Below are 57,471 nucleotides of genomic sequence, written 5' to 3'. Positions count from 1 at the left end.
ATTTGTCAGAATATTTTACAATCTGATCCAAAATATCGAATTTCGGAAAAAAATCTGAAACTTGGGCTTGGCAGGATAATTTTTTCGTCTTATACGGGGCGCCATTGGCTGCACAGCCAAAGATCATCAGGTTTCCTGATCTGGCCAAACAGGGCTTTTCAAAGCCCATGGCCTGATCTGATCCCCGGTAGCTCAGTTGGTAGAGCGAGTGGCTGTTAACCACTATGTCGCTGGTTCGAGTCCGGCCCGGGGAGCCAAAAAAACAAGGGCTTGGGAGTTTAACTCCTGAGCCCTTGTTGCATTCAGCGCTCATCATTCTGAAGGGACACCCGGCATAGCCACTGATGCGCTGCCTTTTGATCCCTAAGTCGCGGGCCGATAGCGCGCACCCGCGAACAATCGGCCCGGCTTTATCTCAGCAATCGAAATCCGCAAGCATTGGAATATCGCCGCCAGCCGCTTGATAACGGGCGTAGAACTGCTGCAGGAACTGATTGGCGACCGCATAATCATGAATGATGACCATGTTTTCGTCATTCACATCCTCGCCATTCGCACTCCAATTGGTGGAGCCGACCACAACGCTAGGATCGCTGACCGAACAGACATCAATAAGCATTGATTTGGCGTGCAATTTGCGGGTTTCGGAATCGCGAAACACCGGGGCCGGGTTATTCCAGCGGATATTGGGATTATTGACGCTGGTTTGTGATGCCGTGCGGCCCGTCATTTCGATGGAAGCCGACCACCATTGATTCCAGAAGCTCGAATCAAAGACGCCGCGCACGTCGAAACCGGTGAGCGTACCGGTGAGATCCGCAGCCGAGCCTTCCCATTTGACCTTCAGAGCATCCACCAGCGGCTGATCAGACCATGCGAAAATCTCAAAATAGGCAGAGAATTCGGCTTCGTCAGCAATCATAGCTGTCAGACGGTCAACAGCGCCATCGCCGGGCGAAAAATAAACCTCTATTGTGCGCCCGCCAACCGTGAAGAAATGCGGCGTGTTATCGCTCTTACGACCATGGAAATCGCTGGCATTAAGATCCGGTATCATTGTAGCACTGCCCCACATTTCGTTAAATTCATCGGTAAAGGCAGCGGCCACAGCAACATCCCGAATTTCCAGAGCATGTTGCTGATTACCATCAAGAATACCGGCATCACGGTTGGCTTCGGAGCCATAAAGCCCGGTCAGCGTGAAATTCCATGAACCGGTCCACACCCAATCCCCATCAACAATGACGAACTTGTTGTGCATCTGGCTTGATGCGGAATAATAGGCATCCGGTGCTTTTAATTCGCCAAGGGCCAGCACAAAGCCGGATTCCGTCCCATTCCCAATATTGAGCACCTCGAAAGGCAGCCCTATGGGGCCTGATGGCAAGCCGATAGCCATGCGCTTGGCACTGTCCTCAACAGCAAAGATCGGGGAATCTGCCAGTAAAACCGCGTCATCTGCGGTGCCGACGATCCTATCGGCTCCCCTTAGAATGCGCTCCAGTGTCAAACGCATGAGCTGATAGCGTTCATTGCCATCGGGATCAGACGGCGCCTTCGAATCCGCAATCAGCCGAACGGCAACGCCAGCCGCCGCCCGCTCGATAATGGCATCGGCAATGCCGGGCAGATTGATCTCATAGGTCGCCACATCCAATGTTGTCCGTGCGCCGCTGATGCGGCTTATCAGCCTTTGTTCAAGATTGATCTGATGATTGGCGGCATTGCTAGGGCTGGCATAGCCGGTGAGCGCCGACTTGTTGAAATAGACATTGATAGCGCCCGGCACTTCACTCACTTGATTAAGGAATTGCGGCGTCCCTGATCCGCTGCCGGTATTGGCGGCGCGGGGCGTGCCAAAACCAGCGTCATAGCTGGCGGTTGCTGTCTGCCAGCCGCTCGCCACCCGCTCCATTGTCGCCTTCGTGTCATTATTGCCAGCCGACCAGCCGCTGACACTATCCACCAGCACAGCGCTTGCATCGAGAAGGCTCAAGGTTTCGCCCGTATTCGAAAGCGCGCCGGTGTAGATCAGATCGGCAGCGATATGTGGAAGCGTGCTATCGTCCGTGCGCTCCAGGAGGAAAAATCCACCTGCGGCAATCGTCCCGGACAAAGCGATAGTGGGCGTGCCATCACTGGCGCGAATTTGCCAGCCATCAAGGCTGACCGCCTGCGGACCATCATTATATAATTCGATCCATTCATCTGAGGCGCTGCTTGTCGTCCCCATCCAGGCGATTTCGTTGATTTGCACCGCAGCCTGTGCCGATACACCCCAGATAAGAGTATAAAAAGAATAGACGATACTATTGAGGGCTGTGCTTCTTTTGAATCTCATGATTAATCACCAACGTTATTGTTTCCGTAGGTGACTATTATTAAGTGACTCACTGTTTTGAATTTATTAAGAGAGTTTATTTATTTTTGTTCACTCTCCTATAAATTGTACTGGCTTTATGTGAGCCTGATTCAAAAACATTGGGTTTGATTTCATGATCTTGCCGATTTTTACGAGCACGGCACTTGCCCTATCCCAAGCATAGCCGGGAACTATCCTTCAAAGGAGCGAGGATGGGAAAGGGTGGGCCCCGGTTCGGGGGCTGGGGCGACGATTTGGGGGCCGCGCCGATGGGGCGTCGCCGTTAATTAAAAACCACGGTTTTGCGGCCATTGAGCATGATCCGCCGCTCGGCATGCCATTTCACCGCACGGGCGAGGACGCTGGCTTCGGTTTCCCGCCCGATGGCCACCAGATCATCCGGCGAATGGGCATGGGTTACCCTGCGCACATCCTGTTCGATGATCGGCCCCTCATCCAGATCGGGGGTCACATAATGCGCCGTGGCGCCGATCAGCTTCACCCCCAGATCATGGGCCCGATGATAGGGGCGCGCGCCCTTGAAACTGGGGAGAAAAGAATGGTGGATATTGATGCAGCGGCCATTCAGCGCGGTGCACAGATCGCTTGATAAAACCTGCATATAGCGCGCCAGCACCAAAAGCTCGGACCCGCTGTCTTCAAACAGGCGCAGCATGGCCGCTTCCTGTTTGGCCCGATGATCAGGATCAACCGGCAGATAATGAAAGGGCAGATCGTGCCATTCCACCAAAGGCCGCATGGTTTCATGATTGGAGATCACCCCCATGATTCTGATCGGCAACGCGCCTATTTTCCAGCGGTGGAGCAGATCATTCAGGCAATGCCCGGCTTTAGAGACAGCAATCATCACCGGCAGGCGTCGCTCCCAACGGCGGATCGACCAATCCAGCCCGAAAGAGCGGGCATAATCGCCAAAATCCTTGCGCAGTTCGGCCACCGATCCGCCATTGGTCAGGCGGAAATGGATGCGCACAAAAAACAGCCCGGTGCTGGCATCACCAAATTGCGCCGCATCCCGCACATCGCCCGAACGCTCATATAAAAAGCCGGTGATCCGCGCCAAAATGCCGGGCTGATCGGCGCAGCGCATCTGCAACACAAATTCATTATCCATCTGGCTTACCGGCTCCTGAAATTGTGCCCTAAACATGAAGAAGGCCCTAGCCATAGATAGGCCGGACGATCTTTTATGTGATGATAAGCCTTAATAAAAGGCCGAATATTTTAAAAAATTCGGAAAAGTCAGCATTTGAATATAAAAACCCGCCCCCTTTGATCGGGAGCGGGCCAAAATTTTCAAACGCTAACGGGTTTTACAAAACGCAGATCGGATCGGGATTGCCATCCGGATCGCCGGTGACAAGGCCACCATTGAAGGCCTGACCATTATTGATCAGGAAAATCCCGGCAGCATGGGGGGCCGCCATGGAGGTACCCGAAATGGTATTGAAGCCGCCATTAAGCCAAGTGGAGAGGATGCTCACACCCGGATCGGCACAATCCACCGGAGGATTGCCAAAGTTCGAGAAGCTGGCGAACCGATCCTGGCTATCATGGGCGGAAATCGTGTAGATATTGGTTCCATTGGCGCGCGCTGGTGAGACATTATTGGCATTTTGCGATTCATTCCCCGCAGCCAGAACGAAGAAAATACCGCGGGCCGCCGCATTACGAACGGCATTATCCAAGGGGGCATTCCTTGGCCCTCCCAGGCTGAGATTGGCCACCTCACCTGCCAGACCCACCTGCGCCACATAATCAACGCCTGCGATGATATCGGAAAAAGCACCCGATCCTTGCGCATTCAGCACCCGAACGGAAACCACCCGAGCACCCGCCGCAACACCAACCACGCCAAAACCATTATTGATGGCGGCGATGGTTCCGGCCACATGGGTGCCATGGCCATTTTGATCATCGGCTGAACTGGAGCCTGGAACAAAGCTGCGACTAAGCGATGTGGCAACATTCAGATCAGGGTGATCGAGATCGATGCCGGTATCGATGACAAAGGCATATTTCCCCAGATTGGTGCCATCGGCGGGCCCCCCAACGCGGGTGATCCCCCACGGCGTGGATTGCATGCGGCTTTCCACCTGATCAGACGAAACACCTTCGATCTGCGCGGAAACAAAGGCAACGCCGTCATGATCATAATAATCCACCGATGGATCGGCCGACATGCGTTCCGCCATAGAAGCCGGCATCTGGGCCGAAAAGCCCTTGATGGAATGCTTATAGATATAGCCAACCTTCACACCGGCACGCGCCGCCATGGATCGAGCCAAACCTTCCACCCGATTTGCGGGAACTTCATCCTTGAAAACAAAGATATAGTTGTCTTTTACCTTTTCCTGCAAGGCCACAGGAATACCGAATTGCGGCGCTTTCTGCTCTTGTTGGGCCATGGCTGCACTTGTCGTCAAGGCAGCAGCCAACAGAGTAGCGATCGTTTTCGTTCTGATCATCAAACACTCCCATATATTGTTTTTCGTGGGAGAATATTTGATCCACTTTTTCTCGCTTTAGGATAATCACATTATCGTTATAATAGATTTTTTTGAAATAAATACAGCTATTAAGAGATTTTAATGGCCATCATATTTTTATTAAAATACTGAATTTAAATATAAAAATACAAAATTCCATAAATATAAACTTCACCACACCAATGCAAACAACACACGTCTTTTCGCATTTATAATCTGAGAAACACAATCAATAGATGTTTCTTCATCGCACTGATGACGGCAGGATTCAGGATTTGACTTTAAATTTCTAGTACTCTATAAAACAAAGTACTAAAAATTAATCACGACAGCGAGGAGACCTCTCATGACCACATCCGAAAAACTGAGCGATGATCTGGCCTATGTCCGCACCGCCATCAATCGGCAGCGAAAGATGCTGTGCGATGCCCTGCCTTTTTGGGCAGCGGTCTCTATCGCGATATTCCTCGTGCTATTGGCCGTCCTCTCTGATCTGGATCGGGCTGGCACTCTTAGCGAGCAGATAACGGACACGTTCGCTCTGGCGGGTGGGACTGCCATCGTGATCATGTTGCTGTTTCAGGAAAGAAAGGTGCGTGCTCGGCGACAGGCGACGGGGGCAACAGCCTCGCCACTGGATCGGTCGCAACGCCGCAAGTTCTTTTATCAGGCAGCAACCTTTCTCATTGCCACACTGATCTTCTCTCTGATGGCCGATCAGTTTAGCCTCGACCCTGAAATCGCCGGTCATTATCAGATCATTCTCATGGCGGCCTGTCTGGTCCTGATCGGGCTCAATGGGCTCAATATCATGCTTTGGTTTGGACTTGGGCTGGCGCTTGGCGGGCTCGGCACCTTTTATCTCGACATCGAATGGTCGAAAACTTTGCTGGCCAGTTCAAGTGCTCTTGGCATCTTGATCGGCACTGCGCTTGATCGGCGCGCCCTCGCCCGCAGGATATGAGCCATGCCAAATGAGCCCTTGGCCGAAGATGACCTTAGTCGCCAATTCGCAAATCTTGACCGGCTGCTGGAACACCGCAGCAGACTAGCGATCTGCGTGCTGCTCTCTCGCGAACCCACACTTTCTTTTGCGCGTTTCAAAGCGCTTCTAGAGGAAAGCGATGGTAATCTTGGTGCCCATTTGCGGCGGCTTGAGCAAGAGAAGATGATTGAGGTGGATAAATCATTCAGTAATCGCAAGCCCCTCAGCCTCTATCGCTTGACTGAAGTCGGACATAGTCGCCTCGCCAAGCATCTCGATGCCCTTGAAGCCTTGATCGCAAACCGTCTTCAATCGCCTCCATGATCGTGTTTAGGATCAGGCCCCTACCCCCCTCGCAGCGCATTTTTCGCACCCCGGGACGCTTCAGGGGGGGGATTACACTCTGGCCCCGTCGTGATAATCTTGCTGCATTCGCGCCAAAAGGCTTTTGGCCGTTTCCCCGGCAAAAGACCCATGATCGCGCATTTCAAGCAAAAGCCCTGCCTGCTCGGCAAGGTTCACAAGCCGTTCAAGCTGAGCCTCATCGAGCTTTTCAAAGGCAGCCCGCAATCTCAGCAAATATAAAGACAATGTATCAGGCTGAAGATTGAGTTTGGAGTTGGATTTAGGATCAGGCATGAAATCTTCTTTGCAAGACTATCAATAGCTGCAAAAGATCATGCAAAAACATCCAACTCCATTCCCCAAACGGGCAATGGCAAGCTCCGGTCCCAAGCCTTATAATTGTAAAAACTACAATGAATTAAGGTGATTGGCTTCAGGAAGTCGCCCCTTAGGATCAGCCTTCAAAAAACGATGAATTCATGTATCACCGCCCAAGCGTTTCATCAGTTGAAAGATCTGATTGCGCATCTCTTCGTCCTTGATCGCATAGAATCCCTGCACCAGTTGGATGGTTTCCCGCTTACCGATCTGGCGCATATCAAAGCTATCATTCGGGCTGGGGGGAATCAGTCTTTCAGACAGATCTTCGCTCATATCTTCAAAGAAGAAGGAAATAGAAACACCAAGAACCTGACTGATCTTGTATAAATTGCTTGAGCCGATCCGGTTCAAGCCACGCTCGTATTTCTGCACCTGCTGAAATGTCAGATCCAGTGCCTGAGCCAGTTTTTCCTGGCTCATACCCAAAAGCGTTCTGCGCAATCGCACCCTTGAGCCGACATGCACATCAATGGGGTTTGGTCCACGAACCACATTTCTCTCCGTCATAATTTGAAATTCTTCGCCGAGAGCCGATCCCCATCAGCGGCCCGTGATGATCTGGTTTCATAAACTATTTGGCTTTAACGTGAAAGAAAAGTCTTTTAGCGACTTCTTTCTGTTTTTATAAAATACTTAACATATTTAATAGGTTGGATGGCGCGGCCCCTTGCCGATAACACAACCTATCCTTTAACAAAGGGTCATACACCAACCACATTCCAAGCGTTTATCTGCACGCATCCCCTTTATAGTCCATCCGGATCAAAGCCTCTCGACCATAATCGATCATAGCCTTTGATGTGGTGATACTGCACATTTCCACAAGTAAGTCATGTGCTTTTTTCTTATCCAAGGGCACGGCGTTTCCGGCAGCATAAAGCCGTGCCAGTGCGATCATGGCACGCGGCGATCCTTTCGCCGCCTCCATTTCCAGAATCTTCAGATTAGCCTCTTGCCCCTGAAGCCCCTCAAGATCACTCAGCCTTTGCCGGGCCAGTTCATGGCCAGCGTTCGCCGCCTTTTCATACCAGCCTTTCGCTGCATCCTGATCGGCGGCCGTGCCATAGCCGCTTTCCAGCATCCGGCCCAAGCGAAAAGCCGCTTCGGCGTCGCCATTTTCCGCCAATGGCAGGAAAATCGCATGGGCCTGCTGATAATCCTGCAAAGAAAAGGCAGCAACCCCATCGCCCAATGTTTGGGCATGAAGCTTTTCACCGAATGCCCCCATCAGGATCATTCCGCCCAAAGCCAGCGCAGATACCTTTAAACCCAGCGAGTAAATCTTGCGTTTCATGACGTTATCGTTTGTGATGCGGGGGACAGAGGGTGCATTACACTCATAATTTCAGTTAAAGGAAAGCTAAATTCTGCATTGTGCGGATGATGGCTCTTTTTTTGATCTCGGCTTGGCAAGCAGTAGAAAGGCGAAAACAAGATCATGTGGCAAAGCTGGAAACAGATGAAATTATGGAAGCAGATCATGATCGCGTTCAGCCTCGCGATCCTGATCGGCAGCCTTTTAAAAGCAGCGGGCCTCAAAGACATCGCCATCGCCATGCAGCCCTTGGGCCTTGTTTTCGTGAATGCCATCAAGATGTTGATGGTCCCGATCATTTTTACCACCATCATTTCCGGCGTCACTTCTTTGTCCGATAGCCAAAAGCTGGGCCGGATGGGGATCAAGACCTTCGGATTTTATATGTTCACCACGGCTTGTGCGGTGTTTATCGGGCTTTTGATGGGGGGGCTGATCTCACCGGGTGTGGGAATCTCCCTGCCCGATGCCGCATCCGCTGGGGCGGGCGCGCCCGATCCCGATGCCGCCATGAGCATCCGTGATCTTCTGGTGGGTCTGGTGCCTGCCAATCCCATCGCCTCGATGGCCGAGGGTAATGTGTTGCAGATCATCGTTTTTGCCCTTTTGATCGGGCTATCCATCAATCTGGCGGGGAAAAAAGGCGCCATTGTGCGTCAGTTCTTTGATTCAGCAACCGAGGTGGTATTCAAGCTGGTGCATATCATCATGGCCCTGGCGCCATTCGGCATTTTTGCCCTGATTATCTGGGTGATCGGGGCTTTGCCGGTGAATGAGCTATTTTCCCTGATCTGGATCGTGGTGGCGCTTTATCTCGCCTGTCTCACCCAGATCATTCTGGTTTATGGTGGCCTGCTCACATTGGTGGGACGATTGGCCCCGCTGAAATTTTTTCGCGGCATCATCGATGCACAGGCGGTGGCTTTTTCCACGGCCACCAGCGCAGGCACCCTGCCCGTTACCATGAGCAATGTTGAGGATAATCTGGGCGTTTCCAAAAAAATCACCAGCTTCGTGCTGCCTTTGGGGGCAACCATGAACATGGATGGAACCGCCATTTATATGGGCATTGCAGCGATGTTCACGGCTCAGGCCATCGGTATCGATCTCACCGGGGCGCAATATGCCACGATCATCATCACCGGCACTTTGGCCTCGATCGGGGCGGCCAGCATCCCCAGCGCCGGATTGATTTTAATGCCCGTGGTTTTGGGATCGGTGGGGCTGCCTTTGGGGGCCATCATCCTGTTTTTCCCTATTGATCGGCTGATGGATATGATGCGCACCCTCACCAATGTCACCGGTGATGCCACGATTGCGGTTCTGGTGGCGAAATCGGAAAATGAGCTGGATGAAGCCAGCTACAATGCCGATCCCATCGAATAGGACTCAATCAGCATGAAAATCGCAAGCTTCAATATCAATGGGGTAAAGGCCCGCCTGCCCCGGCTTCTGGAATGGCTGGAGGGGTGCAAGGCCGATGTGGTGTGCCTGCAGGAACTGAAATCCCTCGATGAAAATTTTCCAAAGCTGGAGTTTGAGGATCGGGGCTGGCATCTGGAGTTGCATGGGCAAAAAGGGTTCAATGGGGTGGCTTTATTGTCGCGCGCGCCGCTGCATGATGTTCGGCGTGGCCTGCCCGGCATGGAAGATGATCCTCAGGCCCGCTATATCGAAGGCCGCCATGATGGGGTGCTGATTGCCTCGATCTATCTGCCTAATGGCAATCCGGCTCCCGGCCCCAAATATGATTATAAGCTGGATTTCATGGAGCATCTGCGTCGTCATGCGGCAGAACTTTTAGCAGGCGAACAGCCCGTGGTGCTCGCTGGGGATTATAATGTCATCCCCGAAGATGCCGATTGCTATGATCCCCGGGCCTGGGAGGCGGATGCGCTTTTTCTGCCGCAAACACGGGCCGCCTATAATCGCATCGTGCATCAGGGCTGGACAGATGCCATCCGCCTTCATCATCCCGGCACGGATTGCTTTACCTTTTGGGATTATCAGCGCGGATCATGGGAAAAAGATCATGGCATCCGCATCGATCATTGCCTGCTTTCCCCCGCCGCCGCCGATAGGCTTTCCGATGCGGGAATCGACCGCATGGAGCGGGGCAGGGAAAAAGCCAGCGATCATGTACCGGTGTGGATCACGCTTAAAGGGGAGATGGACCCGTCATGAACCTCACCCAGATCACCCTGCCCACCCGCAATATTGAGGAAAGCGCCGATTTTTATCGCCGCATGGGTTTTTTGCAAATCGTCGATACTGCCCATTATGCCCGTTTCGAGTGCGAGAATGGTGCCACATTCTCGCTGCATCTCGACGACCGTCCAGCGGCCGGTGTCACGACCTATTTCGAAACAACAAGACTTGACGCTCTGGTTGGCGAACTGGCCGCGAAGGGCTTTATCTTCGAATTACCGCCCACTGATCAGCGCTGGCTGTGGCGAGAGGCGCGCCTGAAAGATCCTGCGGGCAATCTACTGTGCCTGTTCAATCCCGGCGAGAACCGACGCTTCCCACCATGGCGGGTGGAAAGGCGCGGCTAAACGGCCTGAAAAGGCATGGACGTTCAGCGATCGAGGGAAAAGGGCGTAAAATTCGTGTCGTCATCATAGAAATCTTCATGCTCGGCACGCTTTAACCAGCCCACGATTTTATAGGTCACGGGGGTGAGCAGGATTTCCCAACCCAGCTTCAAAGCAAAATTGGAAAGCATGATGGTCAAAACCAGATCGGTCGGCCATATCCCCAAAAAAGCGATGGGATAGAAAATCAGGCTGTCGATCCCCTGGCCCACCACCGTAGAGCCGATGGTGCGCGACCATAAGTGCTTGCCTTTGGTGATGATTTTCATCCGCGCCATCACAAAGGCATTGGCAAATTCACCCAGCCAGAAAGCTGTGATCGAGGCAAAAACGATGCGCGGTGTTTGTCCGAAAATCTGTTCATAAGACCCCTGCCCCAGCCAGCCTTGGGCGGGCGGCAGCGCCACCACCACCCAGCTCATGCCCGCCATGAAAATGATCGCGGCAAAGCCTGCCCACACCACCCGGCGGGTGCGGGCATAGCCATAAACTTCGGTGAGCACATCGCCCAGCACATAAGACAGGGGGAAAAACAACACCCCGGCGCCGAATTCAAAGCCACCAATATCGGCAATTTTCGCCGCCCCGATCAGATTGGAGCAAATGAGAATCGCCACAAAGGCCGCCATGGCAAAATCATAATAGCGATAGACCCTTGGCTGGCCTATTTGGGACTGATCCACTGGCGGCTGGCGCATAATTTGAGCATCCTTTATCGACCTGTCGCGCACCGATCAACGCACCCCTGCTTTGGTCTGGCTTAAAAGCTGATCCATCACTGCGCAAAGCTGCTCGGGCTGATGTGCGCCATTCACCGCTATTTTGCCATCAAAAATAAAGCTCGGCACGCCACTGATCCCCATCTCACGCGCCTGATTGCATTCGCGTGCCACCGCGCTTTGATCGCGTCCGCTTTCCAAAAGCCCGGCCACCAGATCGGCATCCATCCCATTTTTCCGGGCGATGGCGATCAATTCATCATGATTTGAAATATCCTTGCCCAAAAAGAAATAAGCGGCGAACAAATCCTCGACCACCCCATCCTGACAGCCCGCCGATCCCGCCCATCTGATCAGGCAATGGGCATCCAGCGTATTGGGGGCACGAGTGATCTTGTCAAAAGCAAAATCCAGCCCTTCGCTGCGGCCTTCTGTGGCGATGTGCTCGAAAATCTCGCTGGCCCGATCCTTTGAGCCGAATTTCTGAGCCAGCAGCGTTGCTTTATCCATACCTTCGGGGGGCAGATCAGGATGAAGCTGATAGGCCCGCCATGTGATCTCAACCGCATAATCGGGCCGCATCGACAAAGCTTTTTCCAGCCTGCGCTTTCCGATCAGGCACCAAGGGCAAACAACATCAGAAATAATATCGATTTTCATCGCGGATGGCCTTTCTTCATCATGATACGATTACTATCAGCCCTGCGGATTGGACGTGCCGGGAAAGCGGGTTTTGATCACATCCACCAAAGCGTGGGCCGGCACAGGGGGGGAGCATAAATAGCCCTGATAAAGATCGCAGCCTTCCTCATAAAGCCGCACCAGTTGATCCCGGGTTTCCACCCCTTCGGCCAGAACGCTCATATTCAGGGTTTTGGCCATCATGATGATCGCCCGTAAAAAGGCGCGATCTTCTTTTGCATTCCCCATGATGAAGGTTTTGTCGATTTTCAGTTCATCAATGGGCAGCGCCTTCAAATAGCTGAGAGAGGAATAGCCGGTCCCAAAATCATCCAGCGCCAGCCGCACCCCCAAAGCCTTGAGCGCATCAATCACCTGCGGGCCATTGCCATCTTCATCAATGATTGAGCGCTCGGTGATTTCAAGGGTCAGGCGCTGTGGGGCCATGCCTTCCCGCACCAAAGCCTGACGCACATGCGCTACCAGATCACGCCCCGATAGACCCGTGAACATATCCGCCGAAACATTCACCGAAAGCTGCAAAGGCGGCAAGCCATGGCGCTCCATCCTGCAGATTTCAGCAATGGCCGATTGAATGGCCCAGCAGCCCAGTTCAGCGGTGATCCCCGCCTCTTCGGCAATGGCGATGAAGCTTTCCGGGCTCATCAGCCCCAGATCGGGATGATGCCAGCGCACCAGTGCTTCCACCCCCACAACATCGCCGGTGCGCACGCTGGCCTGCGGCTGAAAATACATTTCCAGTTCATTTCCGGCGATGGCTTCACGCAGGCGATTTTCGGTTTCCATCGTGCGCGCTTCATTCGCGGCCAGTTGCGGCGTGCAGAAAACAACCGAATTACCGGCGATGCGCTTGGCCATCCGCACCGCAGAATGGGCCGCGCTCAGCAAATCACCCGCCTCATCAGCATCCTTTGGTGCCATCGCCACACCGGCACTGGCCGATAGATAAACCGAACGTTCAGCAATTTTGATCGGCACAGAAATCTGCCGCAAAATCGCTTCCACCTTTTGTAAATTGACCGATTTATCCACATCGCCGGGCAGGAGAATGGCAAATTCCTTCTCGCTCAATTGCCCAAGGATCGGCGCCGGGATGGCCGTGCACTTAGCCGCATCCTTGGCCGCATCCTTGGCCGCATCCTTGGCCTGGCCGAGGGAATTATCATGGAGAGCATCATCATGGGCCACACTATTGGCCAGGGATTGCCGCACACGCAGCAAACAGGCTTGAAACAAAGCATGGCTTTGATCACTGCCATATTGGCTGATCACCCGCTTGAACCGATCCAGATCAAAGATCACAAGGCACAGGCTGCGTTCATCCGTGGCCTGGCTCACGGCTTGGGCAATAGCCTGGCGAAAGGCATGATCCCCCCCAAAAAACTTGATCCCCAGATCATCGGTATCGGCGGTATCCTCTATGAGGCGCAGATCAAAAGACGATCCCGCGTCAATCGGGGCCGTTTCATCATGGAGTGTCGATCGCGGGGGAATATGTCGAGAATTGCGCCGCATAAGGGCGAATCTTATGCGGGACTCAATCATCGATGGCCGAATTTCACTGGCCAGAATATCTTCGATGGGCGCATCACATGCCGCCTGCATCAAGGCATCAGATATCTTTCCATCATGGCTTTGGGCAAGGCCAATGATCACCCCCCCCAAAGCCCGGCAGTGATCAGCACAGCCTGCCAAAATCGCTGGCATCGAAACATCGGATTGATCAAAAATTTTGAGATCGATAAAAACCACTGGCCCACCAAGGGCATGCGACCGTTTATCGGACAGGATTTCCGCAAGACGGGAAGGCTCAAATGTCAAAGGATCGATGAGAAAACTTTTAATGCCGGCAGATTGCAACAAACCTTGCCACTGATCACCATCATCATGGGCAATCAGAGCACAGGCCAATTTTTGTGTGTTCGTTTTAGACGTAACCGTCTCCCGCATATGCGCATTGCCATTTTGTTAAAACTAAACTGCATCTTGCTGCGGCACAAGCATCTGACCATCCCATCCTATCTTTTGATAGGTCAGACTCATTATCATTGGATCCAATCTTTACAGATTTTTGATGGATGCGCGGTTAGACTGAAGTAAGATTGCAAGGATGAAGCGAATGAAGATTGCCACCACCGCCCTCAGCGGGCTTCTCGCCAATCAGCAGCGGATCAATAATGCCGCGCAGAATATCGTCAATGTTCAATCAGCAGGAACAGCGGAAACGGTCTTTCGGCCCCAGCGCGTTCTGACCACAAGCGCCCCCAATGGCGGCGGGGTGATCACCCAGACCCAGCCCATCAATCCGGCATCCTTCAGCGCCTTTCAGCCCGATCTTTCCAGCGCCGATGCCAATGGCTTCACCCAAATGCCCAATGTGTCGCTGATCAATGAGATCGTGGAATTGAAATCGGCCGAAATCGGCTATAAGGCCAGCCTGAAGCTTTTGGAAACCGCCGATGAACTGGCCCAACAGCTTTTGGATCGGGATCGCTAAATTTTAGCGATCATGGCGGTGGGGGCTGAAAAATCAGCCATAATCCTTTAAAAGCCTTTGTTTCTGGCGATCCCAATCGCGCTGCTTGATATCCTCGCGCTTGTCATGGGCTTTTTTACCCCGCGCCAGACCCAGCAGAATTTTCGCCCGCCCCCGATCATTGAAATAAATCTTCAGGGGAACGAGGGTCATCCCCGCTCTTTGGATGGCCCCGGCGATCTTGTTGATTTGTTTTCGGTGCAATAGCAATTTTCGGGGCCTGCGCGGCTCGTGATTATGAATATTGCCATGGGAAAATTCATCGATATGGGCATTGATCAGCCATATCTCACCGTTTTTTTCCTCGGCATAGGATTCGGCGATATTGGCCGTGCCCTTGCGCAGGGCCTTCACTTCGGTCCCCTTCAAGGCAATACCGGCTTCATAGGTATCTTCGACCGCATAATTATAGCGGGCCTTGCGATTTTCCGAGACCATGCGGCCATTGAGATCTTGTTTTACCATAGTCATGCTGTAGGCTGAAAAGCCCCGTTACAAAAGCCCCTAATCCTGATCGATCAGCACAAACCGGCCTTTTCCATGGCCGATTGCACGGTCTTTTTCCCCTGATCCGACAAAGGTGCCAAAGGCAGGCGCAGATCGGGAGCACACAGCCCCAAAAGATGCGCCGCATATTTCACCGGAGCCGGGCTGGTTTCACAAAACATCGCCCGATGCAGTTCGATCAACTGATCCTGCAACTGCAGGGCTTGTTCATAATCCTTGTTAAAGGTGGCGGCCTGCAGCCGGGCGCACAGATCGGGAGCGATATTGGATGTCACCGAAATGCAGCCCACCCCGCCCATGGCATTAAAGCCCACAGCCGTTGCATCCTCGCCCGAAAGCTGGGCAAAATCTGGTTCCACAAGCAGGCGCAACCGGGCCACCCGGGCCAGATCGCTGGTCGCATCCTTCACCCCGGCTATGCGCGGCAAATGCGCCAGTTCGGCCATGGTATCAACCGACATATCCGCTGCCGACCGACCCGGAATATTATAAATGATGATCGGCAGATCGCAGGCATCATGCACCGCCTTATAGTGCAGGATCATCCCTTGCTGGCTGGGTTTGTTATAATAGGGAACGACCACGAGCAGGGCATCGGCCCCGGCTTTTTGCGCCATCTGCGCGCGTTCGATGGTGAGCGCGGTTGAATTTGCCCCCACACCGGCCACCACCGGCACCCGGCCTTTGGCGATCTCGACCGCCGCCGTGATCACGGTGCGCTGCTCATCAGGGCTGAGCGTGGGCGCTTCGCCGGTGGTGCCACAAGGCACAAGCCCCGAAGTGCCCTGCCCGATCTGCCATTCACACAGGGATTTGAAGGCATCAAGATCAACCGCCTCATTTTTAAAGGGCGTTATCAGCGCTGTCATCGACCCGGTGAACATTCAATGTGTCTCCCTGAAACAAGACGACCCCAAAATGTCGAGGTCCCCGCACTCTTTGATCATTCCCCGCCCTTTTGGATCAACGCAAAGGAACAGGCCAGCAAAGCCCTGATCGGATGTGATCGTTCATCTGATCGAAATCAGATCAGACTGGACCTTATGATGCGCCGCGCGTAAGCTTTGGTGGAATGGTAAACGCAGCCACATGCCCTTTTTTTAAAAGCCCGTCAATCATTCGGACTGTAAAATCATCTGCCATGCCTCAAATGACAAGGTCGCCATTGCCCGTCTTTCTCATGATCGCCCTTTTGGCGTCAATCGTCTTTATGAGCGGCTTAGGGGGCGGCCCTCTGGGGCTGGTCGCCCCATCTTATGCCAAAACCAGCACCCCCATTCCACGCCTGAAACCCGATCTGCCCAGCGATTTTCTGCGCAGCGACGAGGGGAAAGCCTATCGCACCGCCCTTGATGAAGCCGCCCGGGGGCAATTGCAGGCCGCTTTGCAGGCCCTGCCGGATCGGGCAAGTGCGGTGGAACGCGATGTGATCGAGTGGATCGCTTTCACCAAAGGGGGCAGCGGACATTTCGAGCAATTACGCGCTTTTCATGCCCAACACCTCCATTGGCCCCTGTCGGCCACTTTAACCCGATCCATCGAGGCCGCGATCACATCCCAAACCAAAGATGCTGCCATCCTGCAATGGTTTGCCAACAATCCGCCCCAAACGGGGGATGGACATCTGCATTATGCCCAAGCCCTGATGCGCGATGGCCAGCAGGATAAAGCCATTGATCATCTGCGCGCGGGCTGGCGCAGCGCCGGGCTTTCCAGCCCGCAGGAACGGCGGATCATGGATCGCTATGGGGATTTTCTGACCGCCGAAGACCATATGGCCCGGGTTGATTATCTGCTGTGGCAAAGGGCCCGGCAGCAGGCCATGCGGATGGTGCATTCCCTGCCCAAGGATTATCAGGCACTAGCCAAAGCCCGCAATGCACTGATGGCTTTTGCCCATAATGTGGATCGCGCGGTGGCGGCTGTTCCCGATGATCTGCAATCCAATGCCGGGCTGGTTTATGATCGGGCCTATTGGCGGCGCATCAAGGGCAAGAATGACAGCGCTGAAAGCCTGCTTTTGGAAACCGCCGTCAATGGCCGGGATATTCTTCGCCCCGAACGCTGGTGGCGGGAACGGCATTATCAGGCCCGCAAAGCCCTGCGCGAAGGGCGCATCGATGCGGCTTATCGGCTGGCCGCCGACCACGCCATGCTCGATGGTTTGCGCCCTGATGACGACGAGGCGGACCCGGAGGAAATAAATTCCGATCTGGCCCCTGATCTCGCCACCGATCTGGTCACTGAATTGCCGCGCACTACCCGCGCCCAGATTGCCGAAGCCGAATGGCTGGCGGGGTGGATCGCCTTGCGCTTTCAATCTCGCCCGGCTCAGGCTCTGGCGCATTTCCAGGCCATGCTCAGCGTGGTGAATTTTCCGGTAAGCCTTGCCCGTGGCGCCTATTGGACGGCGCGCGCCGCCGAAGATCTGAATGATCCCGCCCTTGCCCGCCGCTGGTATGAGGAAGCCGCCCGCTATCCCACGGTTTTTTATGGCCAGCTTGCCCTTGATCATTTGGGCGGCGATATGCTGATGCTCGATCGCCAGACCAAGACCATCGATGAAGCCACAAAACAGGCTTTTGAAGCCCAGGATCTGGTGAAGGCCGCCCGCTTTCTGGCCAGAATGGGGGAAGAACGCTCCCTGGCTCATTTCGTGCGCCAATTGGTGGAAAACGCCCCCACCCCCGATCAGGCGCGGATGGCCGCCAGCCTAGCCATTGATTTTGACCGTCCGCAAATCGGGGTGATTGCCGCGAAAACATCTGTTCGCGATGGCGATCTGATCATCGAACATGGCTATCCCCTGATTGAAATGACCAAAGGACTGGATCAAAGCCAAAGCCTGATTTTATCCATCGCCCGTCAGGAAAGCCAATTCGATCCCAAAGCGGTCAGCCATGTGGGGGCCTTGGGCCTGATGCAGTTGATGCCCGCCACGGCCAATCGTTTGGCCCGACAATTACAGCGCCCCTATTCGCGGGAGCGTTTGTTGAATGATCCCGCCTTCAATCTGGAATTGGGCCACAGATATTTTAATCAGTTGCTCAAGCGCTATGAAGGGGCCCCCATGCTGGCGCTGGCCGCCTATAATGCGGGGTCAGGGCCGGTGGATCGCTGGATCAAGGATTATGGTGACCCGCGCAAAATCACCGCCGACCCCATTGATTGGATTGAAATGATCCCCTATGGCGAAACCCGCAATTATGTGCAGCGGGTTTTAGAAGCCGCACCGATTTATTCCATTCGGCTTGGCGCGTTCAAAGATGCCACCTTGAGCCAATTCATCCATAAAGGGCGGCAGCTCGATATCACGTCTTTAATGCCAATGCCCAAGCCCGAGATCGAGCGTTCACCGCAGGCAGCCCCCTTGGGCTTTGGTGCCCGGCCATCCCCCGGCGGCGATTAAGGGCATAAAAAAGACGGCCCCATCCAGAGAGCCGTCCTTTTTGGTTAGACGTCCGAGAGGGTCGCCTTAGTTTTGATCGTCATCGCGATCATCATCGTCATTTTTGTCGTCGCGATCATTCCGGCGTCCGCGATCATCATCCCGGCCACGCTCTTTCCCGCGATCACTGCGCTCGTCGCCTTTATCATCAAAGGCCTTCACTTCATCAAGGGTGATGATGCCATCGCCATCGGCATCAAGGCGATCAAACATCGCCGAGCTGCGGGCTGAAAGTTCGGATGCGATCAACAGGCCATCACCATCGCTATCTTGACGGTCGAAAATTTTCGCTTCGCGGTGGGCCCGGCGCTCTGCCCGCAAAGCCGCCAGATGCGCCTGAAATTCCTCAAGGCTGATCGCCCCATCATCATCAAGATCAGCGGCATCAAAGCGGCTGGCCTGATAGGCTTCAAGCTCGAAACGATCAACCGTGCCGCTTTGATCGCTATCAAGCTTTTCGAACAAGCCCAAAGCAGGGCCCCCGGAATGATGGCGGCCATGATCTTTTGCTTGCGCCATGCCTGCCATGCTTCCCATCACAAGAAGCCCCGCAAGGGCAGAAAATCCAAATGCTGTTTTATTCATAGTGTCAATCCTTTCAAGCTTGGGCAAAAAACCTTCATCACGCTTTCCGCATCTTCAGATAAGTCAGGAAATATGGCCGAATGATGATGCCTAAAATGCCCCCGAATCCGACCCCCAACAGATTGACCTGAAAATCCGCAAAGGCCATATCACGGCCCACCATAGGCTGGATAATTTCGATCCCGGCGCCAAACAGGGCGGCCAGAATGAAATAAAGCAGCCGCCTGCTGAGAGGCCGCGATGACATCCCCAAAGCCAGAGCCAGCAAAAAATAGGCCGCAAAATGCTGAAGCTTATCGGAAATATTTAAATCCAGGCCATTGCTGATGGGATAGAGCGAACCAAACAGGATGTTCAGCCCGATCAAAATCACCGCCAATCGCCGCAAAAAGCGCCAGAATTCAATGGGCATAAGGCCCATGTCCTGAACTATTCCAGTGTGCTGAAACATTACGGCCCATATTTCAGTTCCCGCCCCCGGATGGGGTTTTGGCATCCGATCCGGTGATAAAGCCATGAATATCGCGCATGAATTTTTGCCGCGAGGGTTCATGCAGATACATCATGTGCCCGGCTTCATAATAGGTGTAGTGGATGCGTTCGGGCACAAGGCCCATTTCCGACAGGGCATTTTCCGCCCCGAAAAAGGGTGTGGCGAAATCGAAATAGCCCGATGTCACCAATATCCGCAGATCCTTGTTATAGCGCATGGCACTGCCAAGCTGGGGCACCACATTGATAAAGCGCCCGCCATTGGGGGCATCGCCATCCGGTGACCAATCCCATTTGCGAAAGGCATCGGGGCTGGAGGCAAAATAAGGCCGATCCATGCGGATATTGAGATCATCATGGAAATAGCTATTGATCGCCGCCACATAGGCATGGCTGATCCCCGCAGCCGCCGGATCGGTTTCATAAAATTCACCCACCGCATCGGGCTCGGTGGCCAGATAGCGGCTATCGAGCCTGCCCACCACCTCGCGGTCATCGCGCTTTAATTCCTTGAAAAAGCGCCGCACATGGATGCGCATATTGGCCTGATCCAGCCATGTTTTTGAAAGCCCGGTATAGCGATGCAGGCGTTCGATGATGCGCTGGCGTTCGGCATCGGGCAGCCGCGTGCCGGCAATCAGGGCGGTAGCATAATCCGTACGCGCAAATTCCCGCACTTCATCCAGAAAGGCTTCCAGATTTGCAGGCTTTTCCGGCAATTGATCATGATACCATGCGGTGGCCGCATAGCTGGGCAGAAAGCTGACATAAGACATGATATTGCCCTGATTGAAGCGGCTGTTCTGATAATGCAGCACCGCCGAAATCAGCATCACCCCATTCACGCCCATCTGATAGCGCCGCCCGCCAAGGGCATCGAGCAACGGCCCCATGCGCAGGGTGCCATAGCTTTCACCGGCAATATAAATGGGCGAATTCCAGCGCCCGTTCTCAGTCACCCATTGATGGATGAAGGCGGCGATGGACTCCGCATCCTGGGTCACCCCATAGAAATCGGCATTTGTCTTCTCGCCCAAAGCGCGGCTATAGCCGGTGCCCACGGGATCGATGAACACCATATCCGAAACATCCAAAATCGTATCGGGATTATCAACCATGGGATAAGGCGGCGCGCCATCGTCTTCCGCATCGCTGGGCACCACCACACGCTTTGGCCCAAAAGCCCCCATATGCAGCCAAAGGGAGGCCGAACCCGGCCCGCCATTGAATAAAAAGGTGATCGGGCGAGATTTTTGATTGGCCTCGGCTTTCTTCACATAGGCCACATTGAAAAAAGCCGCTGTCGGCTTCCCCTCATCATCGCGGATATAGGTGTCCCCGGCAATCACCCGATAATCGATCCGCTGACCATTGAACCGGCCGCTATGTTCGGTAACAAACTGCACCGGCGGTGGAATGATGGCAGGCGCCTTTGCCTCATCGCTGGCGATGGCGTGGCTTGTGTGGAAAAGCCAGATGGCAATGATCAGAATTTTTTTCACGGGCTTTGCCCCCTTTTGCAAATGCGGTCTGTGTAGCATAGTGCCAATAAGCTTTATACGACAAGGGCCGGACGATCCTGCGCAGGGATCGCCCCCCTTCCCTTCACAGCTTTTGGCCATCACAGCTTTTAGAAAGCATCTCGATCATGAACGTGGCACAGGATATCATCGGCATTGCCCATATCATCCAACTGGCCGTTGCCCCGGTTTTTTTACTGGCCGGGATCGGGGCCATCCTCAATGTCATGACCCAAAGGCTGGCGCGGGTGGTTGATCGCGCCCGGGCCCTTGAAGCCGATTATGAAACCATGCTGGCCGATCAAAAGCAGCGCACCCATCTTGAATTACGCACATTGGATAAACGCATGCAGGTGGTGCAAGGCGCCATCAGCCTGTGTACCATATCGGCCTTGTTTGTGTGTCTGGTGGTGATGGTGCTGTTCATTGCCGATCTGATGAACAAGGATTTCGCCCAACCGGTGGCGGTTTTGTTCATTCTGGCGATGAGCACCCTCACCATCGGGCTGATCCTGCTTTTGGTCGAAATTTCATTGGCCACCAAGGCGATCCGAATCCGGCGCGATATTCTGCGTCCGCCCTCGGCCCGAAACCGCCCCTTAAGCCATCAGGGCATCGAGCTTTTCCCGCATGGCCGCATCTTTGGGGGCATTGGGCAAGGGGGGGATCACCAATGTCGAGACGGGCGAGAGGGCCGCATCGGGCAAGGCGGATAAAGCCAGCCGATCCGCCCGCACCGGCATCAGGGCAAGGGTTGCGGCTTCATAAATGATCACCTCATGATCAGCCCCATAGCCATCGGCCATCAACTTTTCAACCAGCAGAGACAATCGCACAGGATCGCTTTCAAAGCGGGTGAGGCTGGTTTCACCGGTCAGCCCCACCTGCCATAAAATCAGCAGGGCATAGGGATTGAGATGCTGGCGATAGAGCAGATAATGCGTTGCCTCATAACACTGGCTGCCCAGGCTGCCGGGATCAAGGCCCAGATCGGCATAAAGGCACGCATCGGCTGAAATGCCCGGCTCCATGCGCGCTTCATAGCCTTCAGCCCGAGCCGCCTCGATCGCCCAATGGGGCACGCAGGCAAAAATGCCGGGATGGCCATAGGCGGCCAGACACACGCGCTGCCCGGCCCGCACTGCGACCATCACCCGCTCTACCATTTCGCGATAGCTATCGGGGCGAAAGCGGCCCACAGCATAGCTTGATTGCAGACTTTCCAGATGCGGGCTGAGCTGTTCGAGCCATTTTTCGGCAATGCCATCGACCAGGCTGAAAAGCTTTTCCGCCCGCATGATTTCGGTTTTGGCAATGGGGCTGATCTGCGCCCCCAGCATCATTCCGGTACCCACAGCCACAAGGCTGCCCGTTTTTCTGGTCATGAAATCTCCGCGCTTGGATGTGATGGCATCGATGGGCCGCCCCTCATCTTAGGCCGCGTCAGATTCATAGCGGGTTTGATCGCGGCCCGCCGTTTTAGCGCTATAAAGGCATTGATCGGCGCGGATAAGCAGGCTGTCGAAGCTTTCGTCCCGAGCCTGCCTGATTGCAATCCCAAAGCTTGCGGAGATGGTAAAATGTTGGCCCAAGTCGCTGGTATCGATAGCGCGAATGGCAAGGCGGCAGGCTTCGGCCACAGCAAGGCTATCGCCCAGATCGGCTGAAAGCAGGCAGATGCCGAATTCCTCACCGCCAAGGCGGCCAAAAAGATCCTGCCTGCGGATCACCGCGCGACAGGCCGCAACCACCTTTTTCAAAACCCAATCGCCCGCGGCATGGCCATAGCTGTCATTGATCGTTTTGAAATGATCGAGATCGAATAAAATCAGCCCCAAATCCGCCCGTGATGTGGCGGCCTCCCGCATCAGCCCCTCGGCAGAGCGGGAAAAATGCTCGCGATTGGCGATCCCGGTCATCCCATCTGTTTGCGACAAAAGAAGAAAACGCTGGCGCTGCATATTGGCATAGATGAGCCAGGTTATCAGAACGCCGATCAAACCCATGCCAATCAGCAATAAAAGCATTAAATTCTGCCGCTGTTTTTCCGACAAGGCACTGGACAAGGTCAGCAATTCATTTTCCTGATTCAGAATCTGAAGCCGCCGCTCCTTGTCTTGTGCTTCATAAAGATTCTGGTAATAGGCCATGGCCATGGCCGCGCGATCATCGGCCAGAAGCTGGCTGGTCTCTAGATAGATCTTGTGCATGGCAAGCGATGCGTGCAAATCGCCTCGATGCTCATGGATATCCGCAAGCGTTTTGCTCGCTTGCCGCACAAGCAGGTTGATGGCGCTTTCTGTGGCTAGGCTGAAGGCTTCTTCGCCCGCCTCCAGCCCTTTATCAAGATCGCCTAACCGCAGATAAGCTTCCGCCAGAACCGCTTTCAGTTCGGCAATGTGATAAGCATAACCCACCTCTTTGGCATCGGGAAAAGCCACTAAGGCAATGGCGATGGCTCTATCCGCATCGCCTGCATTAAGGGCCAGTGCTGCCAGATTGGCGCGGGCGGAATTGACAATCAGCTTATTGCCAATGTCCGAACAAAAGGCTTCTGCTTCCCTCAACCAAACCAACGCCGCATCCCTGTTGCCAGCACTGCGTTCGGTGATCCCCAGTTCCACAAGGGCATAGCATTCTGATCGTGAAAACGCATTTTCCCGAGCCAATTTCAGCATCTGCAGGCCTTGCGAAAGCGACTGTTCATAAGCCCCGGCATTCCGAAAAGCCACAATCGCCGGGTGCATGAAACCGGCTTTCAGGCTAACATCTGTAATCCCCTGCACAAGTGCCAAATTCTCCTGAATTTTGGCAAACATCCGGTCATAATCGCCCAAGGCATTGAAGATTGTGGATTGGATGGAATTGGACAGGACGAGCGAATCGATCGACAGGTCTTCTCCCGACACATCCTCAAGCAATTGCAGGGCTTTGCTATATTGTCCGTGAATTAGCAATAATTTCGCCTGAACGATTTGCAGTCGGTAGCGCTGTAGATTGGAAAGACGATCGGAAAGAGAGGCAATCCTTTGCAGGATCGCCTCTCCCCGATTGGGATCGGTGCTGACCAGTTCATTGGCTTCGCGCAACATCACATCGATGTCAGACGTATCGGCCAAAGCCAGAGTGATGCACGACAATAAAATTGCCGTCACACAGCCAGACATCAAAAATCTCAATCTGCACCGCCCCCCTGCTGATGACAGCTTTTATTTGATCTCATCATTTCCATGCGGAGGCACATGAACATTCAAATAGACATGCTCCACGCCCAATGTTTGCCTGATCCCCTCCACATCGGCTGTGCGGATCATCTTGCGCTCTGCGTCTGTAAGACCAAAATTTTTCATCACCCCATCAGGATCAGTCAAGTAACTGTCCCTAAAAACGGAATCTTCCCCCAATTTCGTCATGAATTCCAGAAGTTTCGACATGTCTTTCCTTTCCCATAAATAATTTACTTGCAAACAGGGCTATCTGCCCCCTCGTGGAAACAAACCACTAGAGAAACAAACAATGCGTACAAACTCTTACGCTTTTATTAAATTGCAACGGTAGTTATTTATTCTATCAAAACGCGCACGCTTCGTCTCTGGACTTTGCCTCTTCCAAAGCGGCAATGTCGCCATTCATGATCAAAGGAACATGCCGGCTGATGCGCTCGATAGGCCAATCCCACCATGCAAGCGCCAAAAGGCGGATACAATCTTCCGGCGAAAAGCGCATTTTAACGATGCGCGCCGGATTGCCTGCCACAATGGCGAAGGGCGGCACATCAGACACCACCACAGACCGGCTGGCAATCACCGCTCCATGTCCGATGGTCACGCCGGGCATGATCAGGCTTTGATAGCCGCACCACACATCATGGCCCAGAACCGTATCCCCGCGTGAGGGAATATCTTGCAGCAGGGGCATATGCCGATCCCAATCCGCGCCAAAAATGGGGAATGGAAAGGTGGAGATGCCATCTGTTTTGTGATTGGCCCCATTCATGATGAATGTGGTGCCCGCGGCAAGAGCGCAAAATCGACCAATGCGCAGCGTATCGCCCACATGATCGAAATGGTACAAAACATTATCTGTTTCAAACCGCTCGGGCGCGACCGGATCATCATAATAGCTATAGGCCCCAACATCGATATTGGGACGGCTGATCAGGGATTTCAGCCATTGTACGCGTGGCGCATGAGGCAAGGGATTGGGGGATGCGGGATCGGGAAAACGCGCCATTTTATCGGGCATCAGCCGCTCCATCACAGGGATGTCAAAATTTTGAAGACTATGGGCGTTTCAAACGCATGGAGGAGAATATGGCAAGGCCCCAAAACGCATAAGGGAGGCCGCAGCCTCCCTTAAGTGGTTCAGATGAAAAATTCGGCTCAATCAGGCGAGCTGAAGATTCACGGCAGATGTGCGGCCGCGGCGATCTTCTTCGAGGTCATAGGTGACCTGCTGATTATCATCCAGGCCGGAAAGACCTGCGCGCTCGACGGCAGAAATATGGACGAAAACGTCCTTGCCGCCTGTTTCAGGCTGAATGAAACCGAAACCTTTGGTGGAATTGAACCACTTAACCGTACCTTTAGCCATTGTCGTGTCCTTTTCACGCGATGTCTCAGAAGTCGGTAGCGTCGTAATCGCGCGAAACCAAAATCAGATCAGTCGCAGGTTATTCGACGTGTCCAGCCGGGACATCCCGACCGCCTGTTTCCTGCTTGTTGATATGCCAAAACACGCCAGCCAGCATATCGCAGATAAATCCAAAGCCACATCAGCAACTTTGAATGTGCGCAAACATACTCTACTTTTTTGATGAATCAAAGCCTCTTTGATCGGCTTCAGGCAACAGAACCGATTTTTTGTCCCCAACCGTGATTTTTGGGCCGCCGGGCTGGCAAAAAAGCCCGGGTTGACATAAAAAATCTGTAATGGGGAAAATTGGTAGCGGAGGAGGGATTTGAACCCCCGACACGCGGATTATGATTCCGCTGCTCTAACCAACTGAGCTACTCCGCCCCGGAAATGCCTGGCCGATAGACCTGACCACGCATGGCCCTATGGCAGCCGATTGATCCATGGCCAGCCAAGGCGCGCTCATATAGGAAAGTTCCGCTGTCTTCGTCAAGACTTTTACACCGCCAAGAATGAGCAAAGTTTAAAACCGCCCGATGTCATGGGACGCCCGCCCGCGCCCGTCACCGGGGGCGTGCCCCCGGCGACCAGGCCTTTAGCGATAGAAAAAGCCCGGAATAACAATGCGCGGTGCATGATAGATGTTGCGGCGTTCATGACGACGATTATCATAACGACGATCATCATGGCGGCGATTATCATAGCGATGAGCGCGATCACGCTGATAAGGGCTCACCCCATGAAAGCGGCGATCATCATGGCGACCATAGGCTTTTTTCTTGTGGCTATAAGCTTTCTTTTGATGACGATAAGCCTTCTTTTGGTGGCTATAAGCTTTTTTCTGATGACCATAGGCCCGCTTGTGCCCCACTTGATCGCGATGATGGCCTGCAAGCTGAAAACCGGCTGAAACAGAAGCCGCATGATTGTACTGACTCTTATTTAGATGAGCCGGTTCCGCAGCCGCCGTTTGGGCCATGCCCAACACTGGCAAGGATAAAGCCGCCGCCAAAGCAACACCAAGAATGGATGGGTTCAACATATCCGGTCTCCTTTCAGGGTTTCGTCTCACTGATCCAATCGCAGGGCCAGACTGCCATGGCCGCACTGAACCGGTTCTGAAGGCTGTGGTTATCGGGCGTTCATGTGGGTGAAGATAACACCCGTGCGGCGCTTCTTTATCTTGCGCTGGGCAAAGGGCGCTTTTATAACCCTGTTTTTAATGACCCAAGCATCCAAGCCTCCGCATCCGCCTTATCTTCGGGCGATGATTGATCCGCCCGGCGGTGATCCTTTCCCCTATCGCCATTTATTGGGAATCGAAGGGCTTCAGCCCGAACAGATCCAGCATCTGCTCGATGTGGCGGAAAGCTATGCGGTGTCACAGCGCCAGCGCCAGGCGCAAGGGGCCCTGCTCAAGGGGCTGACCCAGATCAATCTGTTTTTCGAATCCTCGACCCGCACGTTGATGTCCTTTGAAATCGCGGGGAAAAGGCTGGGGATGGATACGGTCTCTTTTTCGGTGGGGGCCTCATCGATCACCAAGGGGGAAACCCTTCTCGATACCGCCCAAACGCTGAATGCCATGCGGCCCGATGTGCTGGTGGTGCGCCATGCCCAATCCGGCGCGGTTTCGCTATTGTCGCAAAAGGTGAATTGCGCGGTGATCAATGCGGGCGATGGCCGCCATGAGCATCCCACCCAGGCCCTGCTCGATGCCCTGACCATCCGCCGTCGCAAGGGCCGTCTGCATGATCTGACCATCGCCATCTGCGGAGATGTGGCCCATTCCCGCGTTGCCCGATCCAATATCCATCTGCTCAATGCCATGGGGGCGCGGGTGCGGGTTGTGGCCCCCCCCACCCTTTTACCCCGGGCCTGCGATCGATTGGGGGTTGAGGTTCACACCCATATGAATGAGGGCCTGAAAAATTGCGATGTGGTGATGATGCTGCGCCTGCAAAAAGAGCGGATGCAGGGCGCCTTCGTTCCCAGCGAGCGGGAGTTTTTCCGCTTTTATGGCCTGACGCCGGAAAAGCTGGCCGTAGCCTCTCCCGATGTTCTGGTGATGCATCCCGGACCGATGAACCGAGGGGTGGAGATTGCCACCTCGGTCGCCGATGATCTGCAACATTCCGCCATCGAAGAACAGGTGGAAATGGGGGTGGCGGTGCGGATGGGGTGCATGGATGTGCTGACCCGCCATATGCGACAAGAGGAAGGAAAGGCCTGATGCCCACTGCCTATCTCAATGCCCGGCTGATCGATCCGGCCAGCGGCCTTGATGTGCGGGGCGGGCTTTTGGTGGCTGATGGGCTGATCCAAAGCCTGGGCGCCGAGATCACCACAGCCCCCGATGGCTATGAAACGATTGATTGCAAGGGCCATGTGCTCGCCCCCGGGCTGATCGATCTGTGCAGTTTTCGCGCCGATAGTGCTGCTGCGGCAGCGGGCGGCATCACCACGGTGGTTCTGATGCCCGATCAATCCCCCCCCCATGATGATGCGGCGATGATCGCCACCAATGCCCGCCCCTATCCAAAAAAGGGCGAGGGCGTGCGGATTTTGCCCATCGGCGCGGCCACACAAGGCTTGCGCGGTGAGGCGATGGCGGAAATCGGGCTGATGGCTGATGCCGGGGCCGTGGGCTTCTCCAATGGCCGCCGGGCTTTGGGGGATAGCGCGATCATGCGCCGGCTTTTGGAATATAGCGCCCTGTTTGACAAGATGATCCTGCATCATGCCGAAGATCCGGGGCTGGCGGCCAATGGCATGATGAATGAGGGCGAAACCGCCACAAGGCTCGGATTGCAGGGCATTCCTGTCGAGGCCGAAGTGATGATGATCGAACGCGATGCCCGGCTGGTGGATATCAGCGGCGGCCGCCTTCATCATCTCCAGATTTCAACAGCGGAAAGCCTTGAGGCCATTGAGCGCAATCGGGCGCAGGGGCGCAAGATGAGCTGCGGCACGTCTCCGCAATATTTCCTGCTCAATGAACTGGCGGTCACCGATTATCGGACCTTTGCCAAGATGTCGCCCCCCTTGCGATCCGAAAATGATCGGGCGGCCATGATTGCGGGCCTAAAAGCCGGGCTGATCGATGTCATCTGTTCGGGCCATGATCCCCATGATCAGGAAAGCAAGCGCCTGCCCTTTGCTGAAGCCGCTTTCGGCATGGTGGGCTATCAAACCCTGCTGCCTTTAAGCCTGATGCTTTATCATGCCTATGATCTGCCGCTGATCCATGTTCTGGCGATGCTGAGCTATCATCCGGCAAAGCTGCTGGGCCTGCCCAGTGGACGCCTCGCCCCCGGCGCACCTGCCGATCTGGTCCTGTTTGATCTCGACAAGCCCTGGCGTATCGATCCCGGCGATTTTTTATCCGATACCCAAAACACCCCTTTTGAAGGCCAGCCGGTCGAGGGTAAGGTTTTACGCACCATCGTCGGCGGCTATGATGTTTTTGTGGAAGGAACCCCATGACAGAGCTTTCAATCGCGGCCATCGGCGTGGTGCTTTTGGGCTATCTGCTGGGATCGGTGCCTTTCGGGCTGTTGCTTTCAAAAGCGGCGGGCCTGGGCGATATCCGCAAGATCGGTTCGGGCAATATCGGGGCCACCAATGTTTTGCGCACCGGGAACAAGCCCATCGCCCTTGCCACGCTCCTGCTTGATGGCGGGAAGGCCGCAGCGGCGTTTTTAATCGCTCAGGCGATCAGCCCCGAAGCGGCGCCATTGGCCGGAGCGGCGGCTTTTCTGGGGCATCTTTATCCGGTTTTTCTGGGCTTCAAGGGCGGCAAGGGGGTGGCAAGCTTTGGCGGCCTGCTGTTGGCCATGGCCTGGCCGGTGGGGCTTTTATGGGCGGCAAGCTGGCTGATCTTATTGGCACTGTTTCGGATGTCGTCTTTGGCCGGGCTTTTATCGGCGGCTTTAACGCCGCTTTTTGCCTGGGCCTTTGCCACGCCCCAGATCACCATATTCTGCGGCGCATTGGCCATCGCCATCTTTTTCAAGCATTCCGCCAATATCGGGCGTATTTTAAAGGGCACGGAACCGCGCATCGGCCGCCCTAAAAATTGGAAATAGCGCCCCTCTCGCACGATTTTACTTCCCCATCATCGCCTTTTGATTGACCTGATCACCGGCTTTGGTGACGATGGCGCGATGAACACACAGAATGATTTTCTGCAGGGCCAAGGGCCACAGGCCCCCTTGCTTTCGCGCGAAGAAAAGCTGGCACGGATGCGGCTGATTCGCACCGATACCGTGGGCCCCACCACTTTTCGTCGGCTGATCGCCCGCTTTGGTTCGGCCATCGCAGCGATTGAGGCAATCCCCGATCTGGCGCGGGCGGGCGGGCGCAAGGCTCCGCTGAAGATTCCCCAGCCCCGCCAGTGTCTTGATGAATTAAAGCGGATCGCCGATTATGGCGCAAAGCCGCTTTTTTTAGGGGATCGCGCCTATCCGCCCCTGCTCGCCGCCATCGAGGATGCCCCGCCGGTTCTGATCACCAAGGGTGCCCCCCATCTTTTCGAGCGGCAAACCATCGGCATCGTGGGGGCGCGCAATGCCAGCATGGTGGCCCGGCAACAGGCGGAAAAGCTGGGCCGGGAACTGGCCGAACAGGGGATCTGCGTTATTTCCGGCCTTGCCCGGGGGATCGATACCGCTGCCCATCAAGGGGCGCTGAAGGGGGGCACCATCGCCGTGGTGGCGGGGGGGATCGATATTTATTATCCCCGGGAAAATGAAGCTTTGCAGCGCGCCATTGCCGAACAGGGGCTGCTGGTGAGCGATGAACCCTTGGGCGTGCAGCCGCAGGCGCGCCATTTCCCCAAACGCAATCGCATCATATCGGGGCTTTCCCTAGGGGTTCTGGTAGTGGAAGCCACGCAAAAATCGGGATCGCTGATCACCGCAAGGCTGGCTTTGGAACAAGGCCGCGAGGTTTTCGCCATTCCCGGCTCCCCCCTTGATCCGCGCTGCAAAGGGACCAATGCCCTGATCAAATCGGGGGCCGCGCTGATCGAAAACACAGACGATATTCTGGATGCCATGGCCCAATTACGCCCCCCCTTAGGCGAGCCGGAAGGGATGGATTATGGTTCAAAGCCAATGCCGCAAAGCGATGATATTCCGCAATCCGCGCGCCATGAATTGCGCGGGCTTTTATCGGTGACCCCGGCGCGGATCGATGATCTGATCCGCATGACAGGCTATGATGCGGCGATGGTTTTGACCATTTTGCTGGAACTGGAACTGGCCGGTTTGATCGAACGCCTGCCGGGATCGAAAGTCGCCCTCACGGGAAGCGGTTTTGACACTCCTTATTGACAGCGGACCCGCTCGCCTTTAGCTCCTGACAGGAAGTATCAGGCTGAAAGCGACAGAAAGCACAGTATGGACGTTGTCATCGTCGAGTCGCCCGCCAAGGCAAAAACGATCAACAAGTATCTTGGAAACTCATTCAAGGTGCTTGCCTCCTATGGGCATATCCGCGATTTGCCGTCGAAAGATGGCTCGGTGCGTCCTGATGAGGATTTCGCGATGTCCTGGGATGTGGAGCGGGCATCGCAAAAGCGGCTGAAAGAGATTGCCGATGCCGTTAAGGGCGCCGATCATCTTTATCTGGCGACTGACCCCGACCGCGAGGGCGAGGCGATTTCGTGGCATCTTCTGGAAGTTTTGAAGCAAAAGCGGGCGCTGAAGGATGTCATCGTCAAGCGCGTGGTGTTCAATGAAATCACCAAACGCGCCGTTGAAGCCGGGATCAGCAATCCCCGCGATATCGATCAGGAACTGGTGGATGCCTATCTGGCGCGGCGGGCGCTGGATTATCTGGTGGGCTTTACCCTGTCTCCGGTTTTGTGGCGCAAGCTGCCCGGTGCCCGATCCGCAGGGCGGGTGCAATCGGTGGCGCTGCGGCTGGTGTGCAATCGCGAGCTTGAGATCGAACAATTCAACCGCCGCGAATATTGGACCATCGAAGCCCAGATGCAATCAGCCGAGGGGAACAGCTTCAGCACCCGCCTTGTTACTCTTGATGGCAAAAAGCTCGATCGCTTTGATCTGGCGGATGAAGCCGCTGCCAAGCAGGCGGTGGGCGAGATTGAAAAGCGCGCCTTTCACATTGCCAATGTCGAGAAAAAGCCCGGCAAGCGCCATCCGCAACCGCCCTTCACCACATCCACTTTGCAGCAGGAAGCGGCGCGCAAGCTGGGCTTTGGGGCCAGCCAGACCATGCGCCTGGCGCAAACCTTATATGAAGGCAAAACGGTGGATGGCGAAACCACCGGGCTTATCACCTATATGCGGACCGATGGCGTATCCATTGCCGCAGAAGCCATAGCCAGCGCCCGCAAAACCATCGCCAGCCGCTATGGCGAGGCGTATCTGCCGGGCACCCCGCGCCTTTATAAATCCAAGGCGAAAAATGCTCAGGAAGCCCATGAGGCGATCCGCCCCACCGATCCATCCTTATGGCCGCAAAAGCTGCGCGCGGCTTTGAATGATGATGAATACAAGCTTTATGACCTGATCTGGAAGCGCACCGTGGCCAGCCAGATGCAAAGTGCCGATGTGGAGCGATCCACCATCGATCTGGCTTCGCGCTCGGGCGATGTGGGGCTGCGCGCCACCGGCACGGTGATCCGCTTTGATGGCTATCTGGCCCTTTATCAGGAAGGCCGCGATGACGAGGAAGATGAGGCCCAGGCGCATCTGCCTGCGGTCCAGATCGGCGAGGATGTGAAAACTCTGGCCGTCAATCCGGCCCAGCATTTCACCGAGCCGCCCCCCCGCTTCACCGAAGCGAGCCTTGTCAAAAAGCTTGAGGAACTGGGCATCGGCAGGCCTTCTACCTATGCCTCGATTTTGGATGTTTTATCCGCCCGCAATTATGTTCGGCTCGAAAAAAAGCGCTTTATTCCCGAAGACAAGGGCCGATTGGTCACCGCCTTTCTGGAAAGTTTTTTCGCCCGCTATGTGGAATATGATTTCACCGCCAAGCTTGAAAGCCAGCTTGATGATGTGTCTGCCGGCACAGCACAATGGAAAGCGGTTCTGCGCGATTTCTGGAGCGCCTTCAAACCCCGCACTGATGAGGTGCTGGCCGAACGCAATACCAATATCCTTGAAAAGCTGAATGAAACCCTCGGCACTTTTCTGTTCAAATCCGAAGAAGAAAATGCCGACCCGCGCCAATGCCCGGCCTGTGAAAATGGGCGGCTTTCGTTGAAAACAGGGCGCTATGGGGCGTTTATCGGCTGCTCGAACTATCCCGATTGCCGCTATACCCGGCAATTTTCCGACAATGGCAGCGATGCCGCCGCCCTTGCCACCAGCGATGGCCCGAAAATTTTGGGACAAGACCCTGAAAGCGGTGCGGAGATCAGCTTGAGGGCCGGGCGCTTTGGCCCTTATCTGCAAAAGGGCGAGGCTTTGGAAAAAGGCGAAAAGCCGCCAAGGGCCTCGATCCCGCGCGATATTGCCATCGAGGATATCGACCTGCCGATGGCCTTGAAATTGTTGTCTTTGCCCCGCGAAGTGGGGATGCACCCGGAAAGCGGCAAGCCGGTTCTGGCCAATATCGGTCGCTATGGCCCTTATGTGCAGCATGAAAAAACCTATGGAAAGCTCAGTTCCACCGAAGAAGTGTTTTCAGTGGGCATGAACCGGGCGGTGGCGGCTTTGGCCGAACGCGCGAAGGGCCGCGCCCCCGCCAAAGCTGAAATAAAGGCCTTGGGCGATCACCCGGAAACCGGTAAGCCGGTGCGGGTGATGGATGGCCGCTATGGCCCTTATGTCAGCCATGACAAAATCAATGCCACCTTGCCCAAAGATACCGATCCCCTGACCCTTGAGATGGATCAGGCGCTCGACATTCTGGCGGCGAAAATAGCCAAAAGCGGCCAAGCCCCGGCAAAAAAGGCTCCGGCCAAAAAGGCCCCCGCGAAAAAAGCCCCGGCGAAAAAAGCCCCGGCGAAGACGGCAGCTAAAAAACCGGCAACCAAAAAGCCTGCTGCGAAGAAGCCTGCTGTAAAAAAACCTGCGGCAAAAAAAGCGTCCGGTGCCTCTTCTTGATCTCAGCGACCCCTTTTCATGAAGGGGTCGCCTTAATGCGAAGGATAAGGCGTGACCAAGACCCCCATAGACTCGCCCGATCCGATCCCGACCAAGGCGGAGATCCTCAAATATCTTGAGGAGGCTGGCGAAAAGATCACCAAGCGCGAACTGGCCAGAGCCTTTGCCGTCAAGGGATCAGATCGCATCGCCCTCAAAAAACGCCTGCGTGAAATGGAAGAGGATGGCGTGATCGCCCGCGATAGCAGCAAAGCCCTGCGCCCGGCGGGCCATCTGCCATCGGTCATGGTCCTTGAAGTATCCGGCACCGATGCCTATGGCGATGTGTTGATGCGTCCGCTCAATTGGCGCCATGAGGCCCCACCCCCCAAAATCATTCTGGCCGCCAAGGGCCATCGCGGCACGCAAACAGCGCTGGGGCGCGGCGACCGGGCTTTGGCAAGGCTGTCACCCGGCCATGACGAGGTGAGCTATCATGCCACCGTGATCAAGGTTCTGGAGGGCGCGGCCCGGCAGATTCTGGGGGTGTATCATGGCAGCGACAAGGGCGGGCGGGTCATCCCCGTTGACAAGAAAAACCGCGAAGAGCTGCTGATCGATGCCGATGATGCCCAAAATGCAAAAGATGGCCAATTGGTGCTGGCCGAGCTTTTGCCCCGCCATCATGATCCCAAAAGGGGTGGGCGAACATTGGGGCTGAAGCCCGCGCGGATCATCGAACAGCATGGGGATGTCTCGGAAACCCGGCATATTTCGCTGATCGCCATCCATCAATATGGCCTGCCCACCGCTTTCAGCGATGCCGCCCTTGCCGAAGCCAAAGCGGCCCGGCCGGTCAGCCTTGAAGGCGATGGCCATCCGCGCGAAGATTTGCGCGCGATCCCCCTCATCACCATCGATCCATCCGATGCCCGCGATCATGATGATGCGGTTTTTGCCGAGGCCGATGACGATCCCGAAAATCCCGGCGGCTGGCATATCATCATCGCCATTGCCGATGTCGCCCATTATGTGCGCCCGGGCAGTGCCCTGGATCAGGATGCCCGCCTGCGCGGCAATTCGGCCTATTTCCCCGATCGGGTGGTGCCGATGCTGCCGGAAAGCCTCTCCACTGATCTGTGCTCCCTCAAGCCCGGGGTGGATCGCGCCTGTTTTGCGGTTCATATCTGGATCGATCGCCATGGCGTGAAGCGCCGCCATAGCTTTGTGCGGGGCCTGATGCGCTCGGTCGCCAATATCGCTTATGAAGATGTGCAATCGGCCATCGATGGCGCCCCTACCTCGGTTGCGGCCTCTTTGCTCGATGATGTGTTAAAGCCACTTTATGCCGCCCATGATGCCCTGGATCAGGCGCGAACGGCGCGCGCCCCCCTTGATATTCAATCCGATGAAAAGAAAATCCTTCTCGATGATGCGGGCGAGATCGTGGAGATCATCCCCAAAGCCCCTTTGCGCGCCCATCGGGTGATCGAGGATCTGATGATCAGCGCCAATGTCTGTGCGGCGGAAACTTTGGAAGCGAAGGGCGTGCCCTGCATGTATCGGGTGCATGAGGAACCGGCGCTCGATAAGGTCGAGGCCCTGCGGGAATTTCTCCAAAGCCTTGATTTCAACCTCGCCCGCGCCCAAACCCTGAGCCCGGCGCTGTTCAACAAGGTGCTGGATCGCTTTCGTGAAACCCCCCATGCCATGCTGATCAATCAGGTGGTTTTGCGATCCCAAACCCAGGCCTATTACAGCCCTGATAATAAAGGCCATTTCGGGCTGGCTTTGGCACGCTATGCGCATTTTACATCGCCCATCCGCCGCTATGCCGATCTTTTGGTACATCGTGGGCTGATTAAGGCTTTGGGGCTTGGCACGGATGGCTTGAGCAACGCGGATTTCGAAGAGATGGGCGCATTGGGCGAGGCCATCTCGCTGACCGAAAGACGAGCCATGGCGGCCGAGCGGGATTCCACTGATCGCTATCTTGCAGCCTTTCTGGCTGGCCGCACCGGCCACAGCTTCAAGGGGCGGATTTCCGGCGTGGCCCGCTTTGGGCTTTTTGTCACCCTCATGCCTTCGGGTGGCGACGGGCTGGTGCCGGTTTCCAGCATGGGCAGCGATTATTATGAATTTGAAGAACAAAACCATGCGCTTGTGGGAAAACGCCATGGGCAGATTTACCGATTGGGCGATATTGTTGAGGTGCGCCTGATCGAAGCCCAGCCCATCACCGGCGGCCTGAAGCTGGAATTGATTGGCGAGCCCAATCGCGATGATGCACCCGGTTTCAAGAAAGCCCGGGGCCATGATGGCAAGCCCGACTCCCGGTCCGGCCTTAAAAAAGGCGGTAACAAGCCGGGCTTCAGAAAATCCTCAAAAAAAACCGGACAGGCGAAATCCCGGCGCGGCAAAACTGTCCCAAAATGAGATTGATCCGTCATTTTTTTTGACAGTCCCCCGATCGGCAAATCAAAAATGCGAAACTGCCCCGCGCCATTCCTGATATTCCCCATATGGCATCAATCTTGCAGCAATTCCAAATGGCGGCTATAAAGGCTTGAGCCATCATCCCTTGGGATCATTGAGACAGACGATGACATTTTTAAAAGCCGTGTTGGCTATAGGGTTTTCAGTCTTTTTTGCGGCCAGCAGCCTAGCCGCGCCGATCAGCTATCATGAGGATACGAACGGGCTTTTAAACCCCGCCAATCCTTTACTGATGGGGATCGGCACCAATATCATCGAAGGCGCGGGCTGCTTTGCCTCACGCCCTGATTGCACGAAGATTGATGATTTTTCCTTTGAAATCGCCCCGGAAACTCAGCTCACTGGCTTTCGCTATATCATCGAACAGTTGAACACGGCCTTTACCTTCGGCTGGTCGGCCAGCCTTTATCTGCAAAATTTCGATGGTAGCGATAAAATCGAAGGGGCTATGGTGAATTGGCTTGATGGTCCTGCCCTTCATGATCTGGGGAATATTACCCTTCAAAGCGGCCAATATCGCCAGTTTTTGAATATGGCCATGAGCGGCTTTGGCGGCTTTTGGGATTTTCGCATCGAACTGGATGTCATCTCGACCGCGCAAGCCCAAATCCCCCAAATTCCGCAGCCTGCCACCCTGCTTTTTCTGCTGCCCGCCCTGTTCATGATCTGGCGGCTCAGCCGTCAAAAACCGGCCCGAGATTAACTGCCATCTGCATTGAGGGCCCAGTTCAATAAGCCTGCGGTGTTTATTCCGCAGCCTCGGTCTTTTTGCGCAAGGCGGGGATATTCAGGGCTTCAACCACCCGGCGCAATTCATTCCGCGCTGAAACCTGGCTCATGGTGAGGGACGCGCCCACTTCCAATCCTGCGGTTTTCTTCATATCCACAAGGGTGAGCCCTTTGAGGAATAATTCCCGATAGATCACCCGTTCGCTCAATCCGGGGATATAGCGAAAGCCCACCCGCCGGGATAATTTCGCCAGAACGGTCTCGACCCTTTGTTTATTGCGGGCATGAAGGGTTGCGACACGATTGCGCATAACGATCCAATCAATCTGCCCGCGATCCGCCATTGCCCGCCTTTTCCGCGCCTCCCACACCATTTCGGCATAAAGGCTGGGGGCTTCCACCTCATAGCGATCGCGATCAATACGGGCCAGCAGATCAAGATCCACAAAGCTGTCATTCAACGGCGTCAGGATGGTATCGGCCAAAGCATGGGCCATCCGCGACAAGGGGCTATCGCTGCCCGGGCAATCGATGATCACCACATCAGTATCCACACTCAATTGCGCCAAAGCGCGGCTGAGGGTTTCCTTGTCTTCTTCCTGGGCCGCCTGTTTTAAATCTTTGTCAGATGGTTGCAGGGTTAAAATCTTGGGCACGGGCAGATCGATGCCCTTTTGGGCAATGAACTGGCTGCGATTCTCCAGATAACGCGACAGGCTGCGCTGGCGGCTATCGAGATCGATGGCCGCAACCCGCAGACCGCGATCCGCCAAAGCCATCAGGATATGCATGGCGGTGGTGGATTTCCCCGATCCGCCCTTTTCATTGCCCAAAACCAGAATATGCGCCCGATCAACGGACCGCTTGCTTTCATCCATCATGTGATTTTGCACAGCCCCATCTTTGGAAAAACATATTTTCGGCTCTTTTGTGACCAGATCTTGATGCGCTGTCCACAGCCATGTCACTCTATGTTCAGATTTTTCTTCTGTTACCGCGAAAATCCGCCATGCTATCCGATCAGCACAGGATCTTTAGATCGTCACCATTCCAGCCAGACACTGAAATCAACAGAGTGCCCCATGAAAAAGATCATTACCATCACATCCCTTGCAGCCCTTATGGTCCTGGTTTTCGGTGCAGCGATCTATCAAACCTATAAGGCGCGTGAAAGCGCATTGTTTGCGGAGCGGGTGCGTTATCTGCGTCATCAGCCACCGCCCGAAAGCCTTGATCAGCTTTATACACGGCTTGGATTTCGGCTGACAGATGTGCGCCATGATGGCCAACCGGTGCCCCGCATTTTTTTTTCGGCCCTGCCCCAGAGCCTTCAAAACATCGATGACAGCACAGAGCGGAAACGCGCTTTCATGGCCACGCTTTTACCACTGATTTTGCGCGTCAATGAACTGATCATGCAAGATCGCCAGCGTTTGGAACGCATTCTGCACCGCTTAGAGGCCGAGAGCGCGGCCCAAACTGCCATCACCCCGCTCAGCCGGCGCTGGCTGCGGCAATTGGCCCGCCGCTATGGCATGGGTAAGGATTTCGAGCCAACAGTGCCAAATTTGGCCGCGCTTTATCAAAGGGTGGATATCGTGCCGCCATCGCTGGCACTGGCGCAGGCAGCCATTGAAAGCGGCTGGGGCACATCGCGCTTTGCCCGCGAAGGCAATGCCCTTTATGGCCAATGGACATGGAATGATGAGGATGAAGGCATTGTTCCCCAAAGCCGTGAGGATGGCAAAAGGCACCGCATCAAGGCTTTTGGTTTTTTGATCGATTCCGTGCGGGGCTATGCCGCCAATATCAACCGCAATCCGGCCTATAGCGATTTACGGGCCGCGCGCTTCCGCCTGCGACAAGAAGGCCGCGCGGTCGATGGTCTGGCCCTTGCCCCCACCCTCATCCGCTATTCCGAACGCCGCGAAGCTTATGTGCGCGATCTGCGCCTGATCATCATGGGCAATGATCTGCTGGATTTCGATCAGGCGCGGCTGGAATATCGGCGGCAAAATCCGCGCACAGCCCAACCTATGCCCGCGCCATCAGCGAAAGTATCTTAAAAATCATGCTGCCCTGCCAAAGACATCGCTTTCAAATCCCCCGGGATCATTGCTATCTGAATGCCGCCTATATGACCCCGGCCCCCACCGATTTCATCGCCATAGGGGAACAAAGCCTGATCGCGCGCACAAAGCCCTGGACCGTATCCCCCGCCGATTTTTTCAAACGATCCGAGCGGGTGCGCAGCCTTGCGGCACAGGTGATGGAGTGCGCGCCCTCTGCGGTCGCCATCGTCCCCTCGGTCAGCTATGGGGTGGCCACGGCGGCCCGCAATCTGCCGATCAGAAAAGGGCAGGTCATCATCACCTTGAGCCAGGAATTTCCATCCAATTATTATGGCTGGGATCGTTTGGCCAAAGATCGCGGGGCCGAGTTGCTGATGGTCCCCGGCCCGCCGGAGCAGAATTGGACCGAAGCCATTCTGGCCTTTTTGCAAGAGCATGGCCCGCGCACCGCCCTGCTGGCCATTCCTCATGTCCATTGGTCCACGGGTGCGATGCTCGATCTGCCCCGGATCCGCGATGCGGCACGGCAGCATGGGGCGGCCTTGTTTCTCGATCTCACGCAATCCTTGGGGGCGCTGCCCATTTCGCTGGCCGAGATCGATCCTGATTTTGCCGTGGCAGCGGGCTATAAATGGCTGTTTGGCCCTTATTCTTTGGGCTATCTTTATGTCAGCCCACGCTGGCAGGGGGGCATTCCCCTGGAAGAAAACTGGATCGTGCGCGCAGGTGCGGAAGATTTCAGCCAGCTTGTTGCCTATCAAAACGATTATCAGCCGGGTGCCCGGCGCTTTGACATGGGGGAGCGATCCAATTTCCAATTGATGCCTTTGGCGGAAAGCGCATTGAAAATGATTTTGGATTGGCAGATCGATGAGATTGCCCCATCGCTGGCGGCCATCAATAGCAGGCTGGCCGATATTCTCCACCGCCATGGCTTTGAAACCACGCCGCATCAATGGCGCAGCCCGCATTTGATGGCCGCCCGCTCATCCGTCCATAAAGCCAGTGATATCGCAGCGCGACTGAAGGATGAGAAGATATTCGTCAGCAATCGGGGAGACTGGATCAGAATCGCTCCGCATCTGTGGATCGATGATCATGATGAGGCCCATCTGGATGAAGCTTTGGGCCGTTTATGAGCAATTATCAAACAAAGGGCGGCGATTCCCGGCTGGCCTTTTGCTCTTAAACCAGTTAGGGTAGGCCTGAAAACAGATCATTTGTGATGTCTTTGAATCCGCTCACAATGAATAGCCTCAAACAGTATCGGAACAAGACCAAAATGTTTCGTAAATCTTTAACGGCCATGGTGGCTGCCGCTTTTCTTGTGCCTTTGCTCCCGGCCAATGCTGTTGATAAAATTCCTGATCAAACATCTCTCACCTATAGCATCGAGCGTAAAGGCTCGAAAATCGGCACCCACAGCGTTTCCTATGATTTCACCGGCGAAAATCAGATCGCCGTTGATATCGAGGCGCGGGTGCGGATCAAGATGGCGTTTATCACCGTTTACAAGCTCGATCATAGCTCGCAGGAATTATGGAAATCCGGCGAACTGGTCAAAATGACCAGTGAAACCCAGCGCAACAGCTCTTATGAAGAGGTGGATCTAAGGGCGGCGGATGATCATTATGTGGTTGAAGCCGATGGCGAAACGGTTTTGGCACCGCGCGATCTGGTGCCCAGCAGCTTTACCAAAACCGATTTCTGGATCGATGAGGGCAGCAAGGATTTCATGCTCCTTGATACCCTTTCGGGGCTGATGCGGCCATCCCGGCTCGAAGCCAAAGGGCGGCTCCAGCTTGATAATGATGATCAAACCGTTGATGCGCGCTATTACACGATCACCAATCTGGATGAAAATAGCCTCAGCCATGAATTCTGGATCGATGATGCGGGTTATCTGATCATTGGCACCCTTTATACCAAGGATGGGGAAACACTCACCTATCGTTTCGAAAAGGCAAAGGACAAACAAGCCGCCTGAAAATTAACCTGTGAATGGCGCCAAAGAAACTTGGAATGGGTGGGGAGAGGGTTGATCCAGCGGCCTGCCCTTTTTCCAATCAATGCTTGTTCTTTATTTTTTTTGCCTTCTATCATACTCCCGGATTATTCCTGAACCCTGTTGCCTTTCGGTTCAACCGGAAGACCAAAAAGGGATGAGCAGATGACAGATCGGCAGATGACGCCTGATATCCATGAAAACAAGGTCATGTGCCTTGCCTGCCCGGCCCGCGACAGCTTTTTATGCTCGGGCCTTGATGATCATGAACTGAAGCATCTGGCCGCCCGGGCCACCCGTTTTCGGGTCAACCGTGGCCAATCCCTGATTTTGGAAGGCGATCAGACAAAAGACGTTTATAATGTGATTGAAGGTGATATCGCTTTATCGCGGCTTTCCAGCGATGGACGCCGACAGATTCTGGGGTTTCTGACCAAAGGCGATTTTATCGGCCTCACCCTTTCTGAACAGTATCATTTTTCCGCCGATGCTTTAAGCGATACCCGCCTGTGCCGCTTTGACTGGCGCTCCATCGAAGAACTGATCGAACGTTTTCCCGGCATGGGCCGGCAGGTGCGCCGCATGGGGGCATCGGCGATGGATCAGATGCTCGATCTGGTTTTTTCTTTGGGCCGCAAAACCGCACAGGAACGGGTAGCGTCCTTTCTCATCGGTCTCGCCCATCGCCAAGGGCATTGCCATGATCCCGCTTTGGAAATTCATCTGGCCATGAGCCGCGCGGATATTGCCGATTATCTGGGGCTGACCATTGAAACTGTCAGCCGCATTTTCTCGAAGCTGAAAACGCTCCAGATCATTCGCCTCGAAACGGCACAGCATCTGCATATATTGGATCTGCCGAAGCTGCAATCTTTGGCCGAGTGCGAACTCGCCTGATCAGGCTCCCCTTATCCGCTCGATGCTCCTGGCTTTTTAAAATCGCCCATCCCAAAATAAAACAGCCGCTTTCCCGGAAATGGCCCAATTCGGGGCAGCCCATCGCCTTGTTTAGTTTTATTTTGGAACAGACCCCATAGTCAGTAGCGCTAAGTATATGAAATCATTATCCAGACAAGATTGGCACGATCAATGCTTTAGTCCTGTCATGAAGAAGGAACAATGCTGATCTTCATATGCCTGATGTGATGATCGGCTTTGGCGGTGATATTTTGCCTGAGATATCATCGCTCTCTTAAAGCGGCGTCTGCTTTTAAAGCGACGCCGCTTTTTTTCGCCGGCGCAATCTGGGATCAGTTCAGAAGTTCAGAAAGTGATTTTGGTTGCCATGTGCTCAAAAGGCGCTTCACCCTTTGCCATTCATCCCATCCGGCCCCCAATTTAGCCCGGATAAGGGCGGCCTCGGCCTCTTTCAATCTTTGAGGGTCGCGCAATCCATCATGGGCCAATTGCAGATATAAAACGGCCTGAACCGCATCTTTTTCAACCCCCCGGCCATCCAGATAAAGACGCCCCAATTCATATTGCGCCAAAGCATTGCCGGTTTCGGCACTGATATGAAACCAATAGGCCGCTTTCTCCAGATTCTGCTCCACCCCCACACCCTGATGATAAAGATCGGCGATGAGCAAAGTGACAGGGGCCCCCTTCTGGGCAGCTTTTTCAAGCCATGGCAGGGCTTTCGCCCAATCGCCATCCTCGCCACGCGCCAAAAGCGCGGTGCCCATTGCCAGAAACTCTTCAGCTTTCTCAGGTCCTGATTCCGACCCCGTTTCTATCCCGGATCCTCCCAAGATATCGGCTTCGGTGTGCGCGGAAACCGCGCCCGAAAGGCAAAAAAAACACAGGCCGAAGAATGCACAGATCCTTGTCATGGCATCAATCCCGATCAGGTCCAGACAATGAGTCTAGCGCGTTTATGCACCGAGATCAAAAATTCAGTGTATGGCTGGATGAGCCATTTGAAAAACAGCCGTTCAGCCGATGTTCAAGGCAGGGAAGCGGTGGTTTCGGTGGCCTGAACCACCCCCCGCAGATCGAGCAGGGAAAGCTGCAATTCGCTCCAATCCTGATCGGTGATCGCCGCCACGGGGCCGGAAAACTGGATGGCATAGGCACAGCGATCCGCCCCGATGAAGGCCAAAGTTTCACGGCGCACAGCATCTGACCCTTCGGCGATAAAGGTGCTGGCGGCCAGGCCATAAGGCGCTTCTGAAAAGAGCGAGACCGAACATTCCAGACCCGCCTCGGCACAGGCCTTGCGCGTATCGGCGGCGGTTGCGGTCCAATATCCAGCGCCTTGATCACCGCTCAGGCTATCCATTTTCAAGCGGTCGCCACCAATCAGCAACAGGCCGTTGCTCAGTTCATGGACATAAGCCAGCTTATAATCGGGCATGATTTGATGAAGATGATCGGCAAATTGCGGATCGCCGCTGATCACGGGCCGCAGATCATGCCAAAAATCACCATCCCCCAAAGCATCGGCAATCATGGTAAAGGCACATTGATCAATCATCTGCTGATGGGTGAGGTCCTGGCCGGACTTATCGCTAAAGGCTGAATTTCCGAGAGAAAATAAAGCGGAAAGCATCATCAAAACAATCATGGACCAACCTTTTCTTTCAAAATCGATCCAATTTTAATGAATTATTAATGACTTGCCAATGGCAAATTGGCGATCATTTCGCCCTTTCGGGCGTATTCGCGTGAGGCGCTATATTTTTGTAAAAATGATATTCTGTGGTGTTGGATGGATCATTAAGATCGCGCGATTCCCCCGGCCCGATAAAGCCATGGCGCTGGTAAAAGGCATGGGCCTCGATAAAGCGGGTATCCGACCATAGATCAATGCGCAAAGCCCCGCAGTCCCGCGCTTTTTCCATCACCAATTCCAATAAAGCGCTGGCCAGCCCCAAGCGGCGCATGGAGGCATCCACATAAAGCCGCTTCAATTCGATCGCTTGATCGGCTTTCGGAGTATAGCCCACACAGCCAATGATCTGTTCGCGGGGATGCGCGCTTTGTTTTGCGGCAACCAAGGTTTCAGCCACCCAGAAATGCCCGCCCTGGCTTTCATAAAGGCTGGAAATATGATGAAGATCGGCATCAAGGCCGGGCAGATCAAGCACACAACCGGGATAGGCGCTGAAACAGCGGCCAATCAGCCCAATCACTTGCGGGGTATCGTCCGGGCGACCAGAGCGGATACTGAAAGCGGGTGGGGATGTGGCGCTGGCGCTGTCCACTGCGGCATCAGGCCGCTGATGATCCGGTCGATCCCCCTGTCTTTCCGGCTGATCACGCATCGTCTCGCCCCCTTGTCGCCTTTATGCACTTCGTTAAAAGCACAAAAAAACGCCGCGGAAAAGACCCCGCGACGTTTTACAAAGATCAAAAGACCCAAGGCTCAGCGTGAATAGAATTCGACCACCAGATTGGGTTCCATCTTCACGGGATAAGGCACTTCATCAAGGGATGGAGTGCGGGTGAAGGTGGCTTTGGTGCCTTCTACGGTGATATATTCCGGCACATCGCGCTCGGGGCTTTGGGCGGTTTCGAGCACCATGGGCATCTGGCGCGATTTTTCACGCACCTCGATCACATCGCCTTCCTTGACCAGATAGCTGGGCACATTGGCGCGCTTGCCATTGACCAGAACATGGCCATGGCTGACAAACTGACGAGCGGCAAAAACCGTGGGCACGAATTTCGCGCGATAGACCACAGCATCCAAACGACGCTCCAAAATCCCGATCAGATGTTCACCGGTATCGCCTTTTTTGCGCGAGGCTTCCTGATAATAACGGTTGAACTGCTTTTCGGTGATCGAGCCATAATAGCCTTTCAGCTTTTGTTTGGCGCGCAGCTGAATCCCGAAATCCGACAATTTGCCTTTGCGGCGCTGGCCATGTTCACCCGGGCCATATTGACGGCTGTTGACCGGGCTTTTGGCACGGCCCCAGATATTTTCGCCCATCCGGCGATCGATTTTATGCTTGGCAGTAATACGCTTGCTCATGTCGAACCGCGTCCTTTCTATGCGCCATGGGCCGGGCGCCAATCGCCCCTTTTACATTTTGACACAGGCTGTTTTTTTGCATCAAAACAACATGAAGCCAAAGCGCAAAAGCGCCCACGCGGGCGACGGACAAAAATCTGCCGCCCGTTCGAAGTGCGGGGACTATAGCCATGCGGCTGAAAAGATCAAGTCTTGATCAGGAAAATTGCGATTTTCGTGCATCCGGCTTGCCCTTGATCTGCATCTCACTGTTCGGAGCGGCGCAAGCGCCGGATCAGGCTTGATGTATCATTGCGCCCCCCACCCTGCGCCTGCACATCGGCATAAAACTGATCCACAAGGGCCGTGAGCGGTAAAGAGACCCCCATCCGCCGGGCTTCCGCCAGAACGATGGCGAGATCCTTGCGCATCCAATCCACCGCAAAGCCAAAATCAAATCGCCCCTCAATCATGGTTTCGGCCCGATGCTCCATCTGCCAGCTTTGGGCCGCCCCTTGGGAAATCACCTCCACCACCTGCCCCGCATCGAGCCCGGCTTCCATGCAGAAATTAAGGGCTTCCGACAAGCCCTGCAAGGTGCCGGCGATGCAGATCTGATTGACCATTTTTGCCGTTTGCCCGGCCCCCACAGACCCTAAAAGCCGCACCATTTTGGCATAGCTCTCCATCACGGGCATGGCTTTTTCGAAATCGCCTGCATCGCCCCCGCACATCACCGTCAGCCGGCCGTCCCTCGCCCCCGCTTCTCCGCCTGAAACCGGCGCATCGATAAAGCCCAGCCCAAAGCCTTTGGCCGCCTGGTGCATGTCTTTGGCCACCAAAGCCGATGCGGTGGTGTGATCGACGAAAAGAGCCCCTGCCCGCATGGCGGCAAAGCTGCCCTGATCGCCTGTGCAGATGGCGCGCACATCATCATCATTGCCCACACAGGCAAAAACGATATCGGCATCCCGGACGGCTTCAGCCGGGGTGGGTGCCGTGCACACAAGGGCATCGGGCATATCCCGCTTCTGTTCGGCCAGCCAGTGTTCGGCCCGCGATGCTGTGCGATTATAAACGGTGAGCGGATAGCCTTTCCGTGCCAGATGAGATGCCATGGGATAGCCCATCACACCCAACCCCAGAAATGTGAGCTTGTGGGTCATGAAATCGCCGTTACTCTGTTGGTGATCAGGATCGACAGATATCAAACGCTAGCGGGCTTTCATGCTTTTTGTAAAGCCCCTCAAAAGGAGACCAAGCATGCGCAAGCTGATCGCCAGAACAAGCGGGCTTTTGGGCCTCGTCATCCTGTTGAGTGCCTTATTTGGCTGGGGTTATCTGCGCAGCGCCCTGCCGCAAACATCGGGCACCCTTTATCTTGATGGATTGGAGGGCAAGGTCAGCATTGCCCGCGATCAGCATGGCGTGCCCCATATCACTGCCGATAGCATGGAGGATGCCTTTTTTGCCATTGGCTTTCTTCATGCCCAGGATCGCCTGTGGCAATTGGCCATGCATCAGCGGATTTATGCCGGGCGGCTGGCGGAAATCGGCGGGGCATCGGCCCTTCCCACCGATACATTCCTGCGCACGCTTTCGTTAAAAGATCGCGCCCGCAAAGCCTGGCCCCATCAAAGCCCCAAAACCCGATCAGGGCTGAACGCCTATGCCAATGGCATCAACAGCTTTATCGCACAGCATGAAGGGGCGCTGCCGCCCGAATTCATGCTCACCGGCACCCGTCCCGAAAGCTGGACGCCGATCGACAGCTTAGGCTGGCTCAAGGTGATGGCCTTGGATCTGGGGGGCAATTTCTGGATGGAACTGGCGCGGCTGGATCTGGCCGCACGTCTCGATTCCGAGCAACTGGCCGAATTTTTCCCTCCCTATCCCGGTGAAGCGGCCCATGAATTGCCCGATATAAGCCAGCTTTATGAGGGGCTGGAGATCAGCGCCGCCATGAGCGCGCCGCAAGAGATCGGCAAACCGCGCGGTTTAGGCTCGAACAACTGGGTGATTTCGGGTGCATTGAGCAAAAGCGGCAAGCCCCTTTTGGCCAATGACCCGCATCTGGGATTGACCGTCCCATCCTTGTGGTATCTGGCGCATCTCAAGATTGGCGATGAAGATATCATCGGTGCCACCATGCCCGGGCTACCCTTCGTCGTGCTGGGCCGCAATAACCGCATTGCCTGGGGGTTCACCAATGTAAATCCCGATGTGCAGGATCTTTATATCGAAAAGCTGACAGGGGATGGCAGCACATATCTCACCCCATCGGGGCCGCAGCCTTTCAAAACGCGGGAAGAAGTGATCTTGGTGAAAGATGCCGAGCCGGTGACCATCAACGTGCGCGAAACCCGCCATGGCCCGGTGATTTCCGATGCCCGCAGCGATCTTGCCGAGCGGCTGCCCAAAGATGCCGTGATCGCCCTGGCCTGGACGGCGCTGGATGAAGACGATACCACCGCCAGCATGGGGCTGGACCTGACCCAAGCCCGGGATTTCCCCGATTTTCTGGATGCCCTCAGCTATTATATCGCCCCGATGCAGAATATCGTTTATGCCGATGTGGATGGCCATATCGGCTATTTCGCCCCCGGCCGGGTGCCGGTGCGCCTGCCCGAAAACCGCACGCAGGGGCTGATGCCCGCACCGGGCTGGCTGGCGGATTATGATTGGCAGGGCACCCTGCCCTATAGCGAATTGCCGCGCACATACGATCCTGATGCGGGCGTGATCGCCACCGCCAATGAAAAGATCACCCCGCCCGATTATCCCCATTATCTGACATCGGAATGGGCCATGCCCTATCGCGGGGATCGCATCCGCGCCCTGATTGCCGAAACCGGGCCTCATGATCTGGATAGCATGAGCCGCATCCAGATGGATATCCACAGCAGTTTGGCCGCTGATCTGCTCCCCCTGATGCTTGATCACGCCACGGGTGGTGCCCATGGCGATCTTCTGGATGCCCTTGGCCAATGGAATTTGGAAATGGCGGCAGATCGCCCGGAACCATTGATCTTCACCGCCTGGCACCGGGCTCTGGTCAAGCAGATTATTGCCGATGAACTGGGCAGCAGATTTCCCCGATATTGGTCGCCAAAGGCAGCTTTTCTCCGCGCCGTACTGGGGGGCGCCCCCGATGGTGCGGCCAATGGAGCACGCTGGTGCGATGATGTGGGCACCACCGCCCTTGAAAGCTGCGCTGAAACCGTGACCATGGCCCTTGATGAGGCCATGAAAGATCTGGCCCAGCGTTTGGACCGCCCTCAAAAAAGCTGGCGCGATTGGCGCTGGGGCGATCTTCATCAGGTGGTGCAGGACCATCGCCCCTTTTCACAGGTGCCATTTCTTGCGCCCTTTTTTGAAAGGCGTGCCCCTGCCGGTGGCGGCACCGATACGGTGAATGTGGCGGGCCCGCGCTTTGCCGCCGATGATCCCTTCACTTATGGCCATGGGGCGAGCTACCGGGTGGTTTATGATCTGGCCGATCTTGATCGGTCGCGTTATGTCATCCCCACCGGGCAATCAGGGATCGTTTTTTCAAAGCATTATGATGATATGATGCCTTTATGGCTCCAAGGCCAATCGATCTCCATTGCCAGCGATCCCGGGAGGGATGCGATCGCAGCCACGTTGATCCTGGTGCCACGATCTCCAAAACCCCCAAAATCATAAGGAAAAATTAAGGCCAAACCGCCATTCTGGCAGCCACCAGACCCAAGCAGCGGAGCAGGCGGTGGCAAAGAACGACGAGGCACGACCCATCATCATCAAAAAGGTGAAAAAAGGCGGCGGCGGCGGCCATCATGGGGGCGCCTGGAAAGTCGCCTATGCCGATTTCGTCACCGCGATGATGGCCTTTTTCATGCTTTTGTGGTTGCTCAATGTGTCTGACAAGGAAACCCTTGAAGGCCTGGCCGATTATTTCACCCCGTCATCGGCCAGCGTCAGCGGCAAATCGGGGGCTGGAAAGCCACTGGCCGGAGCCTCGATTGCCGCATCCGGTCTCGCCAATGCCAGCGGATCAATCACCCCGATCAGCGGCCCGCCGCCCACTTCCAAACCCGATCAGGATCGCGATAGCAAAGCCGCCGATAATGCCGAAAATCCGCAGGCCGACTTTGAAGACAAATTAAAGGACGAAACCAACGAGGCGATGAATGCGCTGGAAGAAACCCTGCGTCAGGCCATTCAGGAGTCACCGGAGCTCGCCCAGCACAAGGATCAGATCCTGATCGAACAAACCCCCGAAGGCGTGCGCATCCAGATCACCGACAAAGATGGCCGCTCGATGTTTGAGCCGAGCACGGCCAATCTTTACAACTATGCCAAAAGGCTGATTCGCGAAATTGGGGGGATTACCGCCACTTTGCCCAATCGCATTGCCATATTAGGCCATACCGATGGGGGATCCTTTGGGGCGGGCAGCGATTATACCAATTGGGAATTATCCGCGGATCGCGCCAATTCCGCCCGCCGTGTGCTGGCCGAAACCGGGGTGAGTTCTGATCGCTTTTCCGAAGTGATCGGCAAATCCTCATCCGAACCCCTTTATCCCAATCAGATCATGCGGGCGGAAAACCGCAGAATCTCGATTCTGGTGCTGCGCGAAGCGCCGGTGGTTCTCCCCAATGCCCGCCGATAAGCGCTGAACGAGCAAAGCTTATCTGATGCGCTAAAAATAACAGGCTGTCACAAGATGTTGAGCGGGTTATAGTTCGCCCCCTTTGCAACGCATCCGACATTCTGGTGGGGAGCCAGCTTTCCTTATGATTGCAGCCAGTCCAAGCATTGAAATGTGGATCACCTTTGGCATCATTGCCTTTGGCATGGTGCTTTATGCGCTGGATCGCATCGCTATGGAGATCACCTCTTTGGCGATCATCGTAGCCCTGCTTTTAACCTTTCAGATTTTCCCCGTCCTTGATCCCCAAACCGGCGAAAACCTCTCCACCGTGCGGTCGCTGATTGCCGGTTTTGCCGATCCCGCGCTGATTGCGATTCTCAGCCTTCTGGTGATGGGGCAGGCTTTGGTGGTATCCGGGGCTTTGGATGAACCCATGCGGCGGCTGGTTGGCCCGGCCACCAATTCCCCAAAGCTTATCCTGTTCAGCGTTTTGGGCATTGTGTTGCTGTTTTCCGGCTTTTTGAACAATACGCCAATCGTGGCCATTTTTATTCCCATCCTCAATTCTTTGGCGGGCAAAATGAGCATGAACCCCAGCCGGGTCATGATCCCGCTGTCTTATGCCGCCATATTGGGGGGCAATCTCACCTTGATTGGTTCGAGCGCCAATCTGCTGGTGGCGGGCAGCTACAGCCGGATCACCGGCGAAACTTTGGGTTTTTTCTCGATCTTCGTGCCCGGCCTCATTTTAGGGATCGCCGGATTTTTATATCTGGTTTTTCTGGCGCCCCGGCTTTTGACCGACAGGGCGACCATGGCCTCGCAATTCACCGGGGGGGCAAAACAATTTCTGATCCAGATCGAAATCACCGCCACCAGCGCCCTCAATGGGCTGACCGCCACATCGGGCCTGTTTCCCGAACTGACGGATATGACCATCAGATGCATCAGGCGGGGCGATGAAATGCTGCTGCCGCCTTTTGATGATCTGTCGCTGCAGCCCGGCGATATGCTGGTGGCCGCCGCCACCCGTGCCCATCTCACCGATATGATGATGCGCTCGCCCGAGCTTTTGAGCGGCGCCTGGATGAAAGGCGGGGTGGGCGGTGGCCATGATGAACAAGACAGCAGCCCCCTGCCATCGGGCGAAAGCATGATGGCCGAAGTGATGATTGCCCCGGCCTCCCGGCTTCAGGGCCGAAGCCTTGAACAGGTTGGTTTTCGCTCCCTTACCAATTGCATCGTTCTGGGCCTGCAAAGGCGATCCCGGATGATCCGAACCCACACAGCACAACTGGTGCTGGAGCCGGGCGATGTGCTGCTTTTGCTGGGGCGGCGCGATGATATTCATGCCCTGCGCGGCAATCGTGATCTTTTGCTTTTGGAATGGTCGGCATCCGATTTTCCTGCCGAGCAAAAAAGCGCCTATGCCATCTTTATTTTTGCGATGACTATCGCCTTGTCGGCTTTTGGCATCCTTCCCATCACCGTGGCGGCCCTGGGCGGATCTTTGGCGATGATCGTCACCAATTGCCTTAATATCCGGCAGGCCTTCCGGGCTATTGATCAGAAAGTCGTCATGATCATTGCGGCCGCCATTGCCATGGGCCATGCCATGTCGATCACCGGCGGTGCCAGCTATATTGCCGATTCTGTTCTCAATATGCTGGGCGATGCATCGCCGCTGGTTTTCCTCTCCAGCTTTTTCCTGCTGGTGGCCCTGCTGACCAATGTTCTGTCCAATAATGCCACGGCGGTTCTGTTCACACCCATTGCCATCTCTATTGCCCACCGCATCGGGATTGAGCCCGAAATTTTCATCATTGCCCTGATTTTTGCTGCGAAATGCTCTTTTGCCACGCCTTTTGGCTATCAAACCAATCTGCTGGTGATGGCACCGGGCCATTACCGGTTCATTGATTTCGTTAAAGCGGGCACGCCGCTCGTCTTCATCTTATGGATTGTCTTCACAGCCATAGCTGCTTGGTATTATGGTCTTTGAGATGCAGAGCCACGCTTTATGGAAAGCCTGACGTGACAGATCAGTCCTTACAGTTCCCGCGATTTTACGTCACCGCGCCCTCGCCCTGCCCCTATCTGGAGGGTCGTGAGGAGCGAAAGGTTTTTACCGAATTGCGGGGCGCTGATGCCTCGGCCCTCAATGAAGCCCTCTCGCGGGTGGGGTTTCGGCGCAGCCAATCCGTGGCGTATCGCCCGGCCTGTGATCGCTGCAGCGCCTGTGTTTCCGTGCGGGTGGTGGCCAGCGCCTTCCGGCCATCGCGGCGGATGCGCAAAATCAGCAGCCGCAATGGTGATATCCGCAGCGAAGAACGCCCACCGGTGATAAGAGCCGAACAATATGGCCTTTTACGCGCCTATCTCGAAACCCGCCACGCAGATGGCGGCATGGCGGGCATGTCGATGCAGGAATATGCCGATATGGTGGAAAACAGCCCGGTTCACACCATGCTGGTGGAATATCGCCTGCCCCCGGATGATGATGCCCAAACCAATGATGAAAAACGCGGCCGCTTGATCGCTGTGGCGCTGACCGATGTGTTGTCGGATGGTCTGTCGATGGTCTACAGCTTTTTCGATCCTGAAATGGCCCGACGATCCTTGGGCACCTATGTGATTCTGGATCATATCGCCCGCGCCCATGATCGCGGATTGCGCAATGTTTATCTGGGTTACTGGATCGCCAACAGCCCGAAAATGGCCTATAAAACCGAATTCAGCCCGCTGGAGCGTTTGGGCCATGATGGCTGGCATTTAATGGCCCAAGCGCAATCTGGCCGCGCATCCGCCCCCTGATCCTTTTTTCATCAGCACTAAAGGCCTGATTGCTTTATGGATGATCCCCCCCGCCCGCCCATCAGCCGACGCATGGCCCTTAAGGGTGCTGGCATTTTGGGGGCAGCCGCCACCGGCACCGCGCTGGCGGCGGGCATTATCAGCCACCGGCCCAACAGCAGCTTGGGGCAAACAGGCCCGGCAATCATCGGCAAGGCCCATCGGCGCTTACGGATGGTGACCACCTGGCCCAAGAATTTTCCCGGCCTTGGAACCGGGGCCGCCCGCCTTGGCCAAAGAATCACCGAAGCCAGCGGGGGATCATTCGACATCACGGTTTATGCGGCGGGTGAACTGGTGCCTGCTTTGTCTGCATTCGATGCCGTTTCTCAGGGCAATGCCGATTTTTATCATGGGGCGGAATATTATTGGCAGGGGCGATCGCCTGCCTTCACATTTTTCACCGCCGTGCCCATGGGTTTGACCGGCCATGAAATGGAAGCCTGGATTCGCTTTGGCGGAGGGCAGGCTTTATGGGATGAATTGAGCGCGCGTTATAATGTGAAGCCCCTGATCGCTGGCAATACCGGGGTGCAGATGGGCGGATGGTTCAAACGCCCGGTTCATCAACTGGCTGATTTCAAAGGGTTGAAGATCAGAATGCCCGGCCTTGGGGGCGAGGTGATGAAAAGGCTGGGGGCCACCCCGGTCACCAAAGCGGGGGGCGAGCTTTTCCAGGCCCTTGATCAGGGCAATATCGATGCCACGGAATGGGTGGGCCCCTGGAATGATATGGCCTTTGCCTTTCATACCATTGCCAAATCCTATTATTATCCCGGCATCCATGAACCGGGGGCCACCCTTGCTTTGGGGATCAATCTCGCGCTTTGGAACGATTTTTCGCCGCAGGAACGCGCTATCATCGAAAATTGCTGTGCCGCCGAATCGCTGGTGATGCGGGCGGAATTCGAGCATCATAATGCCTTGGCGCTGGAACGGCTGATCTCGGATACCGATGTCACTTTGCGGCGTTTTTCCGATGAGATATTAGAGCGCATGGCGCAGATCAGCGAAGATGTTTTGAGCGAAGTGGCGCAAACCGACGATCTGACCGCCCGGGTTTATGAAAGCTTCAAGGCGGCCCGCATCCGTGGCGCGCGCTGGGGCGAAATTTCCGAACGCGCTTTCGATCATGCCCGTGGATTTTCCCTCGGCATTCCGAAAAACCTCCGCTGATGGTTATGCCCATGCCTATATCGCCTTTTACAACCGCATCCCCCACCCGCCCCGGCTTTATTCATTTCCTTGAACGGATCAATGAAGGGCTTGGCCGCTTTCTGGGCCTGGCGGCTTTGCTTTTGGTGATCGTGCAATTCATTCTGGTGCTTTTGGGTTCGGTTTTTTCCTATGGCTCGATCTGGCTGCAGGAATCCCGGCTCTATCTCAATGCCCTGATTTTCATGGGTGGGGCGGGCTATACGCTGCTTCATGATGGGCATGTGCGGGTGGATCTGTTTTATGGCAGTGCCGATACCCAAGCCCAAAGCTGGGTTGATCTGCTCGGTGGCTTCATTTTTTTGCTGCCCTTCCTGTTTCTGATCGGCTGGGCCGGATTTCCCTATGTTGTCTCGAGCATCCTGAATCTCGAAGGCTCGACGGAAACCGGGGGTATCCCCTTCGTTTATGGGCTGAAGGCACTGATCGCGGTTTTTGCCATCAGCCTTGGGCTTCAGGCTGTGGCACTGATCGGGCGCAGCATGGCAATCATCTTTAATTCTGAAGATTCTGCATGATGGGGTTGTCTGCCCTTTTTGTGGGCCTGATGTTTCTTGCCTTGCTGGGCTTTTTGCTCACCGGCTTTCCTGTGGCTTTTGTACTGGCCGGTGTTGCCCTGATCTTTGCCATTCTCGGGATGAGCCTGGGGCTATTGGAACCCGGTTTCATTCTTTTGCTGCCGGATCGCATCTATGGGCTGATGCAGAATGAACTGCTGCTGGCCATCCCCCTGTTCATCCTGATGGGGGTGATTTTGGAAAAATCCCGGGTGGCCGAAGATCTGCTCGATTCCATGGGCCGCCTTTTCGGCCCGGTTCGCGGCGGATTGGGATATTCCGTGACGATCGTTGGCGCGCTTTTGGCGGCCTCGACCGGCATTGTGGGGGCAACGGTGGTGACCATGGGGCTGATGTCTTTGCCGGTGATGCTGCGCCGGGGCTATGATCCCGCTCTCGCTTCAGGATCGATTGCCGCTGCGGGCACCATGGGGCAGATCATCCCGCCTTCAATCGTGCTGATCCTGCTGGGTGATGTTTTATCTTCGGCCTATCAACAGGCGCAGCGCGATATGGGGATCATCGCCACCTCGGCGCTTTCGGTGGGGGATCTGTTTGCGGGTGCCCTGATCCCGGGCTTGGGGCTCGTCAGCCTCTATCTGCTCTATCAGGGCGGCATGGCGCTGTTTTTCCCCCACAGCAGCCCGGCCATTCCGCGCGAACCCGATGAAAAGCTCGATGGCCGGTTTTTTCGCCAGATCCTTTATGCCCTGCTGCCGCCGGTGATCCTGATCATCACCGTTCTTGGCTCGATTCTGGGCGGCATTGCCACCCCAACCGAAGCCGCGGCATTGGGGGCCGTGGGGGCGCTTTTTCTGGGGGCCCTGCGCAAGGCCAAAACGCATCAGCGCCTGCTTTTGGGGGCCATCATCGCACTTGCCGCCCTTTTTGTACAAAGCCTGATCCTGGGCCCGGCTTTAGCAGGCTGGCATCTGTTTATGGCTGCGATCCTCGGCTTTTTGACCATCGCGGGGCTGTTTCTCGCCATCTGGCGCACGGATCGGATCGGCATTTTAAGGCCCGCTTTGCAATCCACCGTGCGCATCAGCGTGATGATTTTTACCATTCTGATCGGTGCGGCGCTGTTCTCACTCGTTTTTCGCGGGCTGGGTGGCGATGGGGTGATCGAAGATTTGCTGTCGTCCCTGCCCGGCGGGGTGCGCGGGGCCCTGATCGCGGTGATGCTGGTGATGTTTATCTTAGGATTTTTCCTCGATTTTATCGAAATCATCTTTGTCGTCGTGCCGATCATCGCCCCTATTCTGATCAAAATGGGTGTTGATCCCATCTGGCTGGGGATCATGATCGCGATGAATCTGCAAACCAGCTTTCTCACCCCGCCTTTTGGCTTTGCCCTTTTTTATCTGCGGGGGGTGGCGCCAGCTTCCATTGCCACCAAGCAGATTTATCGCGGGGCCCTGCCCTTTGTGGCAATCCAGCTTCTGGCGCTTGGGCTTTTGGCTCTGTTCCCGCATTTGGCCACATGGCTGCCCGCCCTGCTGGCCACACCAGCGCGATAATTTCTTGAAAGCGTGACCTAAAAGACACCTCTTTGTCTTAATTTGATGATATATTGTGTCAATCGATCATAATTTATAATCATCTGTTCATATAGATCATCCATGCGGGAGGCTTTTATCATGAATTTTTTCAACAGGCGGCAAGCCCGTCAGCGCCCGGATGATCATGATATCATCCAGACTGATGAAAGCCTTGCGGATATTCTGGCCCGTGCCGGATTTGATGGCGAGCGGATGATGCATAAAGCACAGAAGCGCGGCCCCTTATCAGAGCAATCCGCCGAAGATATGATCAAAGCGGCCCGCAGCATTGCCTGAGCCGGCTTCATTGCCTAAGCTGATAAGCTATATGCAATGGCGGGGGCTGTGGCTTTTGTGATGATCGTGCTGTTTACCGATTTTGGCTGGAATGGCCCCTATGTGGGCCAAATGAAGGCTGTTTTCGCTGAACAGGCCCCGGCTGTTCCGATCATCGATCTGATGCATGATGCCCCGTCTTTTGCGCCCCAGCCATCCGCCTATCTGCTGGCCAGCCTGATCCAGGACTTGCCCGAAGATGCGATCATCTGCGCGGTTGTCGATCCCGGCGTGGGCGGCCCCCGCATACCGGTGCTGGTTGAGGCCGATGGGCGAAAATTCATCGGCCCGGGCAATGGATTATTTGAACTTGTTTGGCGCCGCGCCCAGCATCATCGGGCCATCATGCGCCTCACCCGCACGCCGGTGCGCCTATCGGCCAGCTTTCATGGTCGCGATCTGTTTGCCCCCACGGCTGCGGCCCTCGCCCTTGGCAAGCCGGTGCCCATGGCACCTTTCGAGACCCCAGAGGATGGTGCGGCCAGGGATGGTTCAGATTGGCCCGATGATCTGGCACAGGTGATCTATATCGATCATTATGGCAATGCCATCACCGGAATGCGCGCCGATAAGCTGGGCAAAGCCTCGCTCATGCTGGGGGGGCGGCGGCTTCCCCATGGGCGCACATTTGCCGATCATCCGCCGGGCATGGCTTTCTGGTATGCCAATTCCAGCGGCCTTGCGGAAATCGCGGTTACAAAAGGCAGTGCCGCCCGCCAGCTTGATCTTGAAATCGGCACGGCCATATCCCTTACGGCCTGATCAAACCAGCACGGGCGATGTCAACACGCGCGATCGATGGAGCATCACCCCCTTTGGCCAAAGGGGCAGCCAAAAAACCGAATCCAATGCCGCACAGCTTTGGAGCACGGTTTATCTGGCCGTAAAACCGCCCCGCACCCCCGATTGATCGAGGTGGGTCGGAACGGCAGCCCCAACCCTGCCGGGGGCTTTACGCCGTCAAAGGACCGACGTGGATCACCCGCTTGCCGAAATTTTCCCCGCGCAAAAGGCCGATAAAGGCTTCCGGCGCATTTTCCAATCCATCGATGATCTCTTCGCGATAGTGCATTTTGCCCGCCGCGATCCAGCCCTGCATGTCTTTGGCAAAATCGGGATAAAGATGGGCGAAATCGTCGAAAATGATAAAGCCGCGCATGGTGATGCGCTTGCGCAATAATTGCCCCATCAACCAGTTCATGCGATCCGGCCCCGCAGGCAGGCTGGTGGCATTATATTGCGAAATCAGCCCACACACCGGCACCCGCGCCCCGGGATTGAGCTGGCCGATCACGGCATCAAACACCTTGCCGCCAACATTCTCAAAATAAACGTCAATGCCCTTGGGCGTGGCGGCCACAAGCTGCCGGG

At 55.2% G+C, this 57,471-nt stretch carries 56 protein-coding genes and 2 tRNA genes (1 of these 58 running past the window's edge); 30 read left to right on the top strand and 28 right to left on the bottom strand.

The features are described 5' to 3' along the window. The first annotated feature begins 181 nt into the window (after nt 1-181). Nucleotides 182-257, top strand: a tRNA-Asn gene (locus QK300_RS02645). A gap of 158 nt (nt 258-415) precedes the next feature. Here QK300_RS02645 and QK300_RS02640 read toward each other — a convergent pair. The 3 genes from QK300_RS02640 to QK300_RS02630 all read right to left on the bottom strand — a co-directional run bounded on the left by QK300_RS02640 (nt 416) and on the right by QK300_RS02630 (nt 4,851). Further along, entirely contained in the window at nt 416-2,341 is a 1,926-nt protein-coding gene (locus QK300_RS02640; RefSeq protein ID WP_281300106.1) for a phospholipase D-like domain-containing protein, read from the bottom strand. Between the two features lie 304 nt (nt 2,342-2,645). Then, nucleotides 2,646-3,497, bottom strand: coding sequence for a formyltetrahydrofolate deformylase (purU, locus tag QK300_RS02635; protein ID WP_281300107.1), 852 nt, complete (start codon nt 3,495-3,497; stop codon nt 2,646-2,648). Nucleotides 3,498-3,696: 199 nt separating this feature from the next. Next, nucleotides 3,697-4,851 carry a S8 family serine peptidase gene (locus QK300_RS02630; RefSeq protein WP_281300108.1) on the bottom strand — a complete coding sequence of 385 codons (1,155 nt, stop codon included), beginning with the start codon at nt 4,849-4,851 and terminating at the stop codon, nt 3,697-3,699. Between the two features lie 367 nt (nt 4,852-5,218). Between QK300_RS02630 and QK300_RS02625 the strand changes: the two genes are divergently transcribed. Beyond that, on the top strand, nt 5,219-5,836 hold the full coding sequence (locus QK300_RS02625) for a hypothetical protein (protein ID WP_281300109.1): 618 nt from the start codon (nt 5,219-5,221) through the stop codon (nt 5,834-5,836). A 3-nt stretch (nt 5,837-5,839) separates the two neighbouring features. Then, entirely contained in the window at nt 5,840-6,181 is a 342-nt protein-coding gene (locus tag QK300_RS02620; RefSeq protein ID WP_281300110.1) for a transcriptional regulator, read from the top strand. A 72-nt stretch (nt 6,182-6,253) separates the two neighbouring features. On the opposite strand, the gene QK300_RS02615 is transcribed toward QK300_RS02620, so the two are convergent. The 3 genes from QK300_RS02615 to QK300_RS02605 all read right to left on the bottom strand — a co-directional run bounded on the left by QK300_RS02615 (nt 6,254) and on the right by QK300_RS02605 (nt 7,877). Continuing rightward, nucleotides 6,254-6,496, bottom strand: coding sequence for a hypothetical protein (locus QK300_RS02615; protein ID WP_281300111.1), 243 nt, complete (start codon nt 6,494-6,496; stop codon nt 6,254-6,256). Nucleotides 6,497-6,679: 183 nt separating this feature from the next. Beyond that, nucleotides 6,680-7,075 carry a helix-turn-helix transcriptional regulator gene (locus QK300_RS02610; protein WP_281320808.1) on the bottom strand — a complete coding sequence of 132 codons (396 nt, stop codon included), beginning with the start codon at nt 7,073-7,075 and terminating at the stop codon, nt 6,680-6,682. A 235-nt stretch (nt 7,076-7,310) separates the two neighbouring features. Continuing rightward, nucleotides 7,311-7,877: a hypothetical protein gene (locus tag QK300_RS02605; protein ID WP_281300113.1), complete on the bottom strand. Its 567-nt coding sequence runs from the start codon at nt 7,875-7,877 to the stop codon at nt 7,311-7,313. Nucleotides 7,878-8,042: 165 nt separating this feature from the next. On the opposite strand from QK300_RS02605, the gene QK300_RS02600 reads away from it, so the two are divergent. From QK300_RS02600 to QK300_RS02590, 3 genes are read left to right on the top strand one after another with little or no spacing between them, the layout of a single operon-like run. Further along, the gene (locus tag QK300_RS02600) at nt 8,043-9,284 is read left to right on the top strand and encodes a dicarboxylate/amino acid:cation symporter (protein WP_281300114.1); all 1,242 of its coding nucleotides are present in this window, start codon (nt 8,043-8,045) and stop codon (nt 9,282-9,284) included. 12 nt (nt 9,285-9,296) lie between these two features. Continuing rightward, on the top strand, nt 9,297-10,082 hold the full coding sequence (locus QK300_RS02595) for an exodeoxyribonuclease III (RefSeq protein ID WP_281300115.1): 786 nt from the start codon (nt 9,297-9,299) through the stop codon (nt 10,080-10,082). Continuing rightward, a complete protein-coding gene (locus tag QK300_RS02590) occupies nt 10,079-10,453 on the top strand; it encodes a VOC family protein (RefSeq protein WP_281300116.1) in 375 nt (124 codons plus the stop codon). The genes QK300_RS02595 and QK300_RS02590 overlap by 4 nt, the downstream gene beginning before the upstream one ends. A gap of 23 nt (nt 10,454-10,476) precedes the next feature. On the opposite strand, the gene QK300_RS02585 is transcribed toward QK300_RS02590, so the two are convergent. From QK300_RS02585 to QK300_RS02575, 3 genes are read right to left on the bottom strand one after another with little or no spacing between them, the layout of a single operon-like run. After that, a complete protein-coding gene (locus QK300_RS02585; RefSeq protein ID WP_281300117.1) occupies nt 10,477-11,190 on the bottom strand; it encodes a queuosine precursor transporter in 714 nt (237 codons plus the stop codon). 36 nt (nt 11,191-11,226) lie between these two features. After that, nucleotides 11,227-11,871 carry a DsbA family oxidoreductase gene (locus tag QK300_RS02580; RefSeq protein ID WP_281300118.1) on the bottom strand — a complete coding sequence of 215 codons (645 nt, stop codon included), beginning with the start codon at nt 11,869-11,871 and terminating at the stop codon, nt 11,227-11,229. Between the two features lie 36 nt (nt 11,872-11,907). Beyond that, nucleotides 11,908-13,251 carry a GGDEF domain-containing phosphodiesterase gene (locus tag QK300_RS02575; RefSeq protein ID WP_281300119.1) on the bottom strand — a complete coding sequence of 448 codons (1,344 nt, stop codon included), beginning with the start codon at nt 13,249-13,251 and terminating at the stop codon, nt 11,908-11,910. A gap of 27 nt (nt 13,252-13,278) precedes the next feature. On the opposite strand from QK300_RS02575, the gene QK300_RS02570 reads away from it, so the two are divergent. Next, a complete protein-coding gene (locus QK300_RS02570) occupies nt 13,279-14,013 on the top strand; it encodes a hypothetical protein (protein WP_281300120.1) in 735 nt (244 codons plus the stop codon). Nucleotides 14,014-14,032: 19 nt separating this feature from the next. Next, nucleotides 14,033-14,410 carry a flagellar basal body rod C-terminal domain-containing protein gene (locus tag QK300_RS02565; RefSeq protein ID WP_281300121.1) on the top strand — a complete coding sequence of 126 codons (378 nt, stop codon included), beginning with the start codon at nt 14,033-14,035 and terminating at the stop codon, nt 14,408-14,410. 33 nt (nt 14,411-14,443) lie between these two features. Here the strand turns inward: QK300_RS02565 and smpB are convergent, their stop codons facing one another. Beyond that, nucleotides 14,444-14,914, bottom strand: coding sequence for an SsrA-binding protein SmpB (gene smpB / locus QK300_RS02560; protein ID WP_281300122.1), 471 nt, complete (start codon nt 14,912-14,914; stop codon nt 14,444-14,446). 53 nt (nt 14,915-14,967) lie between these two features. Further along, the gene (dapA, locus tag QK300_RS02555) at nt 14,968-15,840 is read right to left on the bottom strand and encodes a 4-hydroxy-tetrahydrodipicolinate synthase (protein WP_348651808.1); all 873 of its coding nucleotides are present in this window, start codon (nt 15,838-15,840) and stop codon (nt 14,968-14,970) included. A gap of 308 nt (nt 15,841-16,148) precedes the next feature. Between dapA and QK300_RS02550 the strand changes: the two genes are divergently transcribed. Further along, a complete protein-coding gene (locus QK300_RS02550) occupies nt 16,149-18,365 on the top strand; it encodes a lytic transglycosylase domain-containing protein (RefSeq protein ID WP_281302261.1) in 2,217 nt (738 codons plus the stop codon). A gap of 66 nt (nt 18,366-18,431) precedes the next feature. On the opposite strand, the gene QK300_RS02545 is transcribed toward QK300_RS02550, so the two are convergent. Genes QK300_RS02545 through QK300_RS02535 form a run of 3 tightly spaced genes read right to left on the bottom strand, consistent with a single transcriptional unit; the run spans nt 18,432 to nt 20,983 of the window. After that, a complete protein-coding gene (locus tag QK300_RS02545; protein ID WP_281300125.1) occupies nt 18,432-18,989 on the bottom strand; it encodes an EF-hand domain-containing protein in 558 nt (185 codons plus the stop codon). Between the two features lie 37 nt (nt 18,990-19,026). After that, nucleotides 19,027-19,401, bottom strand: coding sequence for a VanZ family protein (locus QK300_RS02540; RefSeq protein WP_281300126.1), 375 nt, complete (start codon nt 19,399-19,401; stop codon nt 19,027-19,029). Nucleotides 19,402-19,453: 52 nt separating this feature from the next. Continuing rightward, on the bottom strand, nt 19,454-20,983 hold the full coding sequence (locus tag QK300_RS02535; protein WP_281300127.1) for a hypothetical protein: 1,530 nt from the start codon (nt 20,981-20,983) through the stop codon (nt 19,454-19,456). A gap of 146 nt (nt 20,984-21,129) precedes the next feature. Between QK300_RS02535 and QK300_RS02530 the strand changes: the two genes are divergently transcribed. Then, nucleotides 21,130-21,717 (top strand): DUF2721 domain-containing protein, encoded by a 588-nt coding sequence (locus QK300_RS02530; protein WP_281300128.1) that lies wholly within the window; start codon nt 21,130-21,132, stop codon nt 21,715-21,717. Here the strand turns inward: QK300_RS02530 and QK300_RS02525 are convergent. The 7 genes from QK300_RS02525 to QK300_RS02495 form a co-directional block, all read right to left on the bottom strand. Beyond that, complete coding sequence (locus QK300_RS02525) at nt 21,601-22,386, bottom strand: SAM-dependent methyltransferase (RefSeq protein WP_281300129.1); 786 nt, start codon at nt 22,384-22,386, stop codon at nt 21,601-21,603. The two genes, QK300_RS02530 and QK300_RS02525, sit on opposite strands and share 117 nt — an antisense overlap. Nucleotides 22,387-22,434: 48 nt before the next feature. Further along, complete coding sequence (locus QK300_RS02520; protein ID WP_281300130.1) at nt 22,435-24,168, bottom strand: diguanylate cyclase; 1,734 nt, start codon at nt 24,166-24,168, stop codon at nt 22,435-22,437. Nucleotides 24,169-24,210: 42 nt separating this feature from the next. Further along, nucleotides 24,211-24,435 carry a hypothetical protein gene (locus QK300_RS02515; RefSeq protein ID WP_281300131.1) on the bottom strand — a complete coding sequence of 75 codons (225 nt, stop codon included), beginning with the start codon at nt 24,433-24,435 and terminating at the stop codon, nt 24,211-24,213. A 136-nt stretch (nt 24,436-24,571) separates the two neighbouring features. After that, the gene (locus QK300_RS02510; protein WP_281300132.1) at nt 24,572-25,246 is read right to left on the bottom strand and encodes a CatB-related O-acetyltransferase; all 675 of its coding nucleotides are present in this window, start codon (nt 25,244-25,246) and stop codon (nt 24,572-24,574) included. Nucleotides 25,247-25,387: 141 nt separating this feature from the next. Beyond that, complete coding sequence (locus QK300_RS02505; RefSeq protein ID WP_042086396.1) at nt 25,388-25,594, bottom strand: cold-shock protein; 207 nt, start codon at nt 25,592-25,594, stop codon at nt 25,388-25,390. A 349-nt stretch (nt 25,595-25,943) separates the two neighbouring features. Further along, nucleotides 25,944-26,020, bottom strand: a tRNA-Met gene (locus tag QK300_RS02500). Between the two features lie 211 nt (nt 26,021-26,231). After that, entirely contained in the window at nt 26,232-26,678 is a 447-nt protein-coding gene (locus QK300_RS02495; protein ID WP_281300133.1) for a hypothetical protein, read from the bottom strand. 225 nt (nt 26,679-26,903) lie between these two features. Between QK300_RS02495 and QK300_RS02490 the strand changes: the two genes are divergently transcribed. From QK300_RS02490 to QK300_RS02460, 7 genes are all read left to right on the top strand, one after another. Continuing rightward, nucleotides 26,904-27,869: an aspartate carbamoyltransferase catalytic subunit gene (locus QK300_RS02490; protein ID WP_042086399.1), complete on the top strand. Its 966-nt coding sequence runs from the start codon at nt 26,904-26,906 to the stop codon at nt 27,867-27,869. After that, the gene (gene pyrC, locus QK300_RS02485) at nt 27,869-29,122 is read left to right on the top strand and encodes a dihydroorotase (protein WP_281300134.1); all 1,254 of its coding nucleotides are present in this window, start codon (nt 27,869-27,871) and stop codon (nt 29,120-29,122) included. The genes QK300_RS02490 and pyrC overlap by 1 nt, the downstream gene beginning before the upstream one ends. After that, nucleotides 29,119-29,724, top strand: a complete 606-nt coding sequence (gene plsY / locus QK300_RS02480) for a glycerol-3-phosphate 1-O-acyltransferase PlsY (protein WP_281300135.1) — start codon at nt 29,119-29,121, stop codon at nt 29,722-29,724. The genes pyrC and plsY overlap by 4 nt, the downstream gene beginning before the upstream one ends. A 78-nt stretch (nt 29,725-29,802) precedes the next feature. After that, a complete protein-coding gene (dprA, locus tag QK300_RS02475; RefSeq protein WP_348651815.1) occupies nt 29,803-30,972 on the top strand; it encodes a DNA-processing protein DprA in 1,170 nt (389 codons plus the stop codon). Nucleotides 30,973-31,038: 66 nt separating this feature from the next. Then, nucleotides 31,039-33,720 carry a type I DNA topoisomerase gene (gene topA, locus QK300_RS02470; RefSeq protein WP_281300137.1) on the top strand — a complete coding sequence of 894 codons (2,682 nt, stop codon included), beginning with the start codon at nt 31,039-31,041 and terminating at the stop codon, nt 33,718-33,720. Nucleotides 33,721-33,771: 51 nt separating this feature from the next. Next, entirely contained in the window at nt 33,772-36,135 is a 2,364-nt protein-coding gene (gene rnr / locus QK300_RS02465) for a ribonuclease R (RefSeq protein WP_281300138.1), read from the top strand. A 166-nt stretch (nt 36,136-36,301) separates the two neighbouring features. Then, complete coding sequence (locus tag QK300_RS02460) at nt 36,302-36,898, top strand: hypothetical protein (protein WP_281300139.1); 597 nt, start codon at nt 36,302-36,304, stop codon at nt 36,896-36,898. Between the two features lie 43 nt (nt 36,899-36,941). On the opposite strand, the gene QK300_RS02455 is transcribed toward QK300_RS02460, so the two are convergent. Beyond that, entirely contained in the window at nt 36,942-37,817 is an 876-nt protein-coding gene (locus QK300_RS02455) for a division plane positioning ATPase MipZ (protein WP_281300140.1), read from the bottom strand. A 189-nt stretch (nt 37,818-38,006) separates the two neighbouring features. Between QK300_RS02455 and QK300_RS02450 the strand changes: the two genes are divergently transcribed. The 4 genes from QK300_RS02450 to QK300_RS02435 all read left to right on the top strand — a co-directional run bounded on the left by QK300_RS02450 (nt 38,007) and on the right by QK300_RS02435 (nt 41,898). Then, nucleotides 38,007-38,990: a glucosaminidase domain-containing protein gene (locus QK300_RS02450; protein WP_281300141.1), complete on the top strand. Its 984-nt coding sequence runs from the start codon at nt 38,007-38,009 to the stop codon at nt 38,988-38,990. A gap of 71 nt (nt 38,991-39,061) precedes the next feature. After that, on the top strand, nt 39,062-40,135 hold the full coding sequence (locus tag QK300_RS02445; protein WP_281300142.1) for an aminotransferase class V-fold PLP-dependent enzyme: 1,074 nt from the start codon (nt 39,062-39,064) through the stop codon (nt 40,133-40,135). Between the two features lie 143 nt (nt 40,136-40,278). Next, entirely contained in the window at nt 40,279-40,983 is a 705-nt protein-coding gene (locus QK300_RS02440) for a DUF6134 family protein (protein WP_281300143.1), read from the top strand. A 183-nt stretch (nt 40,984-41,166) separates the two neighbouring features. Beyond that, nucleotides 41,167-41,898, top strand: a complete 732-nt coding sequence (locus QK300_RS02435; RefSeq protein WP_281300144.1) for a helix-turn-helix domain-containing protein — start codon at nt 41,167-41,169, stop codon at nt 41,896-41,898. A 353-nt stretch (nt 41,899-42,251) separates the two neighbouring features. On the opposite strand, the gene QK300_RS02430 is transcribed toward QK300_RS02435, so the two are convergent. The 5 genes from QK300_RS02430 to QK300_RS02410 form a co-directional block, all read right to left on the bottom strand. Beyond that, on the bottom strand, nt 42,252-42,686 hold the full coding sequence (locus QK300_RS02430) for a tetratricopeptide repeat protein (RefSeq protein ID WP_281300145.1): 435 nt from the start codon (nt 42,684-42,686) through the stop codon (nt 42,252-42,254). 260 nt (nt 42,687-42,946) lie between these two features. Next, nucleotides 42,947-43,567 (bottom strand): hypothetical protein, encoded by a 621-nt coding sequence (locus tag QK300_RS02425; RefSeq protein WP_281300146.1) that lies wholly within the window; start codon nt 43,565-43,567, stop codon nt 42,947-42,949. 73 nt (nt 43,568-43,640) lie between these two features. Beyond that, complete coding sequence (locus QK300_RS02420) at nt 43,641-44,267, bottom strand: GNAT family N-acetyltransferase (RefSeq protein WP_281300147.1); 627 nt, start codon at nt 44,265-44,267, stop codon at nt 43,641-43,643. Nucleotides 44,268-44,368: 101 nt separating this feature from the next. Further along, nucleotides 44,369-44,980 (bottom strand): 30S ribosomal protein S4, encoded by a 612-nt coding sequence (rpsD, locus tag QK300_RS02415; protein WP_042086413.1) that lies wholly within the window; start codon nt 44,978-44,980, stop codon nt 44,369-44,371. A 245-nt stretch (nt 44,981-45,225) separates the two neighbouring features. Continuing rightward, nucleotides 45,226-46,167: an NAD(P)-dependent oxidoreductase gene (locus QK300_RS02410; protein ID WP_348651814.1), complete on the bottom strand. Its 942-nt coding sequence runs from the start codon at nt 46,165-46,167 to the stop codon at nt 45,226-45,228. A gap of 55 nt (nt 46,168-46,222) precedes the next feature. On the opposite strand from QK300_RS02410, the gene QK300_RS02405 reads away from it, so the two are divergent. From QK300_RS02405 to QK300_RS02365, 9 genes are all read left to right on the top strand, one after another. Beyond that, the gene (locus QK300_RS02405; RefSeq protein WP_281300149.1) at nt 46,223-48,646 is read left to right on the top strand and encodes a penicillin acylase family protein; all 2,424 of its coding nucleotides are present in this window, start codon (nt 46,223-46,225) and stop codon (nt 48,644-48,646) included. A 61-nt stretch (nt 48,647-48,707) separates the two neighbouring features. After that, nucleotides 48,708-49,616, top strand: a complete 909-nt coding sequence (locus QK300_RS02400) for a flagellar motor protein MotB (RefSeq protein ID WP_281300150.1) — start codon at nt 48,708-48,710, stop codon at nt 49,614-49,616. 124 nt (nt 49,617-49,740) lie between these two features. Continuing rightward, nucleotides 49,741-51,600 carry an SLC13 family permease gene (locus QK300_RS02395; RefSeq protein ID WP_281300151.1) on the top strand — a complete coding sequence of 620 codons (1,860 nt, stop codon included), beginning with the start codon at nt 49,741-49,743 and terminating at the stop codon, nt 51,598-51,600. A gap of 32 nt (nt 51,601-51,632) precedes the next feature. Further along, entirely contained in the window at nt 51,633-52,412 is a 780-nt protein-coding gene (locus QK300_RS02390) for an arginyltransferase (protein ID WP_281300152.1), read from the top strand. Between the two features lie 36 nt (nt 52,413-52,448). After that, nucleotides 52,449-53,627 (top strand): TRAP transporter substrate-binding protein, encoded by a 1,179-nt coding sequence (locus QK300_RS02385; RefSeq protein ID WP_281300153.1) that lies wholly within the window; start codon nt 52,449-52,451, stop codon nt 53,625-53,627. A gap of 11 nt (nt 53,628-53,638) precedes the next feature. Continuing rightward, entirely contained in the window at nt 53,639-54,184 is a 546-nt protein-coding gene (locus tag QK300_RS02380) for a TRAP transporter small permease subunit (protein ID WP_281300154.1), read from the top strand. Next, nucleotides 54,184-55,743, top strand: coding sequence for a TRAP transporter large permease subunit (locus QK300_RS02375; protein WP_348651813.1), 1,560 nt, complete (start codon nt 54,184-54,186; stop codon nt 55,741-55,743). The genes QK300_RS02380 and QK300_RS02375 overlap by 1 nt, the downstream gene beginning before the upstream one ends. 120 nt (nt 55,744-55,863) lie before the next feature. Beyond that, a complete protein-coding gene (locus QK300_RS02370; protein ID WP_281300156.1) occupies nt 55,864-56,061 on the top strand; it encodes a hypothetical protein in 198 nt (65 codons plus the stop codon). Between the two features lie 48 nt (nt 56,062-56,109). Beyond that, nucleotides 56,110-56,862 carry an SAM-dependent chlorinase/fluorinase gene (locus tag QK300_RS02365; RefSeq protein ID WP_281300157.1) on the top strand — a complete coding sequence of 251 codons (753 nt, stop codon included), beginning with the start codon at nt 56,110-56,112 and terminating at the stop codon, nt 56,860-56,862. 190 nt (nt 56,863-57,052) lie between these two features. Here the strand turns inward: QK300_RS02365 and QK300_RS02360 are convergent, their stop codons facing one another. Continuing rightward, a protein-coding gene (locus QK300_RS02360) for an NADP-dependent oxidoreductase (RefSeq protein WP_281300158.1) crosses the window boundary here: on the bottom strand, nt 57,053-57,471 show its 3' end. 640 nt of this gene lie beyond the right edge of the window; only the last 419 of its 1,059 coding nucleotides appear in the window; its start codon lies off the right edge, out of view; the stop codon is at nt 57,053-57,055.

The organism is Iodidimonas sp. MBR-22, assembly GCF_029946565.1.
GTDB classification, from domain to species: Bacteria; Pseudomonadota; Alphaproteobacteria; order Sphingomonadales; family Rhodothalassiaceae; genus Iodidimonas; species Iodidimonas nitroreducens.
Note: the sequence above shows the minus strand (reverse complement) of the source record. Positions and strands in the feature narration are given on the sequence as shown.

Bases quoted from the DNA above. Each gene is read 5' to 3' on its own strand.
- QK300_RS02640 (WP_281300106.1), bottom strand. From the start codon at position 2,341: ATGAGATTCAAAAGAAGCACAGCCCTCAATAGTATCGTCTATTCTTTT.
- purU (WP_281300107.1), bottom strand. From the start codon at position 3,497: ATGGATAATGAATTTGTGTTGCAGATGCGCTGCGCCGATCAGCCCGGC.
- QK300_RS02630 (WP_281300108.1), bottom strand. From the start codon at position 4,851: ATGATCAGAACGAAAACGATCGCTACTCTGTTGGCTGCTGCCTTGACG.
- QK300_RS02625 (WP_281300109.1), top strand. From the start codon at position 5,219: ATGACCACATCCGAAAAACTGAGCGATGATCTGGCCTATGTCCGCACC.
- QK300_RS02620 (WP_281300110.1), top strand. From the start codon at position 5,840: ATGCCAAATGAGCCCTTGGCCGAAGATGACCTTAGTCGCCAATTCGCA.
- QK300_RS02615 (WP_281300111.1), bottom strand. From the start codon at position 6,496: ATGCCTGATCCTAAATCCAACTCCAAACTCAATCTTCAGCCTGATACA.
- QK300_RS02605 (WP_281300113.1), bottom strand. From the start codon at position 7,877: ATGAAACGCAAGATTTACTCGCTGGGTTTAAAGGTATCTGCGCTGGCT.
- QK300_RS02600 (WP_281300114.1), top strand. From the start codon at position 8,043: ATGAAATTATGGAAGCAGATCATGATCGCGTTCAGCCTCGCGATCCTG.
- QK300_RS02595 (WP_281300115.1), top strand. From the start codon at position 9,297: ATGAAAATCGCAAGCTTCAATATCAATGGGGTAAAGGCCCGCCTGCCC.
- QK300_RS02590 (WP_281300116.1), top strand. From the start codon at position 10,079: ATGAACCTCACCCAGATCACCCTGCCCACCCGCAATATTGAGGAAAGC.
- QK300_RS02585 (WP_281300117.1), bottom strand. From the start codon at position 11,190: ATGCGCCAGCCGCCAGTGGATCAGTCCCAAATAGGCCAGCCAAGGGTC.
- QK300_RS02580 (WP_281300118.1), bottom strand. From the start codon at position 11,871: ATGAAAATCGATATTATTTCTGATGTTGTTTGCCCTTGGTGCCTGATC.
- QK300_RS02570 (WP_281300120.1), top strand. From the start codon at position 13,279: ATGATCCCCCCCAAAAAACTTGATCCCCAGATCATCGGTATCGGCGGT.
- QK300_RS02565 (WP_281300121.1), top strand. From the start codon at position 14,033: ATGAAGATTGCCACCACCGCCCTCAGCGGGCTTCTCGCCAATCAGCAG.
- smpB (WP_281300122.1), bottom strand. From the start codon at position 14,914: ATGGTAAAACAAGATCTCAATGGCCGCATGGTCTCGGAAAATCGCAAG.
- dapA (WP_348651808.1), bottom strand. From the start codon at position 15,840: ATGTTCACCGGGTCGATGACAGCGCTGATAACGCCCTTTAAAAATGAG.
- QK300_RS02545 (WP_281300125.1), bottom strand. From the start codon at position 18,989: ATGAATAAAACAGCATTTGGATTTTCTGCCCTTGCGGGGCTTCTTGTG.
- QK300_RS02540 (WP_281300126.1), bottom strand. From the start codon at position 19,401: ATGCCCATTGAATTCTGGCGCTTTTTGCGGCGATTGGCGGTGATTTTG.
- QK300_RS02530 (WP_281300128.1), top strand. From the start codon at position 21,130: ATGAACGTGGCACAGGATATCATCGGCATTGCCCATATCATCCAACTG.
- QK300_RS02525 (WP_281300129.1), bottom strand. From the start codon at position 22,386: ATGACCAGAAAAACGGGCAGCCTTGTGGCTGTGGGTACCGGAATGATG.
- QK300_RS02520 (WP_281300130.1), bottom strand. From the start codon at position 24,168: ATGTCTGGCTGTGTGACGGCAATTTTATTGTCGTGCATCACTCTGGCT.
- QK300_RS02515 (WP_281300131.1), bottom strand. From the start codon at position 24,435: ATGTCGAAACTTCTGGAATTCATGACGAAATTGGGGGAAGATTCCGTT.
- QK300_RS02510 (WP_281300132.1), bottom strand. From the start codon at position 25,246: ATGCCCGATAAAATGGCGCGTTTTCCCGATCCCGCATCCCCCAATCCC.
- QK300_RS02505 (WP_042086396.1), bottom strand. From the start codon at position 25,594: ATGGCTAAAGGTACGGTTAAGTGGTTCAATTCCACCAAAGGTTTCGGT.
- QK300_RS02495 (WP_281300133.1), bottom strand. From the start codon at position 26,678: ATGTTGAACCCATCCATTCTTGGTGTTGCTTTGGCGGCGGCTTTATCC.
- QK300_RS02490 (WP_042086399.1), top strand. From the start codon at position 26,904: ATGATTGATCCGCCCGGCGGTGATCCTTTCCCCTATCGCCATTTATTG.
- pyrC (WP_281300134.1), top strand. From the start codon at position 27,869: ATGCCCACTGCCTATCTCAATGCCCGGCTGATCGATCCGGCCAGCGGC.
- plsY (WP_281300135.1), top strand. From the start codon at position 29,119: ATGACAGAGCTTTCAATCGCGGCCATCGGCGTGGTGCTTTTGGGCTAT.
- dprA (WP_348651815.1), top strand. From the start codon at position 29,803: ATGAACACACAGAATGATTTTCTGCAGGGCCAAGGGCCACAGGCCCCC.
- topA (WP_281300137.1), top strand. From the start codon at position 31,039: ATGGACGTTGTCATCGTCGAGTCGCCCGCCAAGGCAAAAACGATCAAC.
- QK300_RS02460 (WP_281300139.1), top strand. From the start codon at position 36,302: ATGACATTTTTAAAAGCCGTGTTGGCTATAGGGTTTTCAGTCTTTTTT.
- QK300_RS02450 (WP_281300141.1), top strand. From the start codon at position 38,007: ATGAAAAAGATCATTACCATCACATCCCTTGCAGCCCTTATGGTCCTG.
- QK300_RS02445 (WP_281300142.1), top strand. From the start codon at position 39,062: ATGACCCCGGCCCCCACCGATTTCATCGCCATAGGGGAACAAAGCCTG.
- QK300_RS02440 (WP_281300143.1), top strand. From the start codon at position 40,279: ATGTTTCGTAAATCTTTAACGGCCATGGTGGCTGCCGCTTTTCTTGTG.
- QK300_RS02435 (WP_281300144.1), top strand. From the start codon at position 41,167: ATGACAGATCGGCAGATGACGCCTGATATCCATGAAAACAAGGTCATG.
- QK300_RS02430 (WP_281300145.1), bottom strand. From the start codon at position 42,686: ATGGGCACCGCGCTTTTGGCGCGTGGCGAGGATGGCGATTGGGCGAAA.
- QK300_RS02425 (WP_281300146.1), bottom strand. From the start codon at position 43,567: ATGATTGTTTTGATGATGCTTTCCGCTTTATTTTCTCTCGGAAATTCA.
- QK300_RS02420 (WP_281300147.1), bottom strand. From the start codon at position 44,267: ATGCGTGATCAGCCGGAAAGACAGGGGGATCGACCGGATCATCAGCGG.
- rpsD (WP_042086413.1), bottom strand. From the start codon at position 44,980: ATGAGCAAGCGTATTACTGCCAAGCATAAAATCGATCGCCGGATGGGC.
- QK300_RS02405 (WP_281300149.1), top strand. From the start codon at position 46,223: ATGCGCAAGCTGATCGCCAGAACAAGCGGGCTTTTGGGCCTCGTCATC.
- QK300_RS02395 (WP_281300151.1), top strand. From the start codon at position 49,741: ATGATTGCAGCCAGTCCAAGCATTGAAATGTGGATCACCTTTGGCATC.
- QK300_RS02385 (WP_281300153.1), top strand. From the start codon at position 52,449: ATGGATGATCCCCCCCGCCCGCCCATCAGCCGACGCATGGCCCTTAAG.
- QK300_RS02380 (WP_281300154.1), top strand. From the start codon at position 53,639: ATGCCTATATCGCCTTTTACAACCGCATCCCCCACCCGCCCCGGCTTT.
- QK300_RS02375 (WP_348651813.1), top strand. From the start codon at position 54,184: ATGGGGTTGTCTGCCCTTTTTGTGGGCCTGATGTTTCTTGCCTTGCTG.
- QK300_RS02370 (WP_281300156.1), top strand. From the start codon at position 55,864: ATGAATTTTTTCAACAGGCGGCAAGCCCGTCAGCGCCCGGATGATCAT.